The sequence below is a fragment of the Arthrobacter luteolus NBRC 107841 genome, assembly GCF_001552075.1.
In the GTDB taxonomy this organism is placed as follows: domain Bacteria; phylum Actinomycetota; class Actinomycetes; order Actinomycetales; family Micrococcaceae; genus Arthrobacter_B; species Arthrobacter_B luteolus.
Genome location: NZ_BCQM01000006.1, coordinates 173015 through 223950, shown reverse-complemented (window position 1 = coordinate 223950; position 50936 = coordinate 173015). Strand labels below are relative to the sequence as shown.

Below are 50936 nucleotides of genomic sequence, written 5' to 3'. Positions count from 1 at the left end.
CCCGTTTAACCCCCCGCAGCACCAGCCCAGGACCGGGCCGGCCGGTTTCGACTGCCGTTCAGCCGGCGTCCGGTCCGCGGGGAATGGCGGGTGTTGTGAAGTTCATCCCACCGGCCGCGCACCCACGCCAACCTGGTTAGGTGGTGCTCCGCGGTCGGACACCCTGGTGCGCAGCTAACGCGGGTTGCAGGCGCTCCTGGTGGCCAGAGCTGCGCACCCAGCGATGCCGGCGCCTCCGGCCCGTTGCTCGGTGAGCAGATAATGCGGACTTCTGAGGTCCAGGTCACCAGAGCTGCGCACCCAGCGATGCTGGCCTCCCACACAAGTTGCTCGGTGCGCAGATAATGCGGGTTGCTGGGGCCCAGGCAGCCGGAGCTGCGCACCCACGCCTACCTGCCGGGTGTTGCTCCACACCTGCATTCCTCGGTGCGCAGGTAATGCGGGCTGTTGGCGTTCTTGGTCACCAGAGCTGCGCACCCACGCACACTTGCCTGGGTAGTGCTCCGCATGTGGACGCCCGGTGCGCACCTAACGTGGACTGCCGACGCTTAGGCCACTAGGGCTGCGCACCCAGACGGGAACCTCAACCACTCTCATGACGTCCGGGGCCAAATAAGCCCGCAGTTCCCACCCCTCGTGACAGAAGTGACCTGCTGTGACCTCACCCACCTCATGGGCAACGACGGCTGGGAAACACGGCGGTCACCCACTCTCCCCAACCCCGACTGCCGCCGTATCTGAACAACTCGGCCATCGCAGCGACACGCCTTCCCACTCTCCGTGACAGGTGTAACCTCCTGAGGTCACACCAGCCCCGGGACGCAACAAAGAGTGGGAACGCGTACTGGAGTGGACGGGCCAGCAGCGGGCAGGCCTGTTGGCGAGGGAGTAGTCGGCTGCGGTGCGCGGGTGCGGAGGGGTGCTTAGTCGGTCAGGGCGAGTCGTCTCAAAAAATCAGCGGTGCCTTCGCCCGTAAACTCGTCCGGGTGGACTGGGCGGCCTGAGACTGCCAGAAGCAAGGATAGGGTCGATCCCCGCACGATGCCGCCGGAGCCTGAAACGACACCGGAGTCGTCCGCCATGAGCCGTAATCCTACAGCCCGCTGTTTGCCGCCTCCCATGGCGACGGTTGTCTTCAGCTGATAACGCAGTGCTGTGGCAACGTGCTCGACAGGATACTCACGAGTCTTACCCAGAGGGCGTCGAATATCCTCGGCATGAACGATTGCCTCGACCAGCCGGGTTGCAGGTGCCGCGGGCGGCGTGTTCGTTTCATCTATGACGCGACGGAATTCAGCAAGAGTGCCAGCCGGAGTCGCCGCCCGTTCCCGAGCTATTCCCGCTGCGTTATCGCGGTCAAAATCGAACCGGGCCGCGATCATGCCGCGAAGAAATCCCCACCGGGTGGTTTTCGCTGTGCTTACAAGATGGGCGAGGACATCGTGGATGTCCCAGCCAGGACATAGGGAAGGGGCCGCCCACTGTTCTGGCCGGAGGGATGTGAGGTCGTCGATGAGCGCCCGTCGTTCTTCATGCACGGCAGGCCACACCATCGGCCATTCTTTGGAAGGCATGCAGCAACTAAAACACGATTATCCAACGCTGAGCGTAGGCTGACCCCGAGCCAGCCTCCGTAGGAGATGCCGTGGTGAAACCGGCTCCGCATGGACAATTCCACATTCGGGACATAGCGGACTCTGCCGCTCCTTGGACGACAGTGGCGAGATTCACTGGCGTCAAACTGCCACAGCGGGGACTGGGGACGGCTGTGCTGCCGTACTGGCTTAGAATTGAAGATGACCCAAGGTGGTCCCACGACTTTCGCAGGCCAGATCCTGCACATCACCTACACATACATAGTGACGAGCGACTGCAGTTAATCCGTTGGTCGGCTCACGACGAGAGGAACTCAGCATGTCCGAGCAGAACAACAGAGAAGAACGCGACAGCCAGGGACGCCCCAAGGCGAACGATCGCAAGCCTCCGCAGCGCAAGTCATACAACGACCGCCAGCCGTCCGCCAGCCGTCCGACCCGCGACGGAGAACGGCGTTCCTTCTCCAACGATCGCGATCGTAAGCCTTATGCGGGCCGTGATGAGCGGAAGCCGTTCGGCAGTGATCGTGGTGATCGTAAGCCCTTTGCTGGTGGCGATGATCGTGGAGCGCGTAAGCCGTTTGGTGATCGTCCGGCTCGTGATGGTGAGCGCAAGTCGTTCGGCAGTGATCGTGGTGATCGTAAGCCCTTTGCTGGTGGCGATGATCGTGGAGCGCGTAAGCCGTTTGGTGATCGTCCGGCTCGTGATGGTGAGCGTAAGCCGTTCGGCAGTGATCGTGGTGATCGTAAGCCCTTTGCTGGTGGCGATGATCGTGGAGCGCGTAAGCCGTTTGGTGATCGTCCGGCTCGTGATGGTGAGCGTAAGTCGTTCGGCAGTGATCGTGGTGATCGTAAGCCTTATGCCGGTGGTGCCGGCCGTGATGAGCGTAAGCCGTTCAGTAATGATCGTGGTGACCGTAAGCCGTATGCCGGCCGTGATGAGCGTAAGCCGTTCAATAGTGACCGTGGTGACCGTAAGCCGTTTGGTGATCGTCCGGCTCGTGATGGTGAGCGCAAGTCGTTCGGCAGTGATCGTGGTGACCGTAAGCCGTTCAGTAATGATCGTGGTGACCGTAAGCCGTATGCCGGCCGTGATGAGCGTAAGCCGTTCAATAGTGACCGTGGTGATCGTAAGCCCTTTGCTGGTGGCGATGATCGTGGAGCGCGTAAGCCGTTTGGTGATCGTCCGGCTCGTGATGGTGAGCGTAAGCCGTTCAGCAATGACCGTGGTGATCGTAAGCCTTATGCCGGTGGTGCCGGCCGCGGTGACCGTAAGCCGTTCCGCAAGGACTCGGATCGCCGTCCGTCGTCCGACCGTCCGTTCCGGAGCAATGATTCCCGGAGCACCGACAGGAGCAACGACCGGGCACGCGGCACCGATGAGGCGCCGGTTACCGAGCGCAAGCACAATGCCCGGGATCTTCGCAGCGCCAACCGCTCAGACCGCGAACGGTCGCCGGAGATTGATGATGACGTCACAGGCCAGGAGCTGGACAAGGTCACCCGCGCCCAGCTGCGCAACCTTGAAGAGGTCAACGGCGAGTGGGTTTCCAAGCACCTGGTGATGGCCGGACGCCTGATTGACACCGACCCGGAGCTGGCTTTCCAGCACGCTCTCGCAGCCAGCCGCCGCGGCGGACGCATGGCAGCCGTCCGTGAAGCAGTCGCCCTGACCGCCTACGCCGCAGGGGAGTTCGGTGACGCGCTGCGCGAGTTCCGTACCCACCGGCGGATCAGCGGCTCGAACGAATACCTGGCCATGATGGCTGACTGCGAACGCGGGCTGGGCCGTCCTGACCGTGCCCTGGACCTGGCACGCTCAGAAGAAGCAGCCGAAATGGATGCTGCCGGCAAGGTGGACATGGCGATCGCAGCCTCGGGTGCCCGGATGGACATGGAGCAGTACGACGCCGCCGTTCACGCCCTGGAGATCCCGCAGCTGGATAAGAACCGTGCGTTCCCCTACAGCCCCCGGCTGTTCCGCGCCTACGCCGATGCCCTGGAACTCGCAGGACGCGGCGGCGAAGCCGAGCCCTGGCGCCGGCAGGCACTGCTGGCCGAAAGCGTGCTCGGCATGGGAGAGTTCGCTGAACCCGAGATTATGGATCTGGGCGACGACGACGAAGCTCCGGCCAAGCCGCGCTTCCGCCGGGACTCCGTCGAAGAAAACTCCGCCGAAGGGGATGCCGCAGCCTCCGCTGAGGACCGCTCCGGCAACTATGCCCAGGTCCCTGAGGCCGCCGTTCCGGCCTCTGAAGAGGACGAATCCGACGACGCCCTGCCCGGTGACGAGCGTGAAGCCCTCCTTGGTGCCGAAGAAGCAGAAGAAGCCGATGAGGACGATGCATCCGTAGAGGCGGAGGCGGGGGAACCCGGCCTTGGCAGCGATGTGGAAGCCGAGGACACCGCGGAGCGTCATGACTAGGGCGCTGGTAGAGAACTTCGACGCGGTCTTTGCGGACCTCGACGGCGTTGTTTATGCCGGACCGCACGCCATCCCGGGTGCACCGGAGGCACTGCAGCGGCTGGAAGCCGCCGGCATCAAGCTGGCCTACGTAACGAACAACGCCTCCCGTTCCTCGGAAACGGTTGCCGCGCACTTGCGGGACCTGGGCGCGCCGGCCACCGCCGAAACCGTGTTCGGTTCTGCGCAGGCCGGGGCCGAGCTGCTTGCCGGACTGGTCCCTGCCCGCAGCCGGGTCCTGGTGACCGGCAGCGCCACGCTGGCGGACCAGGTCCGTGCCCAGGATCTGGAACCGGTGAGCTCCGCCGATGACGGGCCGGTGGCCGTGATCCAGGGTTTCGATCCGGAACTGGGCTGGAAGGACCTGGCAGAGACGGCCTTCGCCGTCGCGGCCGGGGCCGTCTGGGTCGCTACGAACACCGACCTCTCCATCCCGCAGGCCCGCGGCATCGCCCCGGGTAACGGCACACTGGTGGCCGCGGTGGCGGCCGCCACCGGCAGGACACCGCTGGTTGCCGGGAAACCGGAGGCACCCCTGTTTACGACGGCGGCCCGGCACCTTGGTGTCTCGCGGCCGCTCGTCGTCGGCGACCGGCTGGATACCGACATCCTCGGCGGCAACACTGCGGGCTACGCAACAGCGCTGGTTCTCACCGGCGTGGACACCCCGGCCACTGCGCTGGCAGCCCGCGCCGCGGAACGGCCGGTCCATCTGATCCCGAACCTCGCGGCCCTCTATGAGCCCTACCCGGAGGTGGCCCGTTCCGGGGAAGGCTACCGCTGCGGGGACGCCCTCGCCCGGGTGGTGGGAGGCGCGGTGGAGATCACGGCGCCCGAAGAGACCCTCGACGGGTGGCGGGCGGCCTGTGCAGCGTGGTGGGACGCCCACCCGGACTCCCCGGCGGCGACCAGCCCCGAAGTCCGCTGGACTGTCGGCAGCGGCAGCTAGGCTGAGGCCGTGGACAAAAACGAAGAGGATCCTGGAACGGAGGCGGTTCCGGCGGCCGGAAACCATCCCGCCCGGGAAAGCGCTGCCATGCGTGTTCCGGACGCTCCGGTCACAACCGGCGACCCCCGGGTCGACGCCGTGCTGGCCGGGCTGGACCGGGTGCCTGAGCTCCCGGTGGCAGAACACGCCGGCCTTTATGCGGGACTGCATGACGGGCTGCTTGCGGCCCTGAACGAGGAATCCCCGGGAACCCAGGGGAGCCCCGTTCCCGGACCGGGAGCGGGGTAGCCGTGGGCAGGCTGGACCAGGAACTCGTTAGCCGTGGCCTCGCGCGCTCCCGCACCCACGCGGCGAAGCTTATTGCTGCCGGCCGGGTCGCCCGCGACGGCACGGTGCTGACCAAGGCTTCGGCTGCCGTCCAGCCGGAGGAGCTGCTGAGCATCGCGGACGACGGCGGCCCGGACTACGTCAGCAGGGCAGGGCACAAACTGGCCGGCGCGCTGGCGGCCTTCCCCGGGGTGTCACCGGCCGGGCTCCGCTGCCTGGACGCCGGTGCCTCCACGGGCGGGTTCACGGATGTGCTGCTGCGTGCCGGGGCGCGGGAGGTTGCCGCAGTGGACGTGGGCCACGGACAGCTCGTGGACTCGCTGCGCGCCGACCCCCGGGTGCGTGTCTTCGAGGGTATGAACGTCCGCTACTTCACCCCGGACCAGATCGGCGGCACCGTGGAGCTCACGGTTGCCGACCTTAGCTTTATCTCCCTGACCATGGTTGTCGGGCCGCTGGCTGCTGCCACCAGTCCCGGCGGCAGCCTGCTGCTGATGGTTAAACCGCAGTTCGAGGTGGGACGCGAACTGCTGAACCGCACCGGCGTCGTCACCGACCCCGCCCGGCACCGCCTGGCAGTTGAGCGTGTGGCCGAGGCCGCCGTCGGCGCGGGTCTGGAAATTGCCGGAATCGCCCGCAGTCCTTTGCCCGGCCAGAACGGGAATGTGGAATTCTTTATGTGGATGACGGTTCCAGCGAGCTCCGTGCGTGCCGCAGCCGACCGGTCGACGGCAGCATCAGCACTGGTCAATGACGTGTTCGAGGAAACCTCCGAGGAGGGACCGGCGTTTGCAGAGGTGCCGGAAGGCGTACAAGACTGACCGGACAGCAACACACTTGCCCCTCGCGGGGCAGAACAGGACTGGAAAAATATGAGCAGACGAATACTGGTGCTCGCGCACACCGGCCGGAAGGCCGCCATGGCTGCGGCCCAGGAAGTCTGCACCCAGCTGCATGCCGCCGGGCTGACCCCGGTCATGCGTGCCCAGGACCTGGAGGACATCCAGGCCGAATACGGGCAGCTCACGGCACCCACCGAGATCCTGCACGACGACGTCCAGCTCGGCGGGGTGGACCTGGGCATGGTGCTCGGCGGTGACGGCACCATCCTCCGCGCCGCGGAACTGGTGCGGGGCACCGAGGTTCCCCTGCTGGGCGTGAACCTGGGGCACGTGGGATTCCTGGCCGAAAGTGAACGCGAGGACCTGGAAAAAACGGTGCGCTGGGTCGTGGACCGGGCCTACACCGTCGAAGAGCGGATGACGATCGACGTCAAGGTCTGGCTGGACAGCACCCTGCTGGCCCATACCTGGGCCCTGAACGAAGCCGCCGTGGAGAAAGCCGACCGCCAGCGCATGCTCGAAATCGTGATGGAGGTGGACGCACGTCCCATTTCATCCTTCGGCTGCGACGGCGTGGTCATGGCCACCCCCACCGGTTCCACGGCCTATGCCTTTTCCGCCGGCGGTCCCGTGGTCTGGCCGGAAGTGGAAGCCCTGCTCATCACGCCGATCAGCGCCCACGCCGTGTTCTCCCGGCCGCTGGTCGTTGCCCCGGAATCCATCCTCGCGGTGGAGATCCTGGCCCGGAACGCCGCAAACGGTGTGCTCTGGTGCGACGGACGGCGCAGCTTCAATCTCCCGCCCGGAGCGCGGGTGGAAGTCACCAGGTCCAGCGTGCCGGTCCGCCTGGCACGCACCCACGAAACTCCGTTCTCGGAACGGCTGGTCCGTAAGTTCCAGCTGCCCACACAGGGCTGGCGCGGACCCGTGAACCATCCTGCAGACGCAGCCGAAGGCGGAGGAGGAATTCCGTGATCGAGGAAATACGCATTCGCGACCTTGGTGTCATCACCGATGCAACGCTGACTCTGGGGTCCGGATTCACCGTCGTCACCGGCGAGACCGGTGCCGGCAAGACCATGGTGATCACGGCCCTGGGACTCCTGCTGGGCGCACGGTCGGATGCCGGAGCCGTCCGCACCGGTGCCAAATCAGCGCTGGCCGAAGCCGTGGTCCGGCTGCCGGAGCAAAGCCCCGCCGTGCTGCGGTCCGTGGAAGCCGGGGCAGAGCTCGAAAAGGTCGACGGCGGCGTCGAACTCCTGGTGGCCCGCACCGTTAACGCCGACGGCCGCAGCCGCGCCCACCTGGGCGGGCGTTCGGCGCCCGTCGGAGTCCTCGGGGAAGTGGGCAGCCACCTCGTTGCGGTGCACGGCCAGACCGACCAGCTGCGGCTCAAGAGTGCCACGGCCCAGCGCGAGGCACTGGACAAGTACGCGGGGGAGTCCCTGCGCGCCGCGCTGGAGGACTACCGCACCGGGTACGCCCGCTGGCGGGCCGCTGCTGCTGAGCTCTCGGAGCTGCGGGAGACCGCACGGGAACGGGTACGGGAGGCGGAGTTCCTGGCAGCATCGCTGGCAGAGATCGACGCCGCGGCACCCGAGCCGGCGGAAGATGAAACGCTGAAGACCGAGGCCATGCGCCTGGGCAACATCGAAGAACTGCGGACAGCGTCCGTCAAGGCGCACGAGGCACTGGTGGCCGGGGACTTCGCCGACGGATCCGACGCGACCTCCCTGGTGGACGCCGCCAAGCGCCAGCTGGAACAGGCCGGCGAACACGACCCAGCGCTGGCGCAGGCCGGCCAGCGGCTGGCGGAAGTCGGCTACATCCTGACGGACATCGCTGCGGAGCTCTCCAGCTACAGTGCCTCGCTCGACGGCGAGGGACCGGGCCGGCTGGCCGAAGTGGAGTCCCGGCGCGCCGAACTGGCGACGCTGGTCCGCAAATATGCGCCGTCCATCGACGAGGTCCTGGAATGGGCCGAAACGAGCCGGGCACGCCTTGCGGACCTGGGCGACGACGGCAACCGGATCGAATTCCTCGAAGCCGAGCTGACGGCGCTTGAGACCCGGCTGCAGGATGAGGCCGCCGGGCTGACCAAGCTGCGCGCCGAGGCCGCCGGGGAACTCTCCAGCCGGGTCAGCGCCGAACTCGCGGCCCTGGCGATGCCGGATGCCCGCCTGGTCATCAACGTGGAAAACACCGGCGAGATGGGACCACACGGCGCGGACGCCATCGAATTCCTCCTGGCCCCGCACCCCGGGGCGCCGCCCCGCCCGCTGGGCAAGGGCGCGTCCGGCGGTGAACTCTCCCGTGTGATGCTGGCCATCGAAGTGGTGCTGGCTGAGGTGGACCCGGTCCCGACGTTTGTCTTTGACGAAGTTGACGCCGGCGTCGGCGGCAAGGCCGCCATCGAAATCGGCAGGCGGCTGGCCATGCTGGCCCGCCATGTTCAGGTCATTGTGGTCACGCACCTGCCGCAGGTGGCGGCCTTCGCCGGCCACCACATCCGCGTGATTAAAACCTCAACCTCGGCAGGCGACGGATCCGGCGTAACCGCCAGCGACGTCGTGGTGCTGGACCGCGAGGCCCGGATCAGGGAACTGGCCCGGATGCTCGCAGGCCACGAGGACTCGGAGTCGGCCCGCGCCCACGCCGAGGAACTGCTGGCGACGGCTGCCGTCCCCGGTGAAGCAACTACCCAGACCAACAAAAGGTGATAGGCTCGAATTCCGTGGTGCAGCGATCAAATTCCAGGTTTCCCAAGTCGTCTTCTACGACCAAACACATCTTTGTCACCGGCGGCGTGGCATCGTCCCTCGGCAAGGGACTGACGGCCTCCAGCCTCGGTCACCTGCTTCGGGCACGCGGCCTCTCGGTGACCATGCAAAAGCTCGATCCCTATCTCAACGTGGATCCGGGCACAATGAACCCCTTCCAGCACGGTGAAGTCTTCGTGACCGATGACGGCGCCGAAACGGACCTCGACATTGGCCATTACGAGCGTTTCCTTGATGAGAGCCTCGACGGGTCGGCCAACGTGACCACCGGGCAGGTGTACTCCACCGTCATCGCCAAGGAACGCCGCGGCGAATACCTCGGTGACACCGTCCAGGTCATTCCGCACATCACCGACGAGATCAAGCGCCGGATGCGCCTGCCCTCCGAGGCGAAGAAGCACCCGGACGTCATCATCACCGAAATCGGCGGCACGGTCGGCGACATCGAGTCCCAGCCGTTCCTCGAAGCGGCCCGCCAGGTCCGCCAGGACATCGGCCGCAACAACGTCTTCTTCCTGCACGTCTCCCTGGTTCCGTACATCGGTCCGTCCCAGGAACTGAAGACCAAGCCGACCCAGCACTCCGTGGCAGCCCTGCGATCCATCGGCATCCAGCCGGACGCGATCGTCATCCGCTCGGACCGCCCGGTTCCGGATGCCATGCGCGACAAGATCGGCCGTATGTGCGACGTTGACGTCGACGCCGTCATCGGCTGCCCGGATGCCCCGAGCATCTACGACATCCCCAAGACCCTGCACTCCCAGAACCTGGACGCGTACATCGTCCAGCACCTGGGATTGAAGTTCAAGGACGTCGACTGGACCAAGTGGGACCGCCTGCTTGAAGCAGTCCACAATCCGAAGCACCACGTGGAGGTGGCGCTGGTCGGCAAGTACATCGACCTGCCCGACGCCTACCTCTCCGTCACGGAGGCCCTGCGTGCCGGCGGTTTCGCCAACAACACCAAGGTCCAGATCCGCTGGGTTCCCTCGGATGACTGCGCCACCGAAGAGGGTGCGCGCAAGGCCCTGGCCGGCGTCGACGCCATCTGTGTGCCCGGCGGCTTCGGCATCCGCGGCCTCGAAGGCAAGCTCGGTGCCCTGAAGTTCGCCCGCGAAAACAAGCTGCCGACCCTGGGCCTGTGCCTGGGCCTGCAGAGCATGGTCATCGAGTACGCCCGCAACGTGGTTGGCCTCGAAGGTGCTTCCTCCAGCGAATTCGAACCGGATACCAAGTACCCGGTGATCGCGACCATGGCAGAGCAGAAGGAAATCGTGGCCGGACAGGGCGACATGGGCGGCACCATGCGCCTGGGACTGTGGGACGCGAAGCTTGACGAAGGCTCCGTTGTGGCCAAGACCTATGGCAAGACGGCCGTTTCCGAACGCCACCGGCACCGCTACGAGGTCAATAACGCCTACCGCGGTCAGATCGCCGAAGCCGGCCTGGTCTTCTCCGGCACCTCCCCGGACGGTGCACTCGTGGAGTTCGTTGAACTGCCCGAGGACGTTCACCCGTACTACGTCTCCACCCAGGCCCACCCGGAACTGAGCTCGCGGCCCACCCGGCCGCACCCGCTCTTCGCCGGGCTGGTCAAGGCCGCACTGGTTCACCAGGGCGCGGAGGCGTAGGAACATGAGCGACGACCGGGGGTTCGCCGACGAACAAAGTCCGCGACGGCTGCTGGAATCCACAGTTGCCTACAGCGGTCCCATCTGGGACGTGGTGAAGGAAAAATTCACCCTGACTGACGACGGCGAACCCCTGGTCCGCGACTTCATCTCACACCCCGGCGCCGTGGCCGTCCTGGTCATGAACGACGCCGGTCAGGTGCTGCTGATCAACCAGTACCGGCATCCGGTGCGGATGACGCTCTGGGAAATCCCCGCCGGCCTGCTCGATGTGGAGGGCGAGGACTACCTGGCGGCCGCCGTACGCGAGCTGGCAGAAGAAGCCGACCTGGTGGCTGAGGACTGGAGCGTCCTGACCGATCTGTTCCTCTCACCCGGCTCCTCGCGCGAAGAACTGCGCATTTACCTGGCCCGCGGGCTCCAGGAAATTCCCGAAGCGGAACGTCACGAACGTTTCCATGAGGAAGCCGAAATCAAGATGCTCTGGGTGGATCTGGACGACGCCGTGCAGGCGGTCCTCGAAGGCCGGCTGCACAGTCCCTCGGCAGCCGCTGCCGTCCTGGCCGCAGCGGCCGCACGCCCGTCCGGCTACAACAACCTCCGGCCGGCCGACGCGCCGTGGCCGGAGCATCACTCAGAGCACCACGCCTGGCCTCACGGATCCGTCCGCTAGGGGAATGGGTGTCCACCGCCGTCCCCGCCGCAGGCAGCGGCCCCGGTAGCCGGTCCGCGCAGGACCGGGCTTCCATCAACGACACCATCGATCTGGTTCTGCAGTCCCAGCTCAACCCCACCCTCATCCTGGACAGCTCGGAGCTGGCTGCTGCCACGTTCCTGGCAGCCTCGGCTCCTGCTGAATCTGCCGCTGCGGCCCCTGCAAAGCCCGCAGCCGCCGGCACAGGCCGTCCCGCCGCCGGAGACCCCGCCGCCCGGAGCAAGCGGTCAGCCGAGGACGAACTGCGGTCCACCGCCGTCGGACGCGCGATCGGCAGCTATCTCCAGCACATGGCCGTTGAACGCGGGCTGGCCCGGAACACCGTTGATGCCTACCGCCGGGACCTGCTCCGGTACGCCCGTTTCCTGGCCGCCGGCGGCCGCACCGACGTCACCGCCATCACCCACCACGACGTCACCGCGTTCGCCCGTTCGATCGTTGAAGGGTCGGACGGCGCCGCAGCACTGAGCATCCGGTCCGCTGCCCGGACCATCGTGGCTGTCCGCGGCCTGCACAAATTCTGGGCGCTCGAAGGCGTCACCGCCAGTGATCCGGCGAGCGACGTCCATCCGCCGATGCCGGGCAAACGCCTGCCCAAGGCCATCAGCGTCAACGAAGTCACCCGCATGCTCGAGGCGGTTCCACTCGATACCCCGGCCGGCCTGCGGGACCGCGCTCTGCTCGAGTTCCTGTACTCCACCGGGGCCCGCATCAGCGAAGCCGTGGGCCTGGACATCGACGACCTGTCCCTCGAACGGATTCCGGCCAACGGCCCCGACGTCGTGCGCCTGTTCGGCAAGGGCTCCAAGGAACGCCTGGTGCCGCTGGGCTCCTACGCCGCCCGCGCTTTGGACGAATACCTGGTCCGCGGCCGGCCCGGCGCAGCGGCCAAGGGTAAAGGCACACCGGCCCTGTTCCTGAATGCCCGCGGCGGACGGCTAAGCCGGCAAAGCGCCTGGACCATCCTGAAAGCCGCTGCCGAGCGTGCAAAAATCGACCGGGATGTCTCCCCGCACACGCTTCGGCATTCCTTTGCCACCCACCTGCTGGAGGGCGGAGCCGATGTGCGCGTGGTCCAGGAGCTGCTGGGCCACGCATCCGTGACGACCACCCAGGTCTACACCCTCGTCACCGCCGACACGCTGCGCGAGGTGTACGCCGCGGCCCACCCCCGCGCGCTGTGAGCAGGATCCCGGGCGAAGCGCCGGACCCGGCGTCCAGCCGCGCCACCCCTGTGGTGCTCTGCTTCCTGTTCCGGGAAACCCCGGACGGCGGGCAGGAAGTGCTGCTGGGCCTGAAGAAGACGGGGTTTGGCATCGGCCGGATTGTCACCCTCGGCGGGCACGTCGAGCCGGGGGAATCCTCCGGACAGGCCGCTGTGCGGGAGGTCTTTGAGGAGTCCGGCGTTATGGTCGCGGAGGAGGACCTCGAACCCGCTGGAAGCATTGAGTTTATGTTCCCTGCCCGGCCGGAGTGGGACATGTCCACCGTTGTCTACCGCACCTGGAACTGGACCGGGGAGCCGGAGCCGTCCACCGAGATCACGCCTGCCTGGTATTCCGTGGATGCCGTGCCCTATACCCAGATGTGGGAGGACTCGGCGTACTGGCTGCCCAAGGTCCTTTCCGGGGACTACTTTGCTGCCGCCGTCACCCTCGCTCCGGACAACGAGTGCGTGGGCAGCGTCGTCTTTTCCTGACCCGTCTGAATCTGGCTGGCACTGGCCCTGCCTGGCCCGGCTGGCCCTCCTGATCCCGCTCCGGACAGAGCTAGTGCGCCGCGGGACCCAGCCGGTCCGCCGCACGGCTGCCGTCATCCACCAGCTCCACCGCAGTGGCCTTGGCCAGCCCCGCCAGCGGCATGCCGACATACATCGATTCGGCACGGTCCACCACATAGGTCTCGTGCCAGATACCGACGCTGCCCGGTGCCTTGCGGGCCCGCCGGTTGAACGCCGCCCAGGCCGGGCGGTGAGCCGCGTCCGGCTGGCTCGCATAGGCGAACAGCTGCTCGGCGGACTTCCAGTACTGAACTACCAGCGGTCCTCCTGCCCCGATGGTGAGGCGGTATCCCAGCAGGCCGGAGTTTGGATCGGCCGAGAGCTCCGCCAGCATCCGCGGCATGGCGGCAAAGGCCGGGATCCACAGGTCCGGACGCCACGGACGGTTGATCCGCATGCCGATCAGGAAGACCACCAGCGGGCCGGTGTGGTGATGGGTAGAACGCTGGCTGACGATGCGAGCCATAACCAGGCCCCTTTCACTGCTGGATAGTGATGCTATCCAGACTAGAGAGTTACACTATCCAGCACAAGGGGGGATTGCCATGCGGATCTCAGAATTAGCCGCCGCGTCAGATGTGCCGGTGGCCACCATCAAGTTCTACCTGCGGACCGGCCTGCTTCATGACGGGCGGCAGACGGCGCCCCGGCAGGCCGACTACGACGACGGCCACCTGGCCAGGCTGCGGCTGATCCGCGCCCTGCTGGGGGCGGGCGGCCTGTCGGTAGCCGCTGCGGGAGAGGTGCTGCGCCAGCTCGATGATCCGCCGGAATCGGGCCATGATCTGCTCGGGGCTGCACATCATGCCCTGGACGCCGGTGCCCAGCCGAAGCAGGAGCAGCAGCAGGCGGAGCATCCCCGGGCTGACGCGCTGCTGGAAGCGTGGGGCTGGCAGATCGACCCGGAGGACCATAACGCGCGGCGCGGCCTGGAACGGGCGCTGCAGGGCCTGGAGGACGGCGGCTTCGAGCCTCCGGCCGGATTCCTGGACATGTATGCCGCCGCGATGCGGGAGCTGGCCACCCGGGAGGTGGAGCAGGTTCCTATCAACCCGCCCGACGCCATGCGGTACGTCGTCCTGGGAACCGTCCTGGTGGAGCCGCTGCTGCTGGCCCTGCGCAGGCTCGCCCAGCAGGACGCGTCCCGCCGGATGTTCTCCGCACCGGGCCCGCCGGCTCCCCGAGCCGGGTAACGTGCCTTGAATCTGCACAAAAAACGCCCGCCGCGGGCCCGAAGGCCGAACCCGCAGCGGGCGTTATTAGTTGAAGCGGCAGATTAGCCCAGGTGCCGCTCGTCCGCGCCGTTGTATTCGCTCAGCGGCCGGATCAAGGCGTTGGACTCGAGCTGTTCCATGATGTGCGCTGTCCACCCGGTGATCCGCGCTGCGACGAACAGCGGCGTGAAGGTGGCGGTGTCGAAGCCCATCAGGTGATAAGCCGGACCCGCCGGGTAATCGAGGTTCGGCAGGATGTTCTTCCGCTCGGCCATCGCCGATTCCAGGGCCGTGTAGAGCTCACCCAGATCCGCCCGGTCATAGTGCTTGACCATGGCGTCCAGGGAGGCCTTCATGGTCGGCACGCGTGAGTCCCCGTTCTTGTAGACCCGGTGGCCGAAGCCCATGATCTTTTTCTTGTCCGCCAGCGCGGAGTCCAGCCAGGCCGCGGCGTGGGCCGCGACGTCGTCGCCCTGTGCGCTGGCGGTGATCGCCTCGAACGTGTGCATCACCGCTTCGTTGGCGCCGCCGTGCAGCGGGCCTTTGAGGGCACCGATCGCGCCGGTGACTGCGGAGTGCAGGTCTGCCAGCGTGGAGGTGATCACCCGCGCCGTGAACGTGGAGGCGTTAAAGGAATGCTCGGCGTACAGGATCATCGAAACGTTGAAGGCTTCCACGACATCCGGCGCGGCCTCTTCCCCGAACGTCATCCACAGGAAGTTCGCCGCGTATCCGAGGTCCTCCCGCGGTTCCACCAGGTCCTCGCCGCGGCGGCGGCGCTGGTCGTAGGCGACGACGGCGGGCATGGCGGCAAAGAGGCTGACGGACTTCTCCATGTTGGCCAGCCGGGAGGAGTCCTCGGCCTTCGGGTGCTCCGCGCCCAGAACGGACGCTGCGGTCCGGCAGACATCCATGGGATGACACGTCGACGGCAGGGCATCGATTACCGCCTTCAGCTCCGGGGTCAGGGCCCGCTGGGACCGCTCGCCGGCGGTGAATTCCGCCAGTTCCTCCGCGGTGGGCAGCTCGCCGTTCCACAGCAGATAGGCCACTTCTTCAAAGCTGCAGCGGGCAGCGAGCTCCTGGACCGGATAGCCCCGGTAGAGCAGGGAGTTCGTCTCGGGGTTGACCTTGGAAATACTGGTGGTGTCCACCAGCACTCCGGCCAGGCCCTTGTGAATGGTTGTTTCTGTCATCTTTGGGACTCCTTCGTCGTGGTACGCAGATCAGGGGTGGGGCGGCGCCTTCTTCTTGGTGGGTGGCTCTGGACGGCCAGGTCAGGCCGGGGCCGGTGTTCCGGGGTTCCCGGGGACCTGGAAATTGAAAACTGAGGTATCGAAGCGGTTATACGCCTCATAATCCACCAGATCGTACAGGCGCGCACGTGTGAGCATGCTGGGAACCGCGGCAGCCTGCGTGCCCTCGGCCCGGATCACGTCCAGGGTCCGTTCCGCCGCACCCATGGCGCTGCGCAGCAGGGTCACCGGATAAATGACCATGTTGACGCCCGCGGAGGCGAGCTGGTCATAGGTGAACAGCTCGCTTTTGCCGAACTCGGTCATGTTGGCCAGGATCGGGACGTCGACGGCGGCGCGGATGGCCGCGAACTCCTCCACCGTTTTCATGGCTTCCGGGAAGATCGCGTCGGCGCCGGCCTCGACCAGGGCCCGGGCCCGGTCCTGCGCGGCTTCCAGACCCTCGACGGCGCGGATGTCGGTGCGGGCCATGATCAGGAAGTTTGGATCCCGCCGGGCGTCCGCCGCGGCCCGGATCCGCTTGGTGGCGGTGTCCAGGTCCACCACGTTCTTGCCGTCGAGGTGGCCGCAGCGCTTCGGATTGAACTGATCCTCGATGTGGCAGCCGGCCAGGCCGGCGTTTTCGAGTTCCTGGATGGTGCGGGCCACGTTCATTGGCTCGCCGAAACCGGTGTCGGCATCGACGATGGCCGGCAGGTCCGTCATCCGGGCGATCTGGCCGGCGCGGGTGGCGACTTCGGTGAGCGTGGTCAGCCCGATGTCCGGCAAGCCCAGGTCATTGGCGAGGACAGCGCCGGAGATGTAGACGCCGTCGAACCCTTTCTCCTGGATCAGCCGGGCCGAAAGGGGATTAAACGCGCCCGGATACTGCTGCAGGGTGCCGGAGGTGAGGCCCTCCCGCATGGCGATGCGCTTCTGCTCGGGGGTGGTGGAGGAGTACAGCATTTAGAACAGTCCCTTCGGGGCTGCCGCCGGATCGATGACGCCGGCGGCTGCGGTGATGTTGAGCTGGTCCAGTTCGCCCGGGGCGAGTTCGGGCAGCCGTTCGGCGGCGGCGATGAAGCGGTCGATCTCCGCTTCGGACACCAAGCCGGCGGCGAGGGTGCGGAACTTGTGGATGTAGTCGGCGCGGACGAAGGGCCGGGCGCCCAGCGGGTGGGCATCGGCCACGGCAATTTCATCGGTGATCACGCGGCCGTCGGTGAGGGTGATGTCCACCCGCCCGCCGAAGGCCTTCTCCGCGATGTCCAGGGAATGGTAGCGGCGGGTCCATTCCGGATCCTCGACGGTGGTGACCTTGTGCCAGAGGTTGACCGTGTCCGGCCGGCCGGCCCGTTCCGGGGAGTAGGAATCCACATGGTGCCAGGCGCCGTCCTGCAGGGCGACGGTGAAGATGTAGGGGATCGAATGGTCCAGCGTTTCGCGGGAGGCCGTGGGATCGTACTTCTGCGGATCGTTGGCGCCGGAGCCGATCACGTAGTGCGTGTGGTGCGACGTGCTGATCAGCACCGAGGCAACGTTGGCCGGGTCGGTGGCCTCGGGGTGTTCGCGGTGGATCCGCCGGGCCAGGTCGATCCAGGCCTGGGCCTGGTACTCCGCGGAGTGTTCCTTGGTGTAGGTGTCCAGGATGGCGCGCTTCGCCTCACCGGGAGCGGGAAGCGGCACCGTGTAGGCGGCGTCGGGTCCGTCCAGGAGCCACGCGATCACACCGTCTTCGCCCTCGTAGATGGGGGTCGGGGAGGTCTGGCCGCGCATCGCCCGGTCCACCGCTTCGACGGCCATCTTGCCGGCGAAGGCCGGTGCATGGGCCTTCCAGGTGGAGATTTCGCCCTTGCGGGACTGGCGGGTGGCGGTGGTGGTGTGCAGCGCCTGGCCAATGGCCTGGAAGATGGTTTCGGTGTCCAGTCCCAGCAGGGTGCCGAGGCCGGCCGCGGCGGACGGGCCGAGATGCGCCACATGGTCGATTTTGTGCTTGTGCAGGCAGATGGCCTTGACCAGGTTCACCTGGATTTCGTAGCCGGTGGCGATGCCGCGCAGCAGGTCCGCACCGGAGGCGCCGGTGTGCTGTGCGGCGGCGAGGATCGGCGGAATGTTGTCCCCGGGGTGGGAGTAGTCGGCTGCCAGGAACGTGTCGTGGTAGTCCAGTTCCCGCACAGCGACACCGTTGGCCCAGGCGGCCCACTCGGGGGAGGTTTTGGCTTCCACGCCGAAGACGCTGGCTCCGGACCCGCCCGACGACGGCGCGAAGGAGAGAGCCTGCGCGCGGGCGGCCACGATGGGTGCGCGGTTCAGCGACGCGACGGCGACTGAGGCGTTGTCGATGATGCGGTTGATCACCATGTCTGCGGCGTCAGCGCTCACCTCAACCGGGTCAGCGGCGACTTCGGCGATTTTCCAGGCCAGCTGGTCTTCGCGGGGAAGGTTCTCATCGCTGCGGTAGACCCGCAGGTTATGGGCTTTCACGGTGGGCAGTCCTCTCGGTCAGGGGTGGTGGACGGTACTGAAGTGCTCAAGGCTTTTGTGCAGGTGGACGGCGGTGGCGGCCGCTGCCATCGCAGGGTCGCCGGAGGCGATTGCCCCGGCAATCGTGGCGTGCTCGGATGCGGTCTCGCGCAGCCGGGCCGGATTGTCCTTGGCCAGGCGGCGGACCCTGGCAAGATGCAGGCGCACATTACCGAGCGCCTGGGTCAGGTAGGGATTGGCAGCGGCTGCGTCGATCGCCGTATCGAGACGGGCCACGAGGGCGTAGTAGCCCTGACGGGCTGGATCTTCCTCCGGGTCGGCTCCCAGCCGGGCCGCGGCGGCGTCGAACTCACTGCGCAGCTCCCGGAAAACGGCGGGATCGCGGCGGCCGGCGGCGAGGGCGGCTGCCTGGCATTCCAGGGCCTGGCGCAGTTCGAAGAGCGCGCCCACGGTTTCGGGGGAAATGGGGGTGACGACGACGCCGCGTCCGTTGTGCGGTGCCGCGAGCCCGTCGGCGGTGAGCCGGCCGAGGGCCTCGCGCAGGGGAGTGCGGGAAATCCCGAGACGCTGGGACTGTTCAACTTCGCCGAGGACTGTGCCCGGGGGAAGGCGCCATTCCACGATGTCCTCGCGGAGCATGGCGTAGGCGCGGTCGCTGGCACGCATGGCGCGCTCCTTCCCACTGGTGTGACGCTGAAGCACCAGTGTATACAGAGAATCAGGCGCCGAGGGAAAGTTTCCAGAATTTCCGAGTCCTGGCTGCCGCTGTGTATACACAGGTGGACGGATTCGGAAGTGCAGAGAGACCCCGTGTGACGCCCGGCACGGCCTGGATCCACCGTGGTCTGACAGGATGGGAACGGCGGCGGTGCGCCGGCCTGGGCCCCGGCAGCGCTGGGACAAAGGGAAACTGAGACCAAGGGAATGGGGCCCGCGCAGGTGCTGGGAGTTGTTGAGGGATTCACCGTTGTACTGATCATCGTGGTGGTGGGCTACGCGGCCGCGGCCCTTCGGCTCGGCCGCGGAAAGGACCTCAAACCGGCGCTGACCGCGGTGATCTACTACATCACCAACCCTGCCCTGATGTTCATTCTCCTGGCCGAGGCTCCCGTGCAGCAGGTGCTGGGGACACTGGCCCCGGCCGCGCTCGCGACCACCGCAGTGTGCGGGCTGCTCTATGCCCTGGTGGCGAAGCTGTTCCTCCGCCGGAATGCGGCTGACACCGCCGTTGGTGCGATGAGCGCTTCCTACGTAAACGCCGGGAACATCGGGCTGCCGATCGCGCTCTATGCGGTGGGCAGCGCAACCCCCGTGATCTCCGTGCTGGTCGCCCAGCTGCTCATCGTGGCGCCCGCCTACCTTGCCCTGTTCACCTTTACCGCCCGGCGGCAGGCACTCGCCCGGGAGCGGCTGGCAGCGGGTCCGGGAGCACTGGCAGCGCCGGCCCGCCGCCGCCGTCATCCGCTGGCCGCTGCCAGGGCTGTCCTGCTGCCCTTTGCCAACCCGGCGACGATCGGGACCGTGGCCGGGCTGGTTGTGGCGCTGACCGGCGTGAACCTGCCCACCGTGGTGTGGGAGCCCCTGTCCCTGCTGGGACACGCCTCCGTTCCACTGCTGCTGCTGGTGTTCGGAATGAGCCTGTTCGGCCAGCGGCCGCTCGCCGACGGGTCGGTCCGGGCAGACATCATCACCGCCACCATGTTCAAGATCGTGGCTGCTCCGCTGGTGGGCTACGCCGTCGCGCGATGGGTCTTCGGACTGGAAGGGGAAGCCCTCTTCGGCGCCGTGGTGATGAGTGCCCTGCCCACCGCGCAGAACGTCTACCTGTTCGCCAGCCAGTTCGGCATGAAGTCCGTGGTTGCCCGGGACGTGGTGTTCCTGACCTCCTTCCTCTCCTTCCCCGTGATCCTGCTGGTGGCATTCTGGCTCGCCTGAGACCTCCGTGCCCTACCATGGCCGGTACGGCAGTGGCCCTCCGGAGGAGACGGGCACTGCGATACCAGCCGCGAATCAAGGAGGATTCATGGGCACCGAGGGCTACGCAGAAACCTACGCCGCCGCAAGCGGGAACCCGGAGAAATTCTGGCTCAGCGCCGCGGAGCTGGTGGACTGGGATGTGGCCCCGGCCCTGGCCCTGGACGAGGGCCGCCCGCCGTTTTACCGCTGGTTCCCGGACGGCAGGCTGAACACCAGCTTCAACGCACTGGACCGGCACGTGCTCGCCGGACACGGGGACCGGGCGGCCTTGATCTATGACTCCGCCATGCTGGGCCTGACGCGCACGTACACCTACGCGGAGCTGCTGGCCGAGGTGGAGGCCTTCGCCGGTGTCCTGCATGCCCAGGGCGTCCGGGCCGGGGACCGGGTGGTCATCTACCTGCCGATGATCCCGGAAGCCGTCATCGCCATGCTGGCCACCGCCCGGCTGGGTGCGGTGCACTCGGTGGTGTTCGGCGGGTTCGCGGCGGCCGAACTGGCGGCGCGGATCGACGATGCCCGGCCCGACGCCGTCGTCACCGCCAGCGGGGGACTGGAGCCCAAGCGCCGGGTTGAGTACCTGCCCACCGTGGCCGAAGCCTTGGAAGGCGCCGCCCACCGGGTGCGGGCCGTCATTGTGGCTGCCAGGGAGGGGTTTGCGCACACGGTTCAGGAGTTCGATGGCGCCGGCGGCGCCCGGTGGGCAGACTGGGCAGGGCTGGCCGCGGACGCCCAGCCCCAGGGGCCGGTGAGTGTGGCGGCGACCGACCCGCTGTACATTCTCTACACCTCCGGCACCACCGGCTCACCCAAGGGGGTGGTGCGGGACAACGGTTCGCACGCCGTCGCGCTGGCCTGGTCCATGGCTAGTATTTACGACGCCGGCCCCGGGCAGGTGATGTGGACGGCCTCGGACGTTGGCTGGGTAGTGGGGCATTCCTACATCGTCTACGGACCGCTGATTGCCGGTGCCACCACAGTGCTCTACGAGGGGAAGCCGGTGGGAACGCCCGATGCCGGCGCCTTCTGGCGGGTGGCAGCGGAGCACAACGTGGAAGTCCTGTTCACCGCCCCGACCGCGCTGCGGGCCATCCGCCGGGCAGATCCGGAGCTGGCGCTCGCCGCCGGGTACGACCTGGCGAAGCTGCGGACACTGTTCGCGGCGGGGGAGCGGCTGGACCCGGAGACTTTCCGCTGGATCTCGGATGCGCTGGGAATCCCGGTGGTGGATCACTGGTGGCAGACCGAAACCGGGTGGGCGATCTGCGCCAATCCCATGGGGCTGGACCCCCAGCCGCTGAAGGCCGGATCGCCCACCTTCCCGGTGCCGGGGTTCCGGCTGCGGGTTCTCGATGGTACCGGGGCTGAGGTCCCTGCGGGAGCAGAGGGCAACATCGTGCTGGACCTGCCGCTGCCGCCGGGCACGCTGTCTACCCTGTGGGGCAGCGATGAACGCTACCGCGCGTCCTACCTCGAAGCCTTCGAGGGCAGTTACGCCACCGGGGACTCCGGGTATGTGGATGAGGACGGGTACGTGTTTGTGATGGGCCGGACCGACGACGTGATTAACGTGGCCGGGCACCGGCTCTCCACCGGGGCGATCGAGCAGGCCGTGGCGAAGCACCCGGACGTCGCCGAATGTGCGGTGATCGGTGTCCGGGACAGCCTCAAGGGCCAGCGGCCGTGCGGGTACGTGGTGCTGAAGGCCGGGTCCACGGCCACCGAGGCCGAAGTCCAGGCGGCGCTCGCGGACCTGGTCCGCCGGCAGATCGGCCCGGTGGCGGACTTCCGCGACGTCCGCGTGGTCGACGGGCTGCCCAAGACCCGGTCCGGAAAGATCCTGCGCAAGACCATGCGCCAGATCGCCGACGGTGAGGACTTCTCCGTGCCCTCCACCATTGAGGACCGGTCGGTGCTGGACGCCCTGGTGCCGCTGCTGCGCCCGGCGGTGCAGCGGGAGGCCTAACCATGGCGGCGCGGCTCCGGAACGCCGGTATAACGGATCCGGCCCGGTTCGCCGGGCGGGTGCTGCTGCCCGTCGCCGGGCTCGGCGCCGCGCTGGCCGCGCTGTCCCGGCTGACGGACGGAGGCGACCCGGCTGCGGTGCCCACCCTCGTTCTGCGCCTTGTGGCTGGTGCGGTGGTGTCGGCCTGCGTACTGGGATGGATTCTCGGCCGGGCCCGCCGCGGGGCGGGCACCTCAGGGCGGGACGACGGCGTTGTGCCCTTCCCGGACGGGCTGCGGGCCTTTGTGATGGGCGCAGCCGCGTGGCTGGTGCCTGCCGCCGCTGCCTTTGGGGTGCTGGCGCTCACCGGGTTCCCGCTCACCGTGGTGGTTGGGCCGGCCGAGTTGGCCGGCACCGTGCTGCTCCTTTTTGCCGCCGTACTGCTCTGTGAAGCGTTCCCGGAGGAAATCGTGTTCCGCGGCTGCGTGCTGCGGGTGCTCAGCGAACGGCTGCCGGGGCTAGGAGCGAACGTAGTCCAGGCTGTCCTCTTCACGGTTTTCGCCCTTGCCCTGCGGGGCTGGACCGGGACCGCTGACCTGTTCCTCTTTCTTGGCATGGGGCTGGGGCTGGGCTACCTGCGCACGGTGTCCGGATCGGTGTGGACCACTGTCGGATTCCATACTGCCTTCCAGGCCGGCGCGCAGCTGGTCCTCAGCCACGAAGCCGTGGACTTCTCCGGGACGGCAGGGCTGAGCATGCTGGCGCTTGGCATTGTTCCCTTCGCCGCCGGCATCATCCTCGTGGACCTCCTGGCGCCGGCCCACCCCCAGCTGTTCGCCCGGGGCAGGCAAAAGGCCGCCCCGGAGTAACCGGGGCGGCCTTTAACCTGTTCAATACGCGTATCTGGTCAGCGCGGGCAGCTTAGGCCGGGCTGGACGACTTCTCCGCTTCCGGCTCTTCCTGGATCCGTCCGGCCAGCCGGTCCTCCCACGAGGTCATGACCGCTTCATCAGTCCGCGGGCTGAGCAGGGAGATGACCACGTAGACGGCGGCCGAGGCGATCAGCCCAAAGTAGATCGGCTCGTTGGCGTAGACACCGTCGTACGGCTGTTCGCCGGTGACTTCCAGGAAGATCATGGTTGCCAGGGTCGCGATGGTGCCGGCGACCATCGAGGCAGCGGCGCCAAGGCCGGTGCCCCGCTTCCAGATGAGTCCGCCGAGGATGGCAACCAGGAGTCCGCCGACCAGGATGTCATAGGCGATGGTCAGTGCCGCGACCACGTCCTGGACCACGATGGCCAGGGTGATGGCCACCAGTCCCAGGCCGAGGACCCAGACCTGGCTGCGGGCAATATCGTGCTCCGGATTGCCGGCCGCACGTTCGCCATTTTCCGGTTTGGCGGCGCCGAACCAGCTGCGGACATACGGCACCACGTCGGTGCGCGCCACGGTGGCGGCAGCAATAAGCGCGCCGGAGGCGGTGGACATCATCGCTGCCACGGCCGCGGCCAACACCAGGCCGCCCAGGCCCACCGGCAGCAGGTTCATCGCGACGTCGGCGTAGACATCGTCCTTGGACTCGATGCTGGGCAGCACCACCGAGGCGGCCATACCGATCAGGGCGCCGGCGACGCCGTACAGGATGCAGTAAATACCGGCGGCGGTGCCGCCCCAGCGGGCGATCAGCGGAGTGCGGGCCGTGAAGACCCGCTGCCAGATGTCCTGCCCGATCAGCAGGCCCAGGGTATATACGACGAAGTAGGTGATGATGCTCTGGGCGCCGATACCGGTGATGTTGAAGAACTCTGCGTCCACGCGCTCACGGATGCCGTCCAGCCCGCCCGCCGCGGAGAAGGTGAAGGGCAGCATCAGGGCAAAAACGCCGATGGTCTTGATGATGAACTGAGCCATATCCGCCAGGGTGATGGACCACATGCCGCCGATCGTGGAGTAGATCAGCACTACGGCGCCGCCGATGGCGATGGCTACCCAGCGCTCCCAGCCGAAAAGCACCACGAAGATGGTGGCGTACGCGCCCGTGGAGGTGGCGCACAGCATCAGCGTGTAGGCCAGCATCACAATTGAGGACATCTGTGTGGATTGCGCACCGTAGCGCAGGGAGAGCATCTGCGAGACGGTGTAGATCTTCAGCTTCTGCAGCTTGGAAGCGAAAAGCACGCTGATCAGCAGTACCCCCGCGCCGATCGCCACCACCAGCCACATGCCGGAAATGCCGTACTGGTAGCCTAGGCCCACACCGCCGACCGTGGAGGCGCCGCCCAGGACGACGGCGGCCATGGTGCCGGTGTAGAACAGGGGGCCGAGCCGGCGCCCGGCGACGAGGTAGTCGCTTTCACTGCGGGTGCGGGTCTTGCCCCACCAGCCGAAGGCAAGCATGCCAACGAGGTAAGCCACCACGATCGCCGCGTTGAGGTAGTCCATTCAAATCCTGTCGATAGGAGGCGGTACCGGGCGAAGCCACGGGTTCTGCCTCAAGATATGCCTCAAGGTCAACTTATGTTTACCAAACGCTATTGCCGAACAGGGCGATGGGTCAAAGGGAAGGCCGGATTGTGTCCGGACTGAAACCCGGGCTACCGCCGCCAGGCGTACTCCAGCTCCGGCCGGCCGGGGGAACCGTAGCGCGGGGAGCGCTCCACGGCACGCTGTGCCTCCAGATGCTCCAGATAGCGGCGGACGGTAATACGGGACATCGCCAGTTCCGCGGACAGCTCCGACGCCGACAGGGGCGCGGCCGCGTTCTTCAAAGCCCCGGACACCGCCGCCAGTGTTTCCGGCGCAAGGCCTTTCGGCAGGGCCGCAGCATGCTGGGGGCGCAGGGCAGCCAGAGCCTGGTCCACCTCGGACTGAGTGGTCGAAGCGCCCTGCCCGGCCAGCAGCAGGCGGTACTCACGGTAGGCGGCTAGCTTGGCGCGGAACACGGCAAACGTGAACGGCTTGATCAGATACTGCGCTATGCCGGCCGACATCGCCTGCCGGACCACCGGCAGCTCCCGGACAGCGGTAATGGCGATGACGTCCGCCGGGATTCCGCTGCCCCGGATCCGCCGCAGCAGGTCCAGGCCGTGCAGGTCCGGCAGGTTCATGTCCAGCAGGATCAGGTCGCAGGCTGAACCGGCCGCCGTCAAGAATCCCAGGGCCTCCGCCGCCGTATGGGCGACACCGGCCAGGGCAAATCCCTCGCAGCGCCGCACATACTCGGCGTGGGCTTCGGCCACCACGGGTTCATCCTCCACCACCAGAACGGTGACCTGATCTGCCGCGTTCACTGCCGCACCCCCGCCGGAAGCGGGATCCGCACCGTGAACCTGGCACCGCCGCCGTCCGCGTCATCGAGCACCAGCGTGCCGCCAAGCCGCAGGACCGCCTGCCGGACCAGGGGCAGCCCGAAGCCCCGGCCAGCCCCGGCCGAGAACGGCCCCGCCGCGTCCTTGGTGCTGAATCCCTGTTCGAAGATCTTCTCCCGGGACGACGGCGGTATGCCCGGACCGCTGTCCTGGACACTGATCTCGAAACCGTGCCCGGTGGTGCCGCGGTCCACGGCCAGTCGGACGGCCACCCACGGCGACGGAAGACCCTGGACAGCGTCGAAGGCGTTGTCCAGCAGATTGCCCAGAACCGTCACCAGTTCACCGGACTCCAGCAGTGCCGGCCCGGTTTCCGCGGCCGGATCATCGGCGAGTTCGATCCCTACCCGGATTCCCCGCTCCCTCGCCTGTGCCTTCTTGCCGGCCAGCAGCGCTGCCAGTGCGGGATCCCCCATGGAGGCGGCGACGTCGTCCGCCAGCTGCTGGGCGTGCGCCAGGTCCCGGGTGGCGAATTCGAGTGCTTCCTTCGGGCGGTTCAGCTCAATCAGGGACACCACCGTGTGGAGGCGGTTGGCGTGCTCGTGTGCCTGGGACTGCAGTGCATCGGTCAGGGTGCGCATGGACTGAAGCTCGCCGGTGAGGGCCTCCACCTCGGTATGGTCGCGCAGCGTGGTCACCGTCCCCATCCGGCGCGGTGCCGGAGCGGTCAGGGGCCGGCCGATCCACCGCCGGCCCGGCGTGCCGTTCCTGCCCGGCGGCGGCACCGCGGGGGACTGGTTCACCACCAGGATCCGGTCCCGGGTGAAATGGAATTCGTCCTGGGCGCTCCGGCCGGTGTGCAGCAGGTCGGCGAGGGGAGCGGGCAGTCCGAGGTGCCGCGGATCCTCCGGGTCGGCGCCGCTGCTGAGCCGCAGGCCCAGCAGTTCCGCGGCATGCTCGTTCCAGAGCACCAGCCGGCCGTCGTTGTCCAGGAGCAGCAGGCCTTCGCGCAGGGAATGCAGCGCGGAGTCGTAGAACGTGAACATATCCCGCAGTTCCTCCGGGTTGCGGTCCCGGGTGGTGCGCCGCAGGTACCGGCTCAGCCCGTAGGCTGCCAGGGACCCGCAGGCCAGCGCGGCCAGCGAAATGATGAACGCGGCCGGGAGCTGGGCGTCCCGGGCAATCCCCACCCGGTCCACCGTGATGCCGGCTGACACCAGGGCGGTCACGGCGCCGTCCGGCCCCATGACCGGAGTGATGGCCCGCACCGAGGGGCCGAGGGTGCCGGTGTACACCTCGGTGAAGGGCTCTCCGCTCAGTGCCTCGTCAATCGACCCCAGGTAAATCCTGCCGATCTGCTCCTCGCTCCGGTGGGTAAACCGGGTCCCGTCGGGAGCCATGATGGTCAGAAAATCGATCCCGGCGGCGTCCATCACCGCGCGGGCAAAGGGCTGCAGTGTGCTGCTTGGATCCGGGGAGGAAGCGGCGGAGAGCACAAACGGATCCGCTGCCACTGTCTCGGAGATGGCCAGCATCCGCGCAGCGGTCTCCGTGTAACTGCGCTTTTCTGCCTGGTGATAGAGCGCCCAGGACAGACCTGCGGACAGGCAGACGATAAAAACCAGCTGCCCGATGAGCAGCCGGCTGGCGAGACTCCACTTCCCCACACAAACTCCGATGACTTATTCCAGGTGCCCGCTGCTGTCCTGCCGGGCTGCGAACAGTATGACCACAACCGTGACAGCGATCACATTGCGCGGCGACGATATTGAGGAGCGATCCCGTCCCCGGGGAACAGGCCGGCTCCGAAGACGGAGGCGGCGGAAAACCTGCCGTGCCGGACGGATCAACAACCAAAGCCTAGGAGCCGTACCCACATGGCATCTGCCACCCCTCCCAACGGCGCCGGCTCACCGACGAGCCGCCGCACCAAGGATAAAACGCATTTCCTCTACATTGCCGTCATCCTGGCGGTGGTCCTCGGCGCCGTCCTGGGCCTGCTGAGCCCGGACTTCGCCAAGGGGCTGAAGCCCATGGGAACGGCGTTCATTGCGCTCATCAAGATGATGATCGCCCCGGTGATCTTCTGCACGATTGTCCTCGGTATCGGCTCCATCGCCAAAGCGGCCACGGTCGGCAAGGTGGGTGGGCTGGCGCTGGGCTACTTCATCCTGATGTCCACCTTCGCCCTGGCCATCGGCCTGCTGGTGGGAAACCTGATCCACCCCGGGACCGGCCTGAACCTCGAAGCCAGCGCTGCTGATGCACCCGCCGCTCCGGAGGACGGTGAAGGACTGGTCGGTTTTGTCCTCAGCATCATCCCCGCCACGCTCCTGGCCTCACTGACCGGTGAGAGCATCCTGCAGACCCTCTTCGTTGCCCTGCTGGTTGGCTTCGCCCTGCAGAAGATGGGTCCCGCCGGTGCGCCCATCCTGACCGGCATCGGCCACCTCCAGAAGCTCGTCTTCCGCATCCTCGCCATGGTGATGTGGCTGGCGCCGATCGGAGCCTTCGGCGCGATTGCCGCCGTCGTCGGCGAAACCGGTGTAGGCGCGATCAAGAGCATGGCCGTCCTGATGATCGCCTTCTACATCACCTGCATCCTCTTTATCGCCGTTGTCCTGGGCAGTGTGCTCAAGCTCTGCACCGGGGTGAACATCTTCAAGCTGATGCGCTACCTGGGCCGTGAATACCTGCTGATTTTCTCCACGTCCTCTTCGGAAGTCGCACTGCCGCGCCTGATCGCCAAGATGGAACACCTCGGCGTTTCCAAGCCCGTGGTCGGCGTGACCGTTCCCACCGGCTACTCGTTCAACCTGGACGGCACGGCCATCTACCTGACCATGGCGGCTCTCTTCGTGGCCTCGGCCATGAACAAGCCGCTGGAATTCGGTGAGCAGATCTCCCTGCTGGTCTTTATGATCATCGCTTCCAAGGGTGCGGCCGGTGTCACCGGGGCCGGTCTGGCCACGCTGGCGGGCGGCCTGCAGTCCCACCGCCCGGACCTGGTGGAAGGCGTCGGCCTGATCGTCGGAATCGACCGCTTTATGTCCGAAGGCCGCGCGCTGACCAACTTCACCGGCAACGCCGTCGCCACCGTCCTGATCGGCACCTGGACCAAGGAAATCGACAAGGAGCAGGTCAACGCCGTCCTGAACCGGGAGCGCCCGTTCGACGAAGCCACCATGGATGACGATCACCACCAGCCCGCGGCTCCCGCAGCGGATCCCGAGCTGGAAACCGCCACGGTCCGCTAAGACCGCTCACAGCTTCGGTATCCGGTGCAGGGTCCGGATACCGGGCCAAAGGGCGCTCCCGCAGTCAGCGGGGGCGCCCTTTGTGCTGGGCGGGGCAGCCGGGTGTCCGGGGCGATGTTGGGGAACCCCTACCGGGCGGCGGCCGCCGGCGGGGACAATGGTTGGATCAGCACAAATCCGCCTGGGAGGGTACGCCCGCAGGAGGAAATGCTCTCCCGGGCTTTTGAGAAGGAGGGGTTATTTTGCTGAAGGAACAAGAGATCATGGCGGTCCTCCCCGCCACGGACATGGCAAGGGCCAGCGATTTCTACGCAAACGTGCTGGGCCTCGATCCGCCGCAGGTCCTGGATGATGAGAACCTGCTCTATCACAGCGGGAATGGAACGGGATTCCTGCTGTACAAAACCGACAACGCCGGCAGCGCCAAGAACACGCAGATGGGGTGGGAGACCAACGATCTTGACGGTGAAGTGGCCGATCTTCGGAGCCGCGGCGTTGTCTTCGAGGAATACGATTTCCCGGGCCTGAAAACAGAAGGCGGCATTGCCTCCACGCCCGTGGGGAAAGCCGCCTGGTTTACGGATACGGAGGGCAACATTCTGAACCTTTTCCAGCGCTTGTAGCCATCCGGATGCTGGGTCCCTTTCAGCGGTTCCAGCCGGCTGCCCCGGCGGCGGCGGCTGGCCTGCTGAGGGAGGATCCGGTGCCCGCCGTCCAAAGCTTCTAGTTAAGGTTGAGCGTCAAGGCTCGCGGCGTTCCACGCCGCTGATTCGCGGTATCGGTGTTGCACAGTTGTAATCTTGGAGAGGACAGCCGCAGGACAGCTAGAGACGGAAGCGTGGATTTATACGTGAGCTTTGAACAGAGTTCCACAACTCTGCAGGACGCAACGCAGGGTGCTGCCGATGAAGCCATGGGTCCGACCGGCCGCCCGCTGACGGAATTCCCCGAGCCTCCGGTCCTGACCTCCCACGGTCCGGCCCGCATCATCGCCATGGTCAACCAGAAGGGCGGAGTCGGTAAAACGACGTCGACCATCAATCTGGGTGCCGCCCTCGCCGAAGCCGGACGCAAGGTCCTGCTGGTGGACTTTGATCCGCAGGGCGCCCTCTCCGCCGGGCTGGGGACCAACCCGCATGAACTGGACGTGACCGTCTACAACGTGCTGATGGACCGCAAGGTGGACATCCGCGATGCCATCCAGGAGACGCACGTCGAGAACATCGACCTGCTCCCCGCCAACATCGACCTCTCGGCAGCAGAAGTCCAGCTGGTCAACGAGGTAGCCCGTGAGCAGGTGCTGGAGCGCGCGCTGCGCCGGGTCTCGGATGACTACGACGTCATCCTGATCGACTGCCAGCCTTCCCTGGGCCTGCTGACCGTGAACGCGCTGACCGCCGCCCACGGCGTGATCATTCCGCTGATCTGCGAGTTCTTCGCCCTGCGCGCGGTGGCGCTGCTGGTGGAAACCATCGAGAAGGTCCAGGACCGGCTGAACCCGGGACTGCAGGTCGACGGCGTGCTGGCCACCATGTACGACGCACGGACCCTGCACAGCCGCGAAGTGATCGGCCGCCTGGTCGAGGCCTTCGGCGACAAGGTCTTCGAGACCGTCATCAAGCGCACCATCAAGTTCGCCGACGCCACCGTCGCCGCCGAGCCGATCACCTCCTACGCCGGCAACCACGCCGGTGCGGAGTCCTACCGCCGCCTTGCCAAGGAACTGATTGCCCGCGGCGGCGCACCCTAGCCTCGCGGCGGACGCCGGGGCAGGGGAGACCCAGGAGCAGGCAGCAGACGCAGAGGGACACCAGCCCGGCGGATTCGAAGTCCGGCTGGAGAACTTCCGCGGACCCTTCGACGTGCTGCTGGGCCTGATCTCCAAGCACGAGCTGGACATCACCGAAATCGCCCTGGCCACGGTCACGGACGAGTTCATTGCCTATATCCGTGCCCTGACCGCTTCCGGCCAGGGCTGGGCCCTCGACGAAGCCAGCGAGTTCCTGGTTATTGCGGCAACGCTCCTGGATCTCAAGGCAGCCCGGCTGCTGCCGGCCGGGGATGTGGAAGACGACGAAGACGTTGCCCTGCTGGAAGCACGGGACCTGCTCTTCGCCCGGCTGCTGCAGTACCGCGCGTTCAAGGAAGTGGCTTCGCTGATGGGCACCCGGCTGGCCGAGGAAGGCCTCCGGTTCCCGCGCGATACCGCCTTGGAACCGCATGTGGCAGCGATGCTGCCGGAGCTGGTCTGGCGGACACCGCCCGAAGAATTTGCGCGGCTGGCGGTCAAGGCGCTGGAACCCAAACCCGGAATACCCACCGAAGTGGGGCTGGCGCACCTGCACGCTCCGCGCGTCAGCGTCCGGGAACAGGCACAGATCATCAGCGGCCGTCTGGCGGAGCGCAGCCCGCTGACCTTCACCGAACTGACCGGCGGAGCAACTCCGCTGGAAACCGTGGCCCGGTTCCTGGCCCTGCTGGAAATGTTCCGGGACGGAGTCCTGGCCTTTGACCAGCCGGAGCCGCTGGGCGAACTGCGGATTATCTGGACCGGGACACCCGGTGCGGATGGAGAATGGTCCGCGGAAGCGCTGACGGAAGAATACGACGAGGAGATGCATGCAGCACCCGCCGACGCCTGAGCCGAACAGCATCCATTCCCGGCCCGGCGGACTCCGGGCAGCGGCGGAAGCCGTGCTGATGGTGATCAACGAACCCGTGACCGCCGCCCAGCTGGCCGCAGCCCTGGAGGTTCCCGCAGCCGAGGTGGCCCAGGTCCTCGCCGATCTGCGCGAAGACTATGACGGCTATACTGGGGGTGGATCCACCGGGCTGCGCGTTTCCCAACCGCGGGGCTTCGAGCTCCGTGAAGTGGCCGGCGGCTGGCGCATTTACTCGCGTCCCAGCTATGCGGACATCGTCGGGCAGTTTGTGCTGGAAGGGCAAAGTGCCCGCCTCTCGCAGGCAGCACTGGAAACCCTGGCCGTGATCGCCTACCGCCAACCGGTGTCCCGGGGACAGGTATCAGCTATCCGGGGAGTCAACGTGGACTCCGTGGTCCGAACGCTTATCCAGCGCGGGCTCGTCGAGGAAGCGGGTACCGAACCGGAGACCGGTTCGCTGCTCTACGTCACGACACCGTACTTCCTGGAGAAACTGGGGCTGGGCAGCTTGGAGGAGCTGCCGCAGATCGCACCCCACCTGCCCGGGCTGGAAAACCTTGCAGAATTTGAAGAGACTACTTACTAACCGCTACACCCGAAGGATTCTTAATGACACAGGCACCCCGTTCCGGAGCAGGCCGCAGCAATCCGCGCGGCGGAGGGGCCTCAGGCGGCAGCCGGGGCTTCGGCAAGGGCTCCAAGCCCTCCACCGGCCGCACCGGCGGACCGAAGTCCGCTTCGGACCGCGGCGCCCCCTCCGAGGGCTACAAGTCCGACGGTTTCAAGTCCGGCGCCCCCAAGTCGGGCGGTTTCAAGTCCGGTGCACCCCGGTCGGGCGGCTTTAAGTCCGGCGCGCCTAAGTCCGGCGGTTTCAAGTCCGGTGCCCCCAGGCCGGCCCGCGACGAGGCACCTGCAGCTGACGGCTACCGGTCCGGCGCCCCCAAAGCCGGCGCCCCCAAGACCGGCGGTTACAAGTCCGGCGCGCCTAAGTCCGGTGGCTTCAAGTCCGGCGGTCCCAAGAAGGGCGGCGGCGACCGTGCCTTCCGCAACGAACGCTTCGGACAGAACCTGGGCCCGGTTACCAAGCGTCCGCACACCCGCCGCCCGGGCAAGCCCGTGGTGTCCGAACACCACGATCCCGAAGGCATCCGGCTGCAGAAGGTCATGGCCAGTGCAGGCGTAGCCTCCCGCCGCGTGTGCGAGGAGATGATCCAGGAAGGCCGGGTGGAGGTCGACGGCGAAGTTGTCACCGAACTCGGTGTGCGCGTTGACCCCAAGACGGTTTCCATCCATGTGGACGGTATGAGCCTGCAGCTGGACGAGACGCAGAAGTACTACGTCTTCAACAAGCCCCGCGGCGTCATCTCCACGATGGAGGACCCGGAAGGCCGTCCGTGCATCAGCGACTACCTCAAGAACACCAACAAGCACGAGCGCCTCTTCCATGTCGGCCGCCTGGACAACAACACCGAGGGCCTGCTGCTGCTGACCAACGACGGCGAGCTGGCCAACCGCCTGACCCACCCCTCCTACGAGGTTCCGAAGACGTACCTGGTGCAGGTCCGCGGTCCCATGGCCCACGGCGTCGGCGCCCAGATGCGCGAAGGCCTGGAACTCGAAGACGGTTTCGCCAAGGTGGATTCCTTCCGCCTGGTCGATTCCACTCCGGGCCACATCCTGGTGGAAGTGGTGCTGCACTCCGGCCGGAACCGGATTGTCCGCCGCCTGTTCGAGGCCGTTGGTCACCCGGTCGAGCGCCTGGTGCGCACCCAGATGGGTCCGATCCGCCTCAACGACCAGCGCCAGGGCAGCATCCGCGTCCTCGGCCGCCATGAAGTGGGCCACCTGCTGGCTTCCGTAGGGCTGTAGCCGGTGACGGTACTGGTTAACGGGGGTACACACCTGTCCGGGCCGGTCCTGGTGATCGGCACCGGCCTGCTCGGCGCCAGCATCGGCCTGGGCCTGCGGGCCCGGGGGATCGACGTCGTGCTCTCGGACATCTCTCCCTCCACGGAAGCGGTGGCGAAGGACATCGGTGCCGGGCGGCTGCTCTCCGGCGTCGAGGCGGGCTTCGCGCCCCAGCTCGTTGTTGTCGCGGCTCCGCCGGATGTCACCGCGCCCCTGGTGGCGCAGGCACTGAAGGACTGGCCGGGCGCCGTCGTCGTCGATATCGCCAGCGTGAAGGCCGCCGTCCTGGCCGGCCTCGAAGGCACCGGAGCCGACCTGTCCCGCTATGTGGGAACACACCCGATGGCCGGACGCGAAAAGTCCGGTCCGGTGGCCGCCCTGGGTGACCTTTTTATGTCCAATCCATGGGTGATCTGCGCCGGGGAGCACAGCTCAGCCGAGGCGGTGAAGACCGCGGAGGCCCTGGCCATCGATCTTGGTGCCGTTGTGTCGCGTATGGACGCCGAGGACCATGACCAGTCCGTTGCATTGATTTCGCACCTGCCGCAGGTGATGTCCTCGCTGGTGGCCAGCCGGCTGCAGGAAACTCCGCCGTCGTCGCTGGCGCTGGCCGGCAACGGACTGCGGGACGTGACCCGGATCGCCGCCAGCGAACCGAAGCTGTGGGTGCAGATTCTCAGCGGCAACGCTCCGCGGCTGGTCTCCATCCTGCAGGGGGTCCGCGAGGACCTGAACCGGCTGATCAACACGCTGGAAAACCCGGAGGCGGACGGCGCCCGGCTGGACATGGCCCAGCTGATCGCGGAAGGCAACACCGGACAGGCCCGGATTCCGGGCAAGCACGGCACACCGCCGCAGTCCTTTACCAGCTTCACGGTCCTGGTTGATGACACCCCGGGCCAGATCGCGCAGCTGCTGACCGAAATCGGTGAAATCGGCGTCAACCTGGAAGACCTCCGGCTGGAGCACGCCTCCGGACGCCAGGTTGGCCGGGCGGAAATCTCGGTTCTGCCGAGCAAGGTGCACGGGCTGGTCAGCGAACTGACCTCGCGCGGGTGGAAGGTAGTGGAGTGAGCGAAGAACGTAATCCGGCCCAGTTCCGGCTGGGCAAGCCCCTGGTGGTTGCCATCGACGGTCCGTCCGGATCCGGCAAGTCCAGCATCAGCCGGGAAGCGGCCCGCCGGCTGCGCGCCGCCTACCTCGACACCGGTGCGATGTACCGTGCCGTCACCATCGCCTGCATGCGTGCCGGGATCGACCTGACCGACGCCGTCGCCGTCGAGGCCGCCACCCGTGCCGCGGACATTCAGCTGAGCACCCACCCTGACCAGGAATGGGTGCGGGTTGGGGGAGAGGACGTCACCCAGGCGATCCGCGAACCCGAGGTCTCCTCCAACGTCAGCGCCGTGGCCACCACCCTCGGTGCCCGCGCAGATTTGGTCCGCCGGCAGCAGCAGCTGATCAAGGACTCCGGACTGCGCATCGTCGCCGAGGGACGGGACATCACCACGGTGGTGGCGCCCACGGCTGAGGTGCGGATCCTGCTCACTGCTTCGGAAGAGGCCCGCCTGCGCCGCCGCGGCGTCCAGCTGGGCGGATCACAGACCACCGCGCAGCTGCGCGAACAGGTCCTGACCCGCGATGTAAAGGACTCCACCGTGGTGAACTTCCAGAAGGCAGCCGACGGCGTGGTGACCATCGATTCCTCCGACCTGGACTTTGAAGAAACTGTCCAGGCTGTCCTGGACGTTGTCTACAGCAGCACGCACTGACTTTTGCAGCGGTGAAGCGCCGGGCCCCAATGGGGTCCGGCGCTCCTTGCCGTGTTTCAATGGACTGGTGGCTGCACGGGAATCTTCGTGCATTAACCCCAAAATACTTACCCGGGCTGAACGTCCGGAGACGGCCGGGCGCGTATGCGCTGAGGCCTCAACGGAAAGAAAGCAATAGTTTATGAACGCCAACCCTACCTTTGACGGCGACTCCGGCGAGGAGTACGTGCCCGCAGGCGAGGATCAGATCGACGAGCGGCTTGCCGCCCTCGACGACGACGAAGCCAACCTGCGCGCGGAAACCCTGCGCGCCGGGCTCTCCGACTACGAACTCGATGAGGAAGACGCTGCGCTGCTGGCCGGCGGCTTCGACGAGATCGACGAAGACGCTCCGGTCCTGCTGGATCCCGTGGTCGCCATTGTTGGACGCCCGAACGTCGGCAAGTCCACCCTGGTTAACCGCATCCTGGGCCGCCGCGAGGCCGTAGTGGAAGACACCCCGGGTGTCACCCGCGACCGCGTGTCCTACCCCGCCACCTGGAACGGCGTGAACTTCACGCTCGTTGACACCGGCGGCTGGGAGCACGACGCCCGCGGCATCCACGCCCGCGTCGCCGACCAGGCCGAGATCGCCGTCGACGTCGCCGACGCCGTGATGCTGGTTGTTGACGCCACCGTGGGTATCACCGCCACCGACGAAGCCGTCGTGAAGATGCTGCGCAGCAAGGGCAAGCCTGTCATCGTCGTCGCCAACAAGGTGGACGACATCCAGAACGAAGCCGACGCCTCCACCCTCTGGGGCCTGGGCTTCGGCGAGCCCTACCCCGTCTCCGCGCTGCACGGCCGCGGTACGGCCGACATGCTCGACGCCGTCCTGGACGTCCTGCCGGAGTACTCCGCATACGGCGGACTGGACCGCAGCGGCGGCCCGCGCCGCATTGCCCTCATCGGCCGCCCGAACGTCGGCAAGTCCTCCCTGCTGAACAAGCTCGCAGGTTCTGAGCGTGTGGTTGTGGATGACACGGCCGGCACCACCCGCGACCCGGTCGACGAAATGATCGAATTGGGCGGGCGCACCTGGCGCTTCGTTGACACCGCCGGCATCCGCCGCCGCCAGCACATGGCCCAGGGCGCCGATTTCTACGCCTCCCTGCGCACGCAGGCCGCGCTGGAGAAGGCGGAGGTCGCCGTCGTCCTCCTCGCCGTTGACGAAGTCCTCTCCGAGCAGGATGTCCGCATCCTGCAGCTGGCCATCGATTCCGGCCGCGCGCTGGTCCTCGCGTTCAACAAGTGGGACCTGCTTGACGACGAACGCCGCCGCTACCTGAAGACCGAGATTGAGCGCGACCTTGCGCACGTCGAATGGGCGCCGCACGTCAACATCTCGGCCAAGACCGGCTGGCACAAGGACCGCCTGGTCCCGGCGCTGGACACGGCCCTGGAGAACTGGGACAAGCGCATCCCCACCGGCAAGCTCAACGCCTTCCTGGGCGAGCTCGTGGCGGCCCACCCGCACCCGGTGCGCGGCGGCAAGCAGCCCCGTATCCTGTTCGGCACGCAGGCCTCCTCGCGTCCGCCGAAGTTCGTGCTCTTCACCACCGGATTCCTGGACCCCGGCTACCGGCGCTTCATTACCCGCCGCCTGCGGGAGACCTTCGGTTTCGAAGGTACGCCCATTGAGGTCAACATGCGGGTGCGCGAGAAGCGCGGCAAGAACAGCAAGCGCTAGCAGTCTTTAGCATAGGGAGCTGCCCCGGAGCCAATATGAACTCCGGGGCAGCTCCGATGCGGGGAAATCGGCAAGTCTGTTGTAGAGTATTTGAGTTGGTTCGGCCGGGAATGCTCCGGCTAGCGGGTCAATGAAGTAACGGGTTGTGGCGCAGCTTGGTAGCGCACTTGACTGGGGGTCAAGGGGTCGCAGGTTCAAATCCTGTCAACCCGACGATAAGCCTGATGGAACGCAAGTTCTGTCGGGCTTTTGTCGTTTCCGGGGGTCTGCCACAGGATCCGCTGGGTGGCCCTGTGGGTTGGAGCCAAACTCATCGCCATAATGCGATATGATCGCCCTATGGCGATTATAAAGCCGGGGTTGACGCCCCTCGATGATGTGGCGACGGCCGCGTATGCACACCTGTTCCAGGCCTTCGCTGAGCCGACGCGCCTGGCGATCGTGCAGCACCTCGCCTCGGGCGAGCACCGGGTCCGGGACCTCGTTGACCATATGGGCCTCGCCCAGTCGACGGTAAGCAAGCACGTTGGCTTCCTCGTTGAGTGCGGACTCGCGGCCATGCGTCCCGAAGGACGTTCGACCTGGTACTCGCTGACCGAGCCGGAGCTGCTGCGCACCCTCATCGCCGCCGCCGAACACCTCCTCGACGCGACCGGCACACAGGCCACGCTCTGCACACACCTGCGGCTGCCGCACACTCTCCCCGCATCAGCTACGGAGGAGGTTTAGCGATGGGTGCAGGACATTATCACGGTCCCGCTGCCGGCGGGTCCGGGCATCCCGGAGACTTCCGCAGGAAGCTGTGGATCGCCTTCTCCCTGACGGCTGTCATCGTTCTTGCCCAGGCGGTGGGCTCGGTCCTGACCGGCAGCCTGGCCCTGCTGACCGATACCGCCCACGCCGTCGCGGATTCGACCGGGCTTCTGGTCGCACTGATCGCTGCCACCCTGATGCTCAAACCCGCAAACTCCACGCGGACCTGGGGGTTCCGGCGGATCGAGGTGATCGCCGCTCTTGGCCAGTCGACCCTGCTTCTTGTGGTTGGAACCTATGCGGTCATCGAGGGCATCCGGCGGCTGTTCGAACCCGCAGAGGTGCCCGCCGGCGAGCTGCTCATCTTCGGCCTCGTTGGCCTCGCAGCGAACATCATCGCGGTCGCCGTCCTTGCCTCCGGCCGGGACTCGAACTTCAACATGCGGGCGGCCTTCCTCGAAGTCCTCAACGATGCACTCGGCTCCCTTGGAGTGGTTGTCGCGGCAATTGTCATCGCCACGACCGGCTTTATGCAGGCCGACGCCATTGCCGGCCTGCTCATCGCAGCCCTGATTGTGCCCCGCGCCTTCAAACTCATGAGGGAGACGACCAGGGCGCTGATGGAGTTCACCCCCAAGGGCCTCGACCTCGACGAGGTGCGTACGCACATCCTCGAACTCGACCACGTCAAGGACGTGCATGACCTCCATGCCTCCACCGTCGCGACGGGCCTGCCTATCCTGACCGCCCACGTCGTCGTCGACGACGAGTGTTTCACCGACGGACACGCCGCCGAGACGCTGCAACAGGTCAAGGCCTGCGTCGCCGGGCACTTTGAGGTCTCCATCCACCATTCAACCTTCCAAATCGAGACCGAGCACATCGCCGAGCACGAGCCGGCGGGGTGCCGGCACGGCTGATCCCCGTGGCGGGTGTGGATGAATGCCTTGCTAGCCTGAGGCCATGACAACGTTCTACGTGCCCACCCCCACTGAACTGAACCACCTGCGCCGCTGCGCCGAGCTTGCCCGCTCTGCCTGGGAGGACGGGGACGAGCCATTCGGCTCCTTGCTCGTGGATCCCGACGGGCAGGTGCTCTTCGAAGACCGGAACCGCGTCAAGGACGGCGACGCCACCCGTCACCCCGAATTCGAGATCGCCCGGTGGGCTGCCGAGCACCAAACACCCGCCGAACGCGCAGCCAGCACGGTTTACACCTCCGGGGAACACTGCCCGATGTGCGCGGCGGCCCACGGCTGGGTGGGGCTTGGACGCGTCGTGTACGCCGCCAGCGGCGCACAGCTCTCGGAGTGGCTGGCGGAGTGGGGAGTACCGGCTGGGCCGGTGGCCAACCTGCCGATCACCGCCGTCGTGCCCGGTGCTGACACAGCTGGCCCGGTTGCTGAACTGCGGGACGAAATGCGTGCGCTCCACGCACTCCAGAACGGGCGCTGAACCCACCTGCGGCGAGGGTGGGCGGTCCTGGCCCCACGGGTCTAGGTCCCGGTCGAAGTTGCCTAACTTGTTGGTGGGAACCGCCGATTATTAATTCGGTGTGGGATCTGCCCCGCTACTGGTTGCGAAGGACAAATGGGGTCAGCTGCACATGAATAAGGTAGGCCAAAACATGAGATCGTACCGGGAGACAAGTATTGAGACGTCTGCTCTGTGCCTTCTGTTCGTGGTTGTGATGTTGGTGTTGGCCTTTGCCTTCGCAGGTGAGGCAGTTCCCTTATGGGAAAATGAGTCGATTATCAGCGCTGGAAATGTTCTTTTCGATCAGCTCGGATGGGTGCTGACTGTTTATATCACGGTCTTGCTGGGATTCTATGCGGCATCTTTGGGGAGACAGTTTTACAGTGACCAGCAACTCGCTGATAAGTCCAGGAATGAGTTGGGATTCGCCGCTGAAATGATGACAGCGGCCGCGGCAACCATGATTGTCTTCATTGCTCTCGGATCCTTCAACCGACCGGAACGCTTTGGGATGATCATTGTTGTTGTTCCAACATTCTGCCTGATGTTTTTTCTGGCCACGAACCTGGGTCGTTTTGTTGTGGTAGGCAAAGAATCTGCGAGCCGGCTTCATGGGGACTTGAGCAAGGTTGTGGCTAGGTCAAGGGGTTTGGGCAGGGGTGCGCGTGGACGGCCGCTGCTGGTCATTGTGGGCAATGTCCTCTTCATCACAGCGGCAGCAGCTCTTCCGGCGTTCAAGGAGCCGGCTCAGGTGCCTGGTGTTCTTCTTTTCAATTTGATTCCAACCACTGTGCTGGTGGGCGCATATGCTTATGCTCGGTACAATTTCCTCACAGAATTCTATGCTGTCGTCAGATGGGGTTCATGGATATTTCCGCTTTTTGTTGTCCTCTCCTTGGTCATGACCGTGGCAGTTGCGTTGCTTGGTGAAATATCCATGCCGTGGGAGATAATCCTTGCTCTCGTGTTAATTATGGTGTCCGTGTCGGTAAGTACTTTTATTTATTCCAGACGCGAAAAGTCACGGATTCCGAATTGGTCGCTTAATGGTGCAGTCAACGCATTGGCGCGTAAATCTCTGGTCGAGGCACGCGTGCGGATATCTGGTGAAATCAATGATCTGGAGGACTTGCTGGGCAGCAACGTCGAAGCCAAACAGGTAGCCGAACGGGTACCTGTCTCTGTTGGTTGCTGCAGCTGCAGTTCCCAGGGTGAAGCTATCGAACACCTGCAGTCGCAGTTGGAGGGTCGGGAGCTTCGCAACACAAAAACCCGCAGAATGGTTGCCGTTGGCTGCGCTGTATCGGTGGGGGCATTTCTCGGCTGGCGCGGGGGCACCCGGCAGCGCCGGCTCTAAGCTGCAACCTCCTGTCAGGGAGGCACTGCGGGCTACCACGCACCGATCTACACCGGGCATTGGCCGCCGGGAAACCGGTCGACGAGATTGTTGACCGGCTGGTCCTGCCGCTGGTCGAACCGCGCATCGCGGCCGCCGGCCTTTTCACCGGGAGCTTCGTGCCCCGGGCGATGTTTGATGAGGCCCGCCAACTCACAATTCCGCTGCATGTCCTGCTGCGGTGGGACGACGAACGGAACGACCGGCAGCTGGCCCTGGATCTGTTCGATGCATTCGGCTCCCAGGAGAAAACCCTGCAAGCCGACATGGGTGGTCACCGCGGTGTCCCGCAGTTCGCGGAGGAAGACGCGGCCAGGATCTTCGTCGGGCACCTGATGTGAGAGGGGTGTGCCCCGGATACTCAACTGACCTGCGTGAGCGCCTCCCCGACGAGTGACTCCACCGCGGTCCGGGCGTTCTCGCGATCGGCGGCGACGAGGCCTATGCGGGTGCGCCGGTCCAGCACATCGTTGACGTCGAGGGCTCCTTCGGAGCGGACTGCGAACTCGATCTCGGCGCGGGTGACGTCGATGCCGGGTGCGATCAGCGTGGCCGGGTTGGCGGTGCGCGCCCGGGCGAGCACGGCGGGCGCCTCTGCACCGAACCGGGCCACGAGCGAGGGTGGCAGAGCCGCATCCGTGGCACCAGATGGATCTGACCGCGTCACCGCAACGGGTGACCCCGGCGCGCCGACGAGCGGCAACGCGCGTGTGCGGCACTCGCCGCCGTTGAGTCCGCCGTGCCGCATAGCCAGACCCACGGCGTCCTCGGCCATCGCCCGGTAGGTGGTGAGCTTGCCGCCGAGCACGTTGACAATGCCGCCGGGAGAGACGCCCACATGGTGGCGCCGCGACAAGTCAGCCGTCGCGCCCCCGCCTGAGTCGATGAGGGGACGCAGGCCTGCGAAGGCGCCGAGCACGTCGACGCGCCCCAGCTCGCGTTCGAGTGCGGTGGAGAGCGTCGCGAGCAGGAAGTCGATCTCGCCGTCGGTCGGTGCCGGCACCTCCGGCACCGGTCCCGGGGCATCTTCATCGGTGAGGCCCACGACCACCCGTCCGAGCTGCTGGGGCAGGGCGAAGACGTAGCGGCTGATGGAACCCGGGTGGGGCACGGTGAGTGCGGCGAGGGGATGTCCCATAGCCGCCGCGTCGAGCACGAGGTGTGTCCCGCGGCTCGGGCGCAGCCGGATGCCCGGGTCAATCTCGCCCGCCCAGACGCCGGCCGCATTCACGACGGTCCTGGCGCGCACCCGCAGCGATCCGCCGCCGAGCGTATCCTCGAGCAGGGCGCCGTCGGCCGTTACCGAGGTGGCCCGCATCCGCGTGAGCACGGCCGCGCCGAGCGCCGCCGCGGTGCGGGCTATAGCGATGACGAGCCGGGCGTCGTCGACGAGTTGCCCGTCGTAGGAGAGCAGCCCGCCGCGCAGGCCCTCGCGCCGCGTGGCGGGAGCGAGCCGCAGGGTCTCGCCGCGGCCGATGCGACGCGGGTGGGGCAGCACCGAGCCGGGTGTGCCGGCGGTCAGCCGCAGGCCGTCGCCGAGGCCGAACCCGAGGCCGCCGAGGACCCGCTGCCGCGTCGTCACCGCGGGCACGAGGGGCACGAGCTGGGGGAGTGTGCGGACCAGATGGGGTGCTGTGCGGGTCATCAGGAGGTGCCGCTCGATGGCACTCTCGCGGGCGACGCCCAGGTTGCCCGAGGCGAGGTAGCGAAGGCCCCCGTGCACGAGCTTCGAACTCCAGCGGCTGGTGCCGAACGCGAGGTCGTGCGCTTCGACGAGCACAACCGAGAGCCCACGCGCGGCCGCATCGAGCGCGACCCCGGCACCCGTGACGCCGCCGCCGATCACGAGCACGTCGACGGGGGAACCGCCTGCGCTGAGCGCGTCGAGCTCGCGCGCCCGGCGGCCCGCGTTAAGGGCGGCGGAGCCGGGTGCGGCCTGGCTTAGGGGCGCAGATGCCCGTCGAGTGCGTGCCATAGTTCAGTGCTCCAATGTGACTCGTCGATGAGGGTGGAGACGGTGTTGTGCGACAGGATCGCGGACTGTGCAATGAGCAGGAGCATGACCGAGATCTCCCCGGGGTTGCCTTCCCGGACGGTGCCGCCACGCTGGGCGGCCGTGACCGCGGCGGTGAGCCAGTGCAGGATAACGCGCTGGCTCGTGCCGATGCGCTGCAGCGTGTAGCGCATAAACACCTCGGGTTCGCGTTCGAGCAGGCGGCCGTAGAGCGCATCCTCGCGGAAGAGCTCCGAGAAGCGCAGCACATCGCGCACGATCTCGGCCCGGGTCGTTGCGGGCGCGCCGAAAGCGTCAATGATGCCGACGGCGGCGCGCAGCAGGGCAGCGCGAACGATGTCGTCGGCGCTCGCCCAGCGGCGGTAGACGGTTGGGCGGCTCACCGCAGCATTGCGGGCGACCTCCGCGATGGTGACGCCGTGCACTCCCCGTGCCGCGATGAGCTCGGCGGCGGCATCGAGCATCCGCTGCTCGGTCGCGTCCCATACGGGCCACTCAACGGCCTGCCTGGCAGACCAGGGGCGGGCCTGGGTACCTGAGACAGCACCTGCTGCGGCTTGACGATGTTCCATAATCTGTCACACTGTAACGCATGCTCGACGATGACGCAGCCCACAGTGTAAATCCCAGTGCCGCCCCCGGACCGATGCGCTGGAACGGCTGGGGTGACCCCGCCAAGGCCAAAGACCTGCCCGGCGCGGTGCGGGCTCTGCTGCCCGTCAAGCTTGGCCGTATCCCGCGCCCCGCACCCGCCGTCTCCATCGATGAGGTCGAACTCGCGGACTCCGCTCTTTCCGAGGCCGACAGGCTTGCGTTGGCAGCCATCGTCGGCGAAGAACATGTGCGCACCGACCGCGAGGCACGCATCCGGCATGCGGGCGGTAAGTCAACGCTGGACCTGCTGCGGCGCCGCGCGGTGCGGCAGCACGCGCCGGATGCGGTCGTCGACCCGGCCGACGACGCCGAGATCGCCGCGGTGCTGCGGCTCGCGGGTGAGCGCGGGATCGCCGTAGTGCCGTTCGGCGGGGGAACGTCCGTTGTCGGCGGGCTGGACCCCGAGGGCGGGACCGGCCGCGGCGGCAGTCACCGCCGCGCCGTCGTCAGCCTCAAACTGCACCGGCTCTCCGGGCTCGTCTCACTCGACGTGCTGAGCGGCGAGGCGACCCTCCGCGCGGGCACGACCGCGCCGGAGGCTGAGGCGCTGCTTGCCGCGCACGGCTTCGAACTTGGGCACTACCCGCAGAGTTTCCGCTACGCGACGATCGGCGGTTTCGCGGCCACCCGCTCCTCCGGCCAGAACTCCTCGGGGTACGGCCGTTTCGACGCGATGGTCACGGGGCTGCGTGTTGTGACCCCGAGCGGCGAACTCGATCTTGGGCGCGCGCCGGGTTCGGCTGCCGGCCCCGACCTCGTGCAGCTTTTCCTGGGTTCCGAAGGTGCCTTCGGCGTCATCACCGAGGTACGGCTGCGGGTGCACCCGGTGCCGGAGGTGCGGCTGCACGACGCCTGGACCTTCCGCGACTTCACCGCGGGCGCGAACGCACTGCGGCAGGTCGCGCAGCTCGGCACCGGGCCGACCGTCATCCGCCTCTCCGATGAGGCCGAGACGGGGGTGAGCCTCGCGCAGGTGGGGCGCATCGGCAAGGCGCTCACGAAGGGATGCAGCGTCATCACGGTCTTCGAGGGCGAGGCCGCCATCACGGCCGACCGGCGGGCGCGCACGGCCGCCGTCCTCACGGCCGCGGGTGGGACGCACGCAGGAGAGCGGCCAGCCGAAGAGTGGGTGCACGGCCGGTTCAACGCGCCGTACCTGCGCGATTCGCTGCTCGATCACGGGGTTTTCTGCGAAACCCTGGAGACCGCCACGACCTGGTCCAACCTCGAGCGGCTGAAGCGCGAGGTTACCGAGGCGATCACCCTCGGCTTCTCCGCGCACCGGGCGAAATCGCTGGTGCTTTCCCACGTCTCGCACGTCTATCCCACGGGCGCTGCGCTCTACTTCACGGTCCTCGCGGGAGTGAAGGGCGACGCCCTTGAGGTCTGGGACGAGGTGAAGCCGCGCGTGAACGACGCAATCATGGCCGGCGGCGGCACGATCAGCCATCATCACGCCGTCGGCCGCGACCATGCCCCCTGGCTAGAGCGCGAGATCGGCGGACTCGGCCTGCGCGTGCTCAGCGCGGTGAAGGCCGAGCTCGACCCCGCCGGGATCCTCAATCCGGGTGCGCTGCTGGCGGCAGGTGCCGCCGAAACCCGGAGCCGCTGAGGTGCCCGGGCACATCGCCTTGCTCGTGAATCCGGTGTCGGGCCGTGGCCGCGGCACCACAGCGGCCGATACCGCGGTCGCCCGGCTCCGTGAGCTCGGCGCCGAGGTGCGGGAGTTCACGGGCACCTCCGTCGACGACACCCGCGCCCTGGCCTCCCAGGCGGCCGCCGGCCGGCCCCGCGCCCTCGTTGTGGTCGGCGGCGACGGCACCCTGTCGTCGGTGCTGGACGTGGTCGTCGGCGCAGGCATTCCCATTGCACTCGTGCCGGCAGGTACCGGCAACGATCTCGCCCGCGCGCTCGGGCTCCCGTACGAGTCCTCTGCTGCCGCCGTCGCAGCTGCTGCCGAACTCGCGCTCAGCGGAGTGCCGCGCCGCATCGACATCGGACTGGCTGAGACGGCTGGCGGGGTGCGGCGGTTCCTCACGGTCGCAGCGCTCGGCTTTGATGCCCGGGTGAGCGAGCGCACCAACCGCCTGCGCTGGCCGCGCGGAACGGCGCGCTACTACCTTGCCCTGCTCGTGGAACTCGTCCGGCTGCGCCCGGTGCCGTTTTCAATCGGCGTCGACGGTGCACCCCGGCAGCACCTGCCGGGCACCCTCATAGCAGTCGGCAACACGGCGAGTTACGGCGGCGGCATGGCCGTCTGCCCCGCCGCCAACCCGTGCGACGGACTGCTCGAAATCACGCACATCGCGCCGCTTGGCCGCCTCAAACTCATCCGCCTTTTCCCGCTGCTGCTGCGCGGCCGTCACATCGAACGCAGCGAGGTGACGTCGACGGCGGCCGGCACGATCGAGGTCGACGCGCCAGGGCTCGTGGTGTACGCCGACGGCGAGCGGCTCGGCGGCGGTGCGGTGCGTTTCTCGCTGCTGCCCGGCGCCCTCACGGTGCTGGTTCCCAAGACCGTGCCCGGCGCCGCGCCGGACGCCGCCGTCGCCCCGCGGAGGCAGGTATGAGCAAGGCCATGGGCGGGACCCGGTTTGACCATGACGTCGTGATCATCGGCTCGGGATTCGGCGGCTCGGTCGCTGCTCTTCGGCTCCGCGCCAAGGGCTACGGAGTGCACGTCTACGAGGCCGGCCGCCGATTCGCCGATGAAGACTTCGCGAAAACCTCATGGAATGTGCGCCGCTACCTGTGGGCTCCTGCACTCGGGTGCTTCGGGGTGCAGCGCATTCACAAGCTGCCGCACGTTATGGTGCTCGCGGGAGCCGGTGTCGGCGGCGGCTCGCTGAACTACGCGAACACGCTCTACGAGCCGGGCGAGGTGTTCTTCGCCGACCGGCAGTGGGCGCACATCGCCGACTGGCGGGCCGAGCTCGCGCCACACTACGCGACCGCAAAACGGATGCTCGGCGTCGTCGAGGAGTATCCCCACGAGGGGCCGGTGGAGCGCATCATGGCGGGTGCCGCGGAAGATCTCGGCGTTGGCCACACCTTCCGGCGCGCCCCGGTCGGCATCTGGTTCGGCAAGCCGGGCGAGACGGTGCCTGACCCGTTCTTCGGCGGCGAGGGTCCCGGACGCACGGGGTGCACACTGTGCGGCAACTGCATGGTCGGCTGCCGCGTCGGGGCGAAGAACACGCTGGTGAAGAACTACCTTGCGCTTGCCGAGCGGCTCGGCACGGTGATCGAACCGCTCCGCACCGTAACCGAGGTGCGGGCACTTGCCGGAGGCGGCTACCGGGTCACGACGGAACGCCCGGGCGCGTGGTTCGGCCGTGACCGGCGCTCAGTCACGGCCGAGCAGGTGGTTTTCGCCGCGGGGACCTGGGGAACACAACAGCTGCTGCACCGCATGAAGGCCTCCGGCGCTCTGCCCGGACTCTCCGACTCGCTGGGCCGGCTCACCCGGACGAACTCTGAAGCGCTCGACGGCGCGGTCGCCGTCTCGCTGCCTGCTGGGCTCGAGCTCGCGCGCGGGGCCGCGATCACCACTTCGTTCCATGTCGACGAGACGACGCATGTCGAGAATGTGCGTTACGGTCCGGGCTCGAACCTCATGGGCGGGCTCGCGACCGGACTCGTGCCGGGTGACGCCCCACTCGGTGCGCGGCTCGCCGCCCTCATCGGAGGGTTCCTCCGGGCACCCGTCACGGCCCTGCGGCTCGGCTCGCTCCGCCGCTGGAGCGAGCGGGGCATCATCGCGCTCGTGATGCAGACAGCCGACAACTCGCTCACGCTCTCGCTGAAGCGGAGCTTCGGCCGCCGCGTGCTCACGAGCGCGCAGGGACACGGTGAGCCGAACCCGAGCCACCTCCCGGGTGCGCACCGGGCGGTCCAGGCCATCGCCGCCCGGCTTGAGCGCGACGGCGCTGTGCCCGCGGCGGCGCGCGGCTCATGGCCCGAGGTGTTCGGCCTCCCGATGACCGCACACTTCCTGGGCGGGGCAGTCGTCTCGGACTCGCCCGAGCACGGCGTCATCGACCAGTTCCACCGGGTGTGGGGCCATCCGGGCCTGCACATCGTCGACGGGGCGGCGGTGCCCGCGAACCCGGGCGTGAACCCCTCACTCACGATCACCGCGCTGGCCGAGCGGGCCATGTCCTTCTGGCCGCGCCGCGGGCAGCCGGATGACCGGCCCGGGCAGGACGGTTAGAGCGCCGTTCCGATCCAGAGACCCAGTAGGGCAGCGGCCACCGAAAGCACCAGCATTCCAACGCCGCTGACCAGGGACGCGATGTGCCGGCCCTGTTTGATGAGCTGCACGGTCTCATAGCTGGCCGCGCTGAACGTTGTGTACCCGCCGAGGAACCCGGTTCCGATCACGATGCCGAGGTCCGTCGGCAGCACCTGGCCGAGAGTCAGTCCGGTGAGGACACCGAGCGCGAGCGAACCTGACACGTTGATGAGAGTCGTCGCCCAGGGAAACTCCGTCTGGAGCCAGGTGCGGATCAGCCCGTCGAAAAGAAAGCGCACCGCAGCACCGGCCCCGCCAGCCAGGGCCAGGACCAGGAAGGTGAGCGGGGTCATGAGCCAGCCTCCCGATCACAGGCTGGGTGATCCTCGTCCGACGGTCCGGCTGCCTTTGCCTGCAGCCGGGAATTGGTCCCAGCGGCAACGGCAATGCCGAGCCACGTGGCGAACGCGCCTATCAGCACCGTTCCGGCAGGGTAGGCAACTGCCGCCCATGGGAGACCGTCCCTAAGGAACATCGCCGTATCCGTGGCCAGAGCACTGTAAGTGGTGAAGCCGCCGCAGTATCCCGTGCCGAGCAGCAGTTTGAGGTTCACACCCGCGGACCGCGCACTGTCCAGCCGGGTGAGCGCTTCATAAAGGCAGCCCAGGAGAAACGCGCCGGCCACATTGATGATGGCGATGGAGACCGGTACTTCGCCGAGGTTGGGGATAAGGAGTGAGAGGCCCTCGCGGGTGGCTGCACCGAACGCACCCCCAACGGCCACGAGGGCGATGGGGGCCCAGCGCAGGTGGGGCGGCCGGGCGGAGTCACGGTGAGCAGTCACCTTGCTAGCGTAGGGGCTATGACCACGTTCTATGCGCCCACCGCTGTCGAACTGCACCAGCTGCGCCGCTGCGTGGAGCTTGCCCGCGCTGCCTTGGAGGACGGCGACGAGCCGTTCGGCTCGGTGCTTGTCGACGCCGAAGGCCGGGTGCTCTTCAAAGACCGGAACCGGGGCAAGGAGGGAGACGCCACGCGCCACCCCGAGTTTGAGATCGCCCGGTGGGCTGCAGAACACCAGTCACCAGCGGAGCGTGCAGCCAGCACGGTCTACACCTCCGGGTAACATCTCCGGGGAACACTGTCCGATGTGCGCGGCCGCGCATGGCTGGGTGGGGCTCGGGCACATCGTCTACGCCGCCGGCACGGAGCAGTTATCCCAGTGGCTTGCAGAATGGAATGTTCCGGCGGGTGCAGTTGCTGCCCTGCCGATCGCCGCCGTTGTGCCGGGCGCCGACGTCGCCGGTCCCGTCGCGGAACTCACTGACGAAATCCACGCGCTCCACGCGGTTCTCTCCACAGGCGCTGACGCCGGCATACGGCCTCAGCCCAGCGAACCGACGTCGTCGGCAATCGCCGCCATCCGCCCCTCGAACTGGTGGCCGCCGGACTCATGCAGGCGGACCACGGCGCCCGGCAGGAGGGACTCGAACCGGGCCAGGTGGTCGAACGGTACCGTGGTGTCGTCGCGGCAGTGGTGGAAAACGAGCGGCAGCCCTGCCGGTGGCGTGAAGTCCGCCGGCAGGGCGTACTCCGCCTGCCACCCCTCCGAGCCCCAATACGGCGTCGCCGCAAGCACGAGTCCCCGAGGCAGCGGATGGCCGGGCCAGCCGTCCGCCATGCGGAGCAGCAGCATCGAAGACCCAAACGAATGCCCAACGATCACCGCAAACGGTCCCAGGGAATCCAGCTGTCGGTCCAGCTCGGCCCGCCAGGCCGCAGCAGACATATCCTGGTCGGGGAACTGCGGCATGTCGACCTTCACCCCAAGGCGCGTGCGCAGTTCATCGGCCATCGGCTGGTCATCGACCCAGCCGCCGGCACCGTGCACAAACAGGACTCCCATGTTTGCCTCCTCATCGTCGGGGCGCGCCGAACCGCCACTGTCAGTTTCCCGGGTCCGCCGCCGTCCGGCCAGGGGCTGCGTCTCAACCGGGCCGTTTCGGCCGCAGTGAAGGCTCGGCTGAACGCCGGAGCGAACATTGGGGAACCCCTGGCGGGGGCGCTGCTGCCGCTGCTACGGTTGTGGCGCTGTGCCGGCGAACGAGGAGGTGGTACCCGTGAACGATGTGATGTGGGTGCTCCTCGTTGGAGTCATGGCCGGGCGGTAGCCGCCCGGGAGCGCCGTTGCCAAAGCACTCCCGAAAGGCACCACCATGCATTTCATTTCCGAACAACGACTCGATGACGGCCTCCTCGAACGTGAATTCACCCTCGGCGAGATCCCGGGCATCCTGTGGACTCCAACCTCCACTCCCGCTTCAACTCCGGCGCCGCTGATCCTGCTGGGCCACCCCGGCGGGTTGCGCGCGATGTATCCGCGGCTGGCGGGACGGGCCCGGCAAGCCGCCGCCGATGGATTTGCTGCAGCCACCATTGAACTCCCCGGGGCCGGCACCCGGCCCCGCCTGCTCGACGCCGAACAGGCCCGCGCTGATCTTCACGGGGCGCTGGCGGCCGGCGGGCAGCTCGGCGACATCATCGACCGGCTGGTCTTCCCGCTGGTCGACGCCGCCGTTCCGGAATGGCAGAGCACCCTGGACGCGCTTCTTCCGCTCCCGGATCTCCGCGCTCCGGTTGGCTTCTCCGGCGGAGTGATCGCCATCGGTATCCGGCTGGCCCTCGCCGAACCCCGCATCGCAGCCGCCGGTCTCTTCGCCGGGAGCTTTGTGCCCCGGGCCATGTTTGATGAGGCCCGCCGGATCACGATTCCGCTGCACGTCCTGCTGCAGTGGGACGATCAGGGAAACGACCGGCAGCTGGCCCTGGACCTGTTCGATGCCTTTGGTTCCGTGGAAAAGACGCTGCAGGCCAACCTGGGCGGGCACACCGGTGTTCCGCAGTTCGCAGCGGAGGACGCAGCCCGGTTCTTCGTCCGGCATCTGGCCTGACACGGTTTCGTGCTGGGCGTGCCGCCGTCCCTGGCTGACCGGTGCGGCGCAGCACGGCCGGGGCCCGGTCGAACGAATGTCCGGCCAGGCCCCGGCCGCTGCGCCGCGGATATTTCCGGTTCTACCGGGTGGATCGGAAGGAGCAGCACCGCTGCAGGGCGGGGAAGAGCCTGGCTGCCGCAGCGAGTGCACCCTGCGTCCCGGGTGATCCGAAGTAGGCGAAAATCAGTGTTGGTGTGGGCATCTTGGTTCTCCGTTCAGTTATGGGCAATGAGTTGTGAGCAACGGCCGGTCCGGTTGCTACACCTGTACCGACTCGCCGGCAGCGGGTTCGGATACCCGCTGGCCGGGCATCGCCAAAGCCGTGATCACGGCACCGGCCAGGGCGAGGATTCCGGCACCGGAAAAGGCTGCGGAGTACCCCTGGGTCAGTTCTTCCGGTGATGGCTGGACACCGGAAATGCCGTAGACAATGGCCGTGAGCACGGCGAGGCCGAGGGCCGAACCAATCTGGTAGCTGGTGCTTACCAGACCGGACGCCACGCCGGTTTCGGCGGGCGGTGCGGCATTAATGGCCGTGCCGAGCGAGGGGACGAACGCCAGCGACATTCCGAGGGCTGCCAGAAGCGATGCCGGGAGGACATCGACCAGGTACGTGCCGTCGGGACGCACGAACGACAGCCAGACGAGCCCGGCCGCCAGGAACAGCAGCCCCGTAACGATCAGCGCCTTGGAACCGAACCGGCCCAGCAGCCGCGGTGCCAGCGCAAGCATGACCACAACCACGAGGCCGGTTATCGGCAGGAGCGCGGCGCCGGCGACGAAGGCTGATGCCCCAAGAATCTGCTGCAGGTAGAGGTTCAGGAAGAACCACATCGACACC

50 protein-coding genes and 1 tRNA gene (1 of these 51 cut by a window edge) are annotated in these 50936 nt (G+C 67.2%); 34 read left to right on the top strand and 17 right to left on the bottom strand.

Annotated features, from left to right (window positions below):
* Nucleotides 1–923: 923 nt before the first annotated feature.
* Together AL3_RS12835 and AL3_RS18675 are read right to left on the bottom strand one after the other, a co-directional pair.
* Complete coding sequence (locus AL3_RS12835; RefSeq protein ID WP_083521711.1) at nt 924–1574, bottom strand: maleylpyruvate isomerase family mycothiol-dependent enzyme; 651 nt, start codon at nt 1572–1574, stop codon at nt 924–926.
* 421 nt (nt 1575–1995) lie between these two features.
* Nucleotides 1996–3003: a hypothetical protein gene (locus AL3_RS18675; RefSeq protein ID WP_169795752.1), complete on the bottom strand. Its 1008-nt coding sequence runs from the start codon at nt 3001–3003 to the stop codon at nt 1996–1998.
* Nucleotides 3004–3159: 156 nt separating this feature from the next.
* Between AL3_RS18675 and AL3_RS12830 the strand changes: the two genes are divergently transcribed.
* From AL3_RS12830 to AL3_RS12785, 10 genes are all read left to right on the top strand, one after another.
* Nucleotides 3160–4020: a tetratricopeptide repeat protein gene (locus tag AL3_RS12830; protein ID WP_246168502.1), complete on the top strand. Its 861-nt coding sequence runs from the start codon at nt 3160–3162 to the stop codon at nt 4018–4020.
* Nucleotides 4013–5008: an HAD-IIA family hydrolase gene (locus tag AL3_RS12825; protein WP_066301498.1), complete on the top strand. Its 996-nt coding sequence runs from the start codon at nt 4013–4015 to the stop codon at nt 5006–5008. Before AL3_RS12830 ends, AL3_RS12825 begins: the two co-directional genes overlap by 8 nt.
* A 9-nt stretch (nt 5009–5017) precedes the next feature.
* The gene (locus AL3_RS12820; protein WP_246168505.1) at nt 5018–5296 is read left to right on the top strand and encodes a hypothetical protein; all 279 of its coding nucleotides are present in this window, start codon (nt 5018–5020) and stop codon (nt 5294–5296) included.
* Between the two features lie 2 nt (nt 5297–5298).
* A complete protein-coding gene (locus AL3_RS12815; protein ID WP_066301495.1) occupies nt 5299–6156 on the top strand; it encodes a TlyA family RNA methyltransferase in 858 nt (285 codons plus the stop codon).
* Between the two features lie 51 nt (nt 6157–6207).
* Entirely contained in the window at nt 6208–7152 is a 945-nt protein-coding gene (locus AL3_RS12810) for an NAD kinase (RefSeq protein ID WP_066301492.1), read from the top strand.
* The gene (recN, locus tag AL3_RS12805) at nt 7149–8897 is read left to right on the top strand and encodes a DNA repair protein RecN (RefSeq protein ID WP_066301489.1); all 1749 of its coding nucleotides are present in this window, start codon (nt 7149–7151) and stop codon (nt 8895–8897) included. The genes AL3_RS12810 and recN overlap by 4 nt, the downstream gene beginning before the upstream one ends.
* A complete protein-coding gene (gene pyrG / locus AL3_RS12800; RefSeq protein ID WP_066301483.1) occupies nt 8894–10588 on the top strand; it encodes a CTP synthase in 1695 nt (564 codons plus the stop codon). The genes recN and pyrG overlap by 4 nt, the downstream gene beginning before the upstream one ends.
* 4 nt (nt 10589–10592) lie before the next feature.
* Nucleotides 10593–11261 (top strand): NUDIX domain-containing protein, encoded by a 669-nt coding sequence (locus tag AL3_RS12795; RefSeq protein WP_066301480.1) that lies wholly within the window; start codon nt 10593–10595, stop codon nt 11259–11261.
* Nucleotides 11262–11545: 284 nt separating this feature from the next.
* A complete protein-coding gene (gene xerD, locus AL3_RS12790; RefSeq protein ID WP_066301553.1) occupies nt 11546–12487 on the top strand; it encodes a site-specific tyrosine recombinase XerD in 942 nt (313 codons plus the stop codon).
* Complete coding sequence (locus AL3_RS12785; RefSeq protein WP_246168509.1) at nt 12484–13002, top strand: 8-oxo-dGTP diphosphatase; 519 nt, start codon at nt 12484–12486, stop codon at nt 13000–13002. Before xerD ends, AL3_RS12785 begins: the two co-directional genes overlap by 4 nt.
* Nucleotides 13003–13072: 70 nt before the next feature.
* On the opposite strand, the gene AL3_RS12780 is transcribed toward AL3_RS12785, so the two are convergent.
* Nucleotides 13073–13549 carry a DUF4188 domain-containing protein gene (locus tag AL3_RS12780; RefSeq protein WP_066301478.1) on the bottom strand — a complete coding sequence of 159 codons (477 nt, stop codon included), beginning with the start codon at nt 13547–13549 and terminating at the stop codon, nt 13073–13075.
* Nucleotides 13550–13628: 79 nt separating this feature from the next.
* On the opposite strand from AL3_RS12780, the gene AL3_RS19055 reads away from it, so the two are divergent.
* Entirely contained in the window at nt 13629–14276 is a 648-nt protein-coding gene (locus tag AL3_RS19055; RefSeq protein WP_066301476.1) for a MerR family transcriptional regulator, read from the top strand.
* An 83-nt stretch (nt 14277–14359) separates the two neighbouring features.
* On the opposite strand, the gene AL3_RS12770 is transcribed toward AL3_RS19055, so the two are convergent.
* From AL3_RS12770 to AL3_RS12755, 4 genes are all read right to left on the bottom strand, one after another.
* Nucleotides 14360–15493, bottom strand: coding sequence for a bifunctional 2-methylcitrate synthase/citrate synthase (locus AL3_RS12770; protein WP_066301473.1), 1134 nt, complete (start codon nt 15491–15493; stop codon nt 14360–14362).
* Between the two features lie 81 nt (nt 15494–15574).
* Nucleotides 15575–16498, bottom strand: coding sequence for a methylisocitrate lyase (gene prpB, locus AL3_RS12765; protein ID WP_066301469.1), 924 nt, complete (start codon nt 16496–16498; stop codon nt 15575–15577).
* Nucleotides 16499–18016 (bottom strand): MmgE/PrpD family protein, encoded by a 1518-nt coding sequence (locus AL3_RS12760; RefSeq protein ID WP_066301467.1) that lies wholly within the window; start codon nt 18014–18016, stop codon nt 16499–16501.
* Nucleotides 18017–18034: 18 nt separating this feature from the next.
* The gene (locus AL3_RS12755) at nt 18035–18682 is read right to left on the bottom strand and encodes a GntR family transcriptional regulator (protein ID WP_066301464.1); all 648 of its coding nucleotides are present in this window, start codon (nt 18680–18682) and stop codon (nt 18035–18037) included.
* A gap of 258 nt (nt 18683–18940) precedes the next feature.
* On the opposite strand from AL3_RS12755, the gene AL3_RS12750 reads away from it, so the two are divergent.
* The 3 genes from AL3_RS12750 (at nt 18941) to AL3_RS12740 (ending at nt 22807) form a co-directional block, all read left to right on the top strand.
* Nucleotides 18941–19951, top strand: a complete 1011-nt coding sequence (locus tag AL3_RS12750) for an AEC family transporter (protein WP_246168510.1) — start codon at nt 18941–18943, stop codon at nt 19949–19951.
* Nucleotides 19952–20039: 88 nt separating this feature from the next.
* Nucleotides 20040–21959, top strand: a complete 1920-nt coding sequence (locus tag AL3_RS12745; RefSeq protein ID WP_066301460.1) for an AMP-binding protein — start codon at nt 20040–20042, stop codon at nt 21957–21959.
* A gap of 2 nt (nt 21960–21961) precedes the next feature.
* Complete coding sequence (locus tag AL3_RS12740; RefSeq protein WP_066301458.1) at nt 21962–22807, top strand: CPBP family intramembrane glutamic endopeptidase; 846 nt, start codon at nt 21962–21964, stop codon at nt 22805–22807.
* 52 nt (nt 22808–22859) lie between these two features.
* Here AL3_RS12740 and AL3_RS12735 read toward each other — a convergent pair whose 3' ends face one another.
* The 3 genes from AL3_RS12735 to AL3_RS12725 all read right to left on the bottom strand — a co-directional run bounded on the left by AL3_RS12735 (nt 22860) and on the right by AL3_RS12725 (nt 26913).
* Nucleotides 22860–24380, bottom strand: a complete 1521-nt coding sequence (locus tag AL3_RS12735; RefSeq protein WP_066301456.1) for a sodium:solute symporter family protein — start codon at nt 24378–24380, stop codon at nt 22860–22862.
* A 152-nt stretch (nt 24381–24532) separates the two neighbouring features.
* Nucleotides 24533–25228, bottom strand: coding sequence for a response regulator (locus AL3_RS12730; RefSeq protein WP_066301453.1), 696 nt, complete (start codon nt 25226–25228; stop codon nt 24533–24535).
* Entirely contained in the window at nt 25225–26913 is a 1689-nt protein-coding gene (locus AL3_RS12725) for a sensor histidine kinase (protein ID WP_066301452.1), read from the bottom strand. The genes AL3_RS12730 and AL3_RS12725 overlap by 4 nt, the downstream gene beginning before the upstream one ends.
* 210 nt (nt 26914–27123) lie before the next feature.
* On the opposite strand from AL3_RS12725, the gene AL3_RS12720 reads away from it, so the two are divergent.
* The 15 genes from AL3_RS12720 (at nt 27124) to AL3_RS12650 (ending at nt 40541) form a co-directional block, all read left to right on the top strand.
* Nucleotides 27124–28503 carry a cation:dicarboxylate symporter family transporter gene (locus tag AL3_RS12720; protein WP_066301450.1) on the top strand — a complete coding sequence of 460 codons (1380 nt, stop codon included), beginning with the start codon at nt 27124–27126 and terminating at the stop codon, nt 28501–28503.
* A gap of 242 nt (nt 28504–28745) precedes the next feature.
* A complete protein-coding gene (locus AL3_RS12715) occupies nt 28746–29126 on the top strand; it encodes a VOC family protein (protein WP_066301447.1) in 381 nt (126 codons plus the stop codon).
* A gap of 227 nt (nt 29127–29353) precedes the next feature.
* Nucleotides 29354–30253, top strand: coding sequence for a ParA family protein (locus AL3_RS12710; protein ID WP_066301445.1), 900 nt, complete (start codon nt 29354–29356; stop codon nt 30251–30253).
* A complete protein-coding gene (locus tag AL3_RS12705) occupies nt 30231–31145 on the top strand; it encodes a segregation and condensation protein A (protein WP_066301441.1) in 915 nt (304 codons plus the stop codon). The genes AL3_RS12710 and AL3_RS12705 overlap by 23 nt, the downstream gene beginning before the upstream one ends.
* Nucleotides 31123–31752 carry an SMC-Scp complex subunit ScpB gene (gene scpB / locus AL3_RS12700; protein WP_066301437.1) on the top strand — a complete coding sequence of 210 codons (630 nt, stop codon included), beginning with the start codon at nt 31123–31125 and terminating at the stop codon, nt 31750–31752. Before AL3_RS12705 ends, scpB begins: the two co-directional genes overlap by 23 nt.
* Nucleotides 31753–31775: 23 nt before the next feature.
* Nucleotides 31776–33035, top strand: coding sequence for a pseudouridine synthase (locus AL3_RS12695; protein ID WP_066301436.1), 1260 nt, complete (start codon nt 31776–31778; stop codon nt 33033–33035).
* Between the two features lie 3 nt (nt 33036–33038).
* The gene (locus AL3_RS12690; protein ID WP_066301435.1) at nt 33039–34148 is read left to right on the top strand and encodes a prephenate dehydrogenase; all 1110 of its coding nucleotides are present in this window, start codon (nt 33039–33041) and stop codon (nt 34146–34148) included.
* Entirely contained in the window at nt 34145–34846 is a 702-nt protein-coding gene (gene cmk / locus AL3_RS12685; protein WP_066301434.1) for a (d)CMP kinase, read from the top strand. Before AL3_RS12690 ends, cmk begins: the two co-directional genes overlap by 4 nt.
* A gap of 181 nt (nt 34847–35027) precedes the next feature.
* A complete protein-coding gene (gene der, locus AL3_RS12680) occupies nt 35028–36575 on the top strand; it encodes a ribosome biogenesis GTPase Der (protein WP_066301433.1) in 1548 nt (515 codons plus the stop codon).
* A 139-nt stretch (nt 36576–36714) separates the two neighbouring features.
* Nucleotides 36715–36788 (top strand) — tRNA-Pro (locus AL3_RS12675).
* Nucleotides 36789–36914: 126 nt separating this feature from the next.
* Nucleotides 36915–37304 carry an ArsR/SmtB family transcription factor gene (locus AL3_RS12670; protein ID WP_066301547.1) on the top strand — a complete coding sequence of 130 codons (390 nt, stop codon included), beginning with the start codon at nt 36915–36917 and terminating at the stop codon, nt 37302–37304.
* A 2-nt stretch (nt 37305–37306) separates the two neighbouring features.
* Entirely contained in the window at nt 37307–38248 is a 942-nt protein-coding gene (locus tag AL3_RS12665) for a cation diffusion facilitator family transporter (RefSeq protein ID WP_066301432.1), read from the top strand.
* 43 nt (nt 38249–38291) lie between these two features.
* Complete coding sequence (locus AL3_RS12660) at nt 38292–38783, top strand: nucleoside deaminase (RefSeq protein ID WP_066301427.1); 492 nt, start codon at nt 38292–38294, stop codon at nt 38781–38783.
* 151 nt (nt 38784–38934) lie between these two features.
* The gene (locus tag AL3_RS12655; protein WP_066301425.1) at nt 38935–40161 is read left to right on the top strand and encodes a hypothetical protein; all 1227 of its coding nucleotides are present in this window, start codon (nt 38935–38937) and stop codon (nt 40159–40161) included.
* 59 nt (nt 40162–40220) lie between these two features.
* Complete coding sequence (locus AL3_RS12650; RefSeq protein WP_066301422.1) at nt 40221–40541, top strand: hypothetical protein; 321 nt, start codon at nt 40221–40223, stop codon at nt 40539–40541.
* Nucleotides 40542–40561: 20 nt separating this feature from the next.
* On the opposite strand, the gene AL3_RS12645 is transcribed toward AL3_RS12650, so the two are convergent.
* The gene (locus AL3_RS12645) at nt 40562–42175 is read right to left on the bottom strand and encodes a glycerol-3-phosphate dehydrogenase/oxidase (RefSeq protein ID WP_066301416.1); all 1614 of its coding nucleotides are present in this window, start codon (nt 42173–42175) and stop codon (nt 40562–40564) included.
* The gene (locus tag AL3_RS12640) at nt 42142–42786 is read right to left on the bottom strand and encodes a TetR/AcrR family transcriptional regulator (protein ID WP_083521710.1); all 645 of its coding nucleotides are present in this window, start codon (nt 42784–42786) and stop codon (nt 42142–42144) included. Before AL3_RS12640 ends, AL3_RS12645 begins: the two co-directional genes overlap by 34 nt.
* Nucleotides 42787–42806: 20 nt before the next feature.
* Between AL3_RS12640 and AL3_RS12635 the strand changes: the two genes are divergently transcribed.
* The 3 genes from AL3_RS12635 to AL3_RS12625 are packed head-to-tail and all read left to right on the top strand — an operon-like array spanning nt 42807 to nt 47081.
* Nucleotides 42807–44480, top strand: a complete 1674-nt coding sequence (locus AL3_RS12635; protein ID WP_246168511.1) for an FAD-binding oxidoreductase — start codon at nt 42807–42809, stop codon at nt 44478–44480.
* Nucleotides 44455–45438 carry a YegS/Rv2252/BmrU family lipid kinase gene (locus tag AL3_RS12630; protein ID WP_246168513.1) on the top strand — a complete coding sequence of 328 codons (984 nt, stop codon included), beginning with the start codon at nt 44455–44457 and terminating at the stop codon, nt 45436–45438. Before AL3_RS12635 ends, AL3_RS12630 begins: the two co-directional genes overlap by 26 nt.
* On the top strand, nt 45435–47081 hold the full coding sequence (locus tag AL3_RS12625; RefSeq protein ID WP_066301410.1) for a GMC oxidoreductase: 1647 nt from the start codon (nt 45435–45437) through the stop codon (nt 47079–47081). The genes AL3_RS12630 and AL3_RS12625 overlap by 4 nt, the downstream gene beginning before the upstream one ends.
* Here AL3_RS12625 and crcB read toward each other — a convergent pair.
* The gene (gene crcB / locus AL3_RS12620; RefSeq protein WP_066301407.1) at nt 47078–47455 is read right to left on the bottom strand and encodes a fluoride efflux transporter CrcB; all 378 of its coding nucleotides are present in this window, start codon (nt 47453–47455) and stop codon (nt 47078–47080) included. The two genes, AL3_RS12625 and crcB, sit on opposite strands and share 4 nt — an antisense overlap.
* Complete coding sequence (locus AL3_RS12615) at nt 47452–47946, bottom strand: fluoride efflux transporter FluC (protein WP_066301538.1); 495 nt, start codon at nt 47944–47946, stop codon at nt 47452–47454. The genes crcB and AL3_RS12615 overlap by 4 nt, the downstream gene beginning before the upstream one ends.
* Nucleotides 47947–47964: 18 nt before the next feature.
* On the opposite strand from AL3_RS12615, the gene AL3_RS19125 reads away from it, so the two are divergent.
* Nucleotides 47965–48228 (top strand): cytidine/deoxycytidylate deaminase family protein, encoded by a 264-nt coding sequence (locus tag AL3_RS19125; protein WP_370665360.1) that lies wholly within the window; start codon nt 47965–47967, stop codon nt 48226–48228.
* Between the two features lie 88 nt (nt 48229–48316).
* Here AL3_RS19125 and AL3_RS19120 read toward each other — a convergent pair whose 3' ends face one another.
* Nucleotides 48317–48448 carry a hypothetical protein gene (locus AL3_RS19120; protein WP_370665359.1) on the bottom strand — a complete coding sequence of 44 codons (132 nt, stop codon included), beginning with the start codon at nt 48446–48448 and terminating at the stop codon, nt 48317–48319.
* A 38-nt stretch (nt 48449–48486) separates the two neighbouring features.
* Nucleotides 48487–49008 (bottom strand): alpha/beta fold hydrolase, encoded by a 522-nt coding sequence (locus tag AL3_RS12605; RefSeq protein WP_066301404.1) that lies wholly within the window; start codon nt 49006–49008, stop codon nt 48487–48489.
* Between the two features lie 310 nt (nt 49009–49318).
* Between AL3_RS12605 and AL3_RS12600 the strand changes: the two genes are divergently transcribed.
* Complete coding sequence (locus AL3_RS12600; protein WP_066301403.1) at nt 49319–50053, top strand: dienelactone hydrolase family protein; 735 nt, start codon at nt 49319–49321, stop codon at nt 50051–50053.
* A 300-nt stretch (nt 50054–50353) separates the two neighbouring features.
* Here AL3_RS12600 and AL3_RS12595 read toward each other — a convergent pair whose 3' ends face one another.
* On the bottom strand, nt 50354–50936 hold the end of the coding sequence (locus AL3_RS12595) for an MFS transporter (RefSeq protein ID WP_066301400.1). Its footprint extends 848 nt past the window's final position; 583 of the gene's 1431 nt are visible here — the last part of the coding sequence; the start codon falls outside the window, past its right edge; its stop codon occupies nt 50354–50356.

Coding starts and splice junctions, on each gene's coding strand:
- AL3_RS12830 (WP_246168502.1), top strand. CDS start 3,160: ATGGCCGGACGCCTGATTGACACCGACCCGGAGCTGGCTTTCCAGCAC.
- AL3_RS12770 (WP_066301473.1), bottom strand. CDS start 15,493: ATGACAGAAACAACCATTCACAAGGGCCTGGCCGGAGTGCTGGTGGAC.
- AL3_RS12655 (WP_066301425.1), top strand. CDS start 38,935: ATGAATAAGGTAGGCCAAAACATGAGATCGTACCGGGAGACAAGTATT.
- AL3_RS12645 (WP_066301416.1), bottom strand. CDS start 42,175: ATGGCACGCACTCGACGGGCATCTGCGCCCCTAAGCCAGGCCGCACCC.
- AL3_RS12740 (WP_066301458.1), top strand. CDS start 21,962: ATGGCGGCGCGGCTCCGGAACGCCGGTATAACGGATCCGGCCCGGTTC.
- AL3_RS12720 (WP_066301450.1), top strand. CDS start 27,124: ATGGCATCTGCCACCCCTCCCAACGGCGCCGGCTCACCGACGAGCCGC.
- AL3_RS12600 (WP_066301403.1), top strand. CDS start 49,319: ATGCATTTCATTTCCGAACAACGACTCGATGACGGCCTCCTCGAACGT.
- AL3_RS12660 (WP_066301427.1), top strand. CDS start 38,292: ATGACAACGTTCTACGTGCCCACCCCCACTGAACTGAACCACCTGCGC.
- AL3_RS12670 (WP_066301547.1), top strand. CDS start 36,915: ATGGCGATTATAAAGCCGGGGTTGACGCCCCTCGATGATGTGGCGACG.
- AL3_RS12835 (WP_083521711.1), bottom strand. CDS start 1,574: ATGCCTTCCAAAGAATGGCCGATGGTGTGGCCTGCCGTGCATGAAGAA.
- AL3_RS12605 (WP_066301404.1), bottom strand. CDS start 49,008: ATGGGAGTCCTGTTTGTGCACGGTGCCGGCGGCTGGGTCGATGACCAG.
- AL3_RS12810 (WP_066301492.1), top strand. CDS start 6,208: ATGAGCAGACGAATACTGGTGCTCGCGCACACCGGCCGGAAGGCCGCC.
- AL3_RS19055 (WP_066301476.1), top strand. CDS start 13,629: ATGCGGATCTCAGAATTAGCCGCCGCGTCAGATGTGCCGGTGGCCACC.
- AL3_RS12755 (WP_066301464.1), bottom strand. CDS start 18,682: ATGCGTGCCAGCGACCGCGCCTACGCCATGCTCCGCGAGGACATCGTG.
- AL3_RS12695 (WP_066301436.1), top strand. CDS start 31,776: ATGACACAGGCACCCCGTTCCGGAGCAGGCCGCAGCAATCCGCGCGGC.
- AL3_RS12795 (WP_066301480.1), top strand. CDS start 10,593: ATGAGCGACGACCGGGGGTTCGCCGACGAACAAAGTCCGCGACGGCTG.
- AL3_RS12750 (WP_246168510.1), top strand. CDS start 18,941: ATGGGGCCCGCGCAGGTGCTGGGAGTTGTTGAGGGATTCACCGTTGTA.
- der (WP_066301433.1), top strand. CDS start 35,028: ATGAACGCCAACCCTACCTTTGACGGCGACTCCGGCGAGGAGTACGTG.
- AL3_RS12745 (WP_066301460.1), top strand. CDS start 20,040: ATGGGCACCGAGGGCTACGCAGAAACCTACGCCGCCGCAAGCGGGAAC.
- AL3_RS12825 (WP_066301498.1), top strand. CDS start 4,013: ATGACTAGGGCGCTGGTAGAGAACTTCGACGCGGTCTTTGCGGACCTC.
- AL3_RS12780 (WP_066301478.1), bottom strand. CDS start 13,549: ATGGCTCGCATCGTCAGCCAGCGTTCTACCCATCACCACACCGGCCCG.
- AL3_RS19125 (WP_370665360.1), top strand. CDS start 47,965: ATGACCACGTTCTATGCGCCCACCGCTGTCGAACTGCACCAGCTGCGC.
- crcB (WP_066301407.1), bottom strand. CDS start 47,455: ATGACCCCGCTCACCTTCCTGGTCCTGGCCCTGGCTGGCGGGGCCGGT.
- AL3_RS12735 (WP_066301456.1), bottom strand. CDS start 24,380: ATGGACTACCTCAACGCGGCGATCGTGGTGGCTTACCTCGTTGGCATG.
- AL3_RS12635 (WP_246168511.1), top strand. CDS start 42,807: ATGCTCGACGATGACGCAGCCCACAGTGTAAATCCCAGTGCCGCCCCC.
- AL3_RS12640 (WP_083521710.1), bottom strand. CDS start 42,786: ATGGAACATCGTCAAGCCGCAGCAGGTGCTGTCTCAGGTACCCAGGCC.
- AL3_RS12665 (WP_066301432.1), top strand. CDS start 37,307: ATGGGTGCAGGACATTATCACGGTCCCGCTGCCGGCGGGTCCGGGCAT.
- prpB (WP_066301469.1), bottom strand. CDS start 16,498: ATGCTGTACTCCTCCACCACCCCCGAGCAGAAGCGCATCGCCATGCGG.
- AL3_RS12625 (WP_066301410.1), top strand. CDS start 45,435: ATGAGCAAGGCCATGGGCGGGACCCGGTTTGACCATGACGTCGTGATC.
- scpB (WP_066301437.1), top strand. CDS start 31,123: ATGCAGCACCCGCCGACGCCTGAGCCGAACAGCATCCATTCCCGGCCC.